Genomic DNA, 57,671 nt, shown 5'->3' with positions numbered 1-57,671 from the left:
TGGTGTAACTAACCGATTTGGATCGCCTGATGATTTGCGCTTTTTAATTGATGCATTTCATCAAGCAAATATTGGCGTTATTTTAGATTGGGTGCCTGGCCATTTTCCAAAAGATGATTGGGCCCTTGCTCGTTTTGACGGAACAGCTTTGTATGAACATGAGGATCCAAGACTGGGCGAGCACCAAGATTGGGGCACTTATATTTTTAACTACGGCCGCAATGAAGTACGCAACTTCCTCATTAGTAATGCTTATTTTTGGTTAAATGAATTTCATATCGATGGTTTACGGGTTGATGCAGTGGCCTCTATGCTTTATTTGGATTACTCGCGTAAAGCAGGCGAGTGGTTACCCAATAAGCATGGCGGAAGAGAAAATCTGGATGTCATTGAATTTTTCAAACAATTGAATGTGATGGTTGGCGAAGATTTTCCAGGCGCACTCACCATTGCAGAAGAATCAACTGCATGGCCTGGCGTTTCAAGGCCTGTCTATGCAGGCGGCCTAGGATTTAGCATGAAGTGGAATATGGGCTGGATGAATGACACGCTTGCTTATATGGAAGAAGATCCGATTCATCGCAAATATCATCATCATAAACTGACGTTTGGTCAATTGTATGCTTACAGTGAAAATTTTGTTTTACCTTTTTCACATGATGAAGTGGTGCATGGAAAAAAATCATTATTGAATAAAATGCCAGGTGATGAATGGCAAAAGTTTGCTAACTTACGTTTACTCATGTGTTTACAAACAACGTCGCCTGGCAAAAAGCTCAATTTTATGGGCAATGAATTTGGTCAAACAAGCGAGTGGAATGTAAATGCCAGCCTAGACTGGCACTTGCTCAACGACCGTAATCCACATCATGGCTTTCACCGTGGAATACAACAATTAAATCGTGATTTAAATGACTTATATCAATCACTACCCGCTTTATATGAACTAGACTTCGAACCGGCTGGATTTGAATGGCTTGCGTGTGAAGATGCAGACCAATCTACACTGAGTTTTATTAGACGCGGTTTTAATAGAAGCGGCAACCACAATAGTTTTGCTATAATAATACTGAATTTTACACCAGTACCAAGAGCCGGACAGCGTGTTGGCGTGCCAATTTCAGGCACCTATAAAGAAATACTCAACACAGATGCAAGCTACTACAGTGGCAGTAACATCAGCAATGGTGACAACATACAGTCTGAGAATGTTGGATGGATGAATCAACATCATTCAATTACTATCACCATTCCGCCATTGGCCGTTGTTGTAATCACATTAGTTTAATAATTACCCTTTAAAATAACTTTAAATTTACTAGAAAAACATATTGATAAATGGCAAGACTTACTCAACACCCTAGCTGGAAAACGCTTTGTAAACACCAAGAAACCATGTCCGCATTGCATATGCGTAGTTTGTTTGAGGCTGACCCAAACCGTTTTGACAAGTTTAGTTTAAATCTCGATGATCTATTGTTAGATTACTCTAAGCATCGCATTACTGAAGAAACCCTAGGATTACTCTTTCAAATAGCAAATGAAGCAAAAGTTGAGGCTTGGCGCGATCGCATGTTTGCTGGCGAAAAAATTAATATCACAGAAGATAGAGCGGTATTACATACAGCCTTACGTAACCGCAGCAATACGCCTGTTTATGTCGACGGTCATGATGTCATGCCTGAAGTGAATGCTGTCTTAGCACATATGCGAACTTTCTCTGAACAAGTACGCAAAGGCGAATGGAAAGGCTATACAGGCAAAGCGATTACCGACATTATTAATATTGGTATTGGTGGATCAGATTTAGGTCCAGTCATGGTTTGTGATGCATTAAAACCGTATGCAAGTCCTAATCTTAATGTACATTTTGTGTCTAATATTGATGGCGCGCACTTGATTCGCGCACTAGAGAAATGTAATCCAGAAACAACTTTAGTGATTGTTGCATCAAAAACCTTTACCACACAAGAAACAATGACCAATGCACGCTCAGCACGCGCATGGTTCCTTGATGCCGCTAAAGATGAAGCGCATATTGCCAAACATTTTGTAGCGTTATCAACCAATGCCAAAGCGGTAACCGCTTTTGGTATTGATAGTGCAAATATGTTTGAATTTTGGGATTGGGTTGGCGGTCGTTACTCACTTTGGTCAGCCATCGGTTTATCGATTGCGCTCTATGTTGGCATGGATAACTTTGAGGATCTGCTAAAGGGTGGTCACGAAATGGATAATCATTTTAAAACCGCACCACTAGCGCAAAATATGCCCGTCATTATGGCGCTAATTGGCATTTGGTATAACAATTTCTTCCACGCTGATTCGCATGCCATCTTGCCATACGATCAAGGCATGGCGCGCTTCCCCGCCTATATGCAACAAGCAGATATGGAAAGTAATGGTAAGTTTATGTGCCGTGATGGCGAGCGCGTACATTATAAAACAGGCCCTGTAATTTGGGGTGAAGCAGGTACTAATGGTCAACATGCTTTTTATCAACTTATCCACCAAGGCACACCGGTTGTTCCTGCTGATTTTTTGATGCCTATTCACAGTCATTATGCAATCGGCACTAACGGCAATGAGCACCATAAAATTTTATTGGCTAACTTTTTGGCACAAACACAGGCTCTGATGTTGGGCAAAACAAAAGAGGAAGCACGTCTTGAACTAGAAAAACAAGGCTTATCAGGCAATGCTCTCGAGAAACTATTGCCGCATAAGATATTTGAAGGCAATCGCCCTACTTCCTCTATTTTGTTCAACAAACTAACACCGAATACATTGGGTAAACTCATTGCACTTTATGAACACAAAATTTTTGTGCAGGGCATTATTTGGGATATTAATAGTTATGATCAATGGGGGGTTGAGTATGGCAAGCAAATTGCTAGTCAGATTTTGCCGCAACTGACTAACGATGAAGTTGTCACCAATTACGACAGCTCAACAAACGGCCTTATTAATTATACAAAACAACATGCTTAACTGCGTAAATGGCGCATTAAAAAAGCTGGGAAAATCCCAGCTTTTTTATTATTGGAATGGGTTATCTATTAGCGCAACTTAATGCCTGTAGCCTCAAGATCAAAGCCTATATGCTTTGCAATACTTGCACCCAAGCGCTTGGCAAATCGATCCGCAAATGTTTCTTGATAAGTAAAATCTACAATTTCTTTTTGTTTAATCACTTCTCTCGCCACATAATCGGCGCTACCTAGCGCATCAGCCAGGCCTATGTTAATACTTTGCTCACCACTCCAAAACAAACCACTAAACGTATCTGGCGTCTCTTTTAATCGCTTGCCACGCCCCTCGCGCACCACTGTTTTAAACTGTTCATGAATTTCATTTAACATCGTTTGCGCATAGGCTTTATGCTCGGGATTGACAGGAGAAAACGGATCTAACATGGCTTTATTTCTACCTGCTGTTAATAAACGTCGCTCCACCCCTACTTTTTCCATTACACCAGTAAATCCATAACCATCCATCAATACACCAATAGAGCCTACAATACTGGCTTTATCGACATAAATTTTATCTGCAGCAGCCGCTATATAGTAGCCTCCTGAGGCACAAATATCTTCGACAACCGCATAAACCGGAATATCGGGGTGCAACTTTCTTTGGCGCTTGATTTCTTCATTGATAATACCCGCTTGAACTGGGCTGCCTCCAGGACTATTAATACGTAAAATAATGCCTTTAGTGCCTTTGCTCTCGTATGCATCGGCCAAGCTAGCAATAAATGATTCTGCGTTGACTTCACCACCAGGCATAATAACCCCAGCAACATCAATCAACGCACTATGCTCGCCAGTTACAGCTTTTCCTTCCTTGACAACCCAACCAAGCGCGTAAGCAAGAATGACAAATAAATAAATAAAAGTTAATAGTTTAAAGAAAATACCCCATCGTCTAGCTACCCTCTGCTCTTTCAGGCTAGACATAGCCAATTTTTCAATCACATCTTTGTGCCAAAGACTGTCTTGACTGTTTATTTCTTCTGCCATTTTTTATTTTCCTATAAAGTAAGTTCTAGAATATTTCTTGTTTAATCTATTCAACCCAAATAATCACTTGTTCATTTTCTTCTACCACTGGCAAAGCTTGCAACTGTTTACCTTTGCATGGCCCAAACACACAATGTCCAGTATTTGGTTCATAACAAGCTCCATGTGTTGCACAGACTATGAAGTCTTTCTCTGATGTAAAAAACTCACCTTGGTTCCAATCTAACTCAACTGGCATATGCGCACATTGATTAATATACGCGTAAGGGAGTCCATTAAATCGTATAACAAAACCCGTTGCATGCTCGCCTAAGTGCGGCAAATCAAAACGTAACCCGAGCGACTTCTCTTGCAGATCATGACTATTTAAAACAATTTTTTTGCTATGCATAATGCAATAACCAATCACTGAGTTCATCAAATGTATTAAAAATCGCTTTCGGACTTAGCTTTAATAGTTGCTGACTTGTATGTGCGCCAAACGTTACCGCTAGTGATTCTACACCTGCATTTTGTGCCATTTGCAAATCATAACTGCTATCACCAATCATCAGCGTTCGCTCTGGAGTTGCTACTAAAGCATCCATCAACTCGTCCAGCATTTGCGGATGTGGTTTAGAAAAACACTCATCCACCGTGCGGGTTGCCTGAAAGTATTTAGCCACTCCCGTATCTTCTAGCGCATGATTGAGACCACGTCTACTCATACCAGTGGCAATTGCTTGCTTATAGCCACGCTTTGTTAGCTCAGCAATCAGCGCTGCGGCTCCCGTATATAAAGGCACCTTTTCTCCAGCCGCATAATAATGCAGTGCATACTGCTTGGCCAATAATTGTGATTGTTCATCTGAGAGATTGCCAAACAGTGTCTTGATAGATTCACGCAGACCTAAACCAATGACATGGCGCGCGTCTTCTAATGCCAGTTTAGGCAAACCAACTTGCTCAGCTGCTTGCACAAGCGCACGTGCAATCATGCCGGTAGAGTCTGCCAGCGTGCCATCCCAGTCCCATACAATTAAATCAAATTGTTTTTCTTTATTTCTAATCAAATGATTTCTTTCTTGTTAAACAACTACTTTTACAGGTAACGATTGCATAAACTGCGTTAGCGGTTTAGGTAAAGGCGCCATCAAATGTAACCGTTCATGAGTAATCGGATGATTCAACTTTGTTTCAATAGAATGCAAAAACATGCGTTTCAAACCCTGCTTTTGCAACACTTTATTCAGTTCAAAATCACCATATTTATCATCACCTGCTATTGGAAAGCCTAAATGCGCAAGCTGCACTCTTAATTGGTGTGTACGCCCAGTAATTAATTTCGCTTCTAACAGACTAAACCCTTCAAAAGACTGCTTAAGGTAAAAAATAGTTTCAGAAATTTGCGCCTCATTAAACTTATCTTTGGCTTTATCGGTTACCACATTAACGCGTCGCTCACCGCTAGGGAGCGTATATTTTTGCAAATCTAAAACCACATGCTTTTTGGCATCTAGCCACTCACCAACCACCAACACAGCATAGCGTTTATCGGTTTTATTTTCTCGAATTGCTTGATGTAATGCAACCAATGCCGATCGTCTTTTGGCTAACAGCAATACACCGGATGTCTCTCTATCTAAACGGTGAACCAACTCTAAAAATTTAGCTTTTGGCCGTTCTAAACGCAGTTGCTCAATAACGCCACGACTGACACCACTACCTCCATGCACAGCGAATCCAGCTGGTTTATTAATCACCAACATTGCATCATCCTCAAAAACAATCGCATCCGTAAATTTAGAATTGACGACAGGAGCCGCATCAGAGGACAACATTTTGGAAGATACCCGCATTGGCGGCACGCGCACAACATCATTGATTAGCAGTTTACGTGAAGCGTCTACACGCCCTTTATTGACGCGCACCTCGCCACTGCGCAAAATACGATAAATATGGCTTTTAGGTACACCTTTCAGAATTTTAGTTAAAAAATTATCAACGCGCTGCCCTTCACTTGATTCATCCACCACTATTTGCGTTGCCGCATGCTCACTTACTTGTTTATTTTCACTGACTTGTGTCATATTTTTTGCTTAAAATCTCAATTGCGCCTATACTCTAGTGTCGTTTAAAACTAAACAAGCAATATTTTAACGACACTCATTTTAAATTGAATGAGTTTAATAGAACATTTGGCTAATTACCGCTCGCCATATTTAAGTAGCGATAAAATAAAATTGCGCTCTAGCCGCCGCAGATAAAAAGTATAAAGTGCGACTAAAGCTACTGAAGATACGATTTTAACGAATTTATAACGATAACAGGCATCATTTTAATCTATTTAACTGACATATTAATTAATCATCAAAGTTGACCACTAAAAATAGTGGATAACTCCGGCGCACAATAACGTCAAAACGATGATTAACCATCAGAAATTCTGAGCGTCAATGTCACGCAAATAGCACAAAATAGTAAGCCCTGCTCAATCCTATCAATTCCTTATCGATGACACATTTGGTGCATCATCCTCTTCTTCAGAGCTTTAATCTCGCCTAACAATCTGCCTGCTAAGCGCGGGAGTATTCAATGAAACGCATGTTATTTAATGCAACACAGTCGGAAGAACTACGTGTTGCGATTGTTGACGGACAAAAGCTCATCGATTTAGATATTGAGCACGCAGGTAAAGAGCAACGTAAAAGCAATATCTACAAAGGGGTTATCACCCGTATAGAGCCCTCACTAGAAGCGGCTTTTGTCGATTATGGCACCGATCGGCATGGCTTCTTACCATTTAAAGAAATCTCGCGGTCTTACTTTAATAATAAAGCTGAAGGCGGAAAAATCCGCATTCAAGATGTGATTAAAGAAGGACAAGAAATTATTGTTCAAGTGGACAAAGATGAGCGCGGCACTAAAGGTGCTGCATTAACCAGTTACATCTCTTTGGCGGGACGTTATTTGGTGTTAATGCCCAATAATCCCCGTGGCGGCGGTGTTTCAAGGCGTGTTGAAGGCGAAGAACGCAATGAATTGCGTGACACCATGGCAGCGCTAGAAATGCCTAAAGGTATGAGTATCATTGCCCGTACGGCCGGCATTGGCCGCACGGCAGAAGAGTTACAGTGGGATCTAAACTACTTATTACAATTATGGACAGCTATTGAAGACGCCTCTACCATTCAAAAAGGTGCCTTCTTAATTTATCAAGAAGGTAGTTTGGTTATTCGTGCCATTCGTGATTACTTCAGCGCAGACATTGGTGAAATCTTAATTGACACCGCTGAAGTACATGAACAAGCAGTTCAATTTATGAACCATGTCATGCCCGCTAACGTAGCTCGTGTTAAGTTATATGAGGATGAAACACCCCTCTTCTCTCGTTTCCAAATTGAACATCAGATTGAGACAGCACACTCGCGTGAAGTGCGCTTGCCATCAGGTGGCGCCATTGTTATCGACCACACCGAAGCTTTAGTTTCAGTCGACGTAAACTCTGGTCGCTCAATTAAAGGTGCCGATATTGAACAAACTGCGTTCAATACCAACCTTGAAGCCGCTGAAGAAGTTGCACGTCAATTGCGACTACGTGACCTTGGTGGGTTAGTGGTTATTGATTTTATTGACATGGAAAGCCAACGCAATCAACGTGAAGTAGAAAATGTATTGCGCGAAGCGCTGCATCCTGATCGTGCTCGCGTGCAAATGGGTAAAATTTCACGGTTTGGTTTATTAGAGCTTTCACGCCAGCGCTTGCGCACTAGTTTAGGTGAAGCGAATCATGCCGCCTGTCCACGCTGCCATGGCACTGGTCATATTCGCGGTATCGAATCAACTGCGCTACACATCTTGCGCATTACGCAAGAAGAAGCCATGAAAGATAATAGCGCAATTATTCAAGTACAACTGCCAGTTGATGCAGCGACTTTCTTGCTCAATGAAAAGCGGGCTGAGATTCATAGCATTGAAGAGCTCATGGGGGTAGAAGTTATTCTGATCCCTAATATTCATATGGAAACGCCCAATTATAGTGTAGTAAGAATTAAACAAGATGATGTCAAAGAAGACGCAGCTCCAAGCTATAACTTAGTAGAAATTCCAGCAGAAAATGATTATGTACGTAGTTTATCTGCCGAGTCTAAGCCCGTTGCTGCAGAAGCGCTTGTTAAAGGGGTAACCGCCTCAACTCCTGCGCCAGTTGCAATGGCTGCAATTGAAACAAAAACATCACTATTAGGACGCATAAAAAAATGGTTTAGTGGTGATGGCGAGGTTAAACCTGCTGAACAAACGCCTGAAGAAAAAGTAAACTACAACCGCGAACGCAACCGTAATCGTAACCGTAATCGCAACAAAAACCGTAATGGTCGTGACCGTAATGAGGCAACACAACCACAACCACTAAATCAAGCAAAACAAGACCGCAGTCCTAAGACACAAACGCCAGTAGAAGTAAATGTTGCACAAAAGGCGGAGATTGCTGAAACCAATATAGCCAACCAACCTGATAAACCAAATAATCAGCAACGTCAAGAGCGTGGTGGTCGACGCAATCGTAACAGAAGAGACCGTAGACCGCGTGAAGAAGCAGAAAACACTGCGTTAGCCGCTAACATTGCGTCAGCAACGCCAACGGCGCCAACAACAGGCGAAGTGATGAAGCCTACGCAAACAACGTCAGTTGTTAAAGATGAAGCGACACCAGTGAAGGTGGTTGATTCGCAGGCTGAGCAAGCAAGAGAAAGTGTGGCAAAACCGCTTGAAGCAAAAGCAACTAGTGCAAAATCTACTACAGATAGTGCACCTGCTGTGAGTGATGAAGCGACGCCGAAAAAACCTGCAGTAAAACGACGCAGAACGACTAAAGCAAAACAGGAATCACAGCCAAATTCAGCTGATACACATGTTCAAAAAGAAAATGATGTGGCCCATACAGTGAAAGTTGAAGCTACTGAGAATGACGTCAAAGCAGCGCCAGCCAAGGCCAAAAAAGCCAGCACTCCGCGCAAAACAAAAGCAACCAAGTCAGCCAATTTAGCTGACAGCGGCTTGCAATTAGTGGAAACAAAAAGTGCGCCTAAAAAGGAGCAGGCAGCAGCAACTGAAACAAAACCAAAAGCACCTCGTAAGACAGCTAGCTGGAAAAAAGAGACCATGGCTGACAAAACAGAAGCGCCTTTAGTCATGGTAGAAACACAGAAATAAAAGTGCTTTACCACACAGTAAAAAGCCCGACATGTGTCGGGCTTTTTTCATGCTGACGAACTTAACTTTTTAATGCATGAAACAACCAAAATCCTAACGCAGTCATGACCAAAGAGCCCACTACGTGACTTAAGATATGGGATGAAGCCAAAACGTATTGTTGCTTATGTAACAATCCAAATGCCTCTGCGGAAAAAGTAGAAAACGTAGTTAATCCGCCTAAAGCGCCTGTCATCACAAACAGTCTTAATTCATTGTTAGATGGTGTTGCAATAAAAAAAGCCATTGCCAAGCCCATTAAAAAGCCACCAATCAAATTGGCAGTTAATGTGCCGAATGGAAATACACTATTATTGAATACTAGCCCTAACCCCCATCTTGACCACGCGCCGATAACAGCACCCAATGCCACTGCAACAAACTGTCCAAACAACATACGATTCCTTCATTTAGAAATTAACCATTACCTACTATAATAACAACCAATATAACATCTTTCACAAAATCCCATAAGAGAGTAAATGTGCACGTTTTATTTGTAACATCAGAAGCATTTCCATTAATCAAAACAGGTGGTTTAGCTGATGTCAGCGGTGCCCTACCTAAAGCCATTCAGCAAACATCGAAATTAAATGGTGATATTAAAATATTACTGCCAGCTTATCGAGGCGTCATTTCTAAATTAACCAACATTAAAGAAATCACTTCCTTACATGTACTAAAACAATCTTGCACGCTGTTATCTGGCTATATGCCAGATAGCGATGTAGAAGTAATTGTTATTAAAAACGATGCTTTATATGACCGTGCTGGTGGACCTTACACTGACGACGTAGGCACTGACTGGGCTGATAATGCCCTACGCTTTGGTGTGTTATCTAGAGTGGCTAGTCTACTATGCAAACAAGGCTCACCACTCAATTGGCAACCTGACCTTGTGCATTGCAATGACTGGCAAACAGGGTTGACGCCTGCATACATGAAGCTGATCGATCACGTTTCAGCCAAATCAATCTTCAGTATTCATAACATGGCTTATCAAGGTAATTTTGATCGCAGTGCATTGAACGATTTAGCACTGCCGCCAGCTCATTTTAATATCAATGGCTTCGAATTTTATGATCAAGTGTCATTTATGAAAGCAGGTCTTTATTATGCTGATCAACTTAGCACTGTTAGCCCTACTTATGCCAAAGAAATTCAAACTGATGATTATGGTTTTGGATTACAGGGTTTACTGTCGGCTAGGGCAAGTCAGTTAACGGGCATTTTAAATGGTATTGATACGCAAGATTGGAATCCAGAAACTGATAAGCACATAATTAAGCCTTATTCTCATCGCAACATGAGTGGAAAAAAGTGGGTTAAAAAAGATTTGCAAAAAAAGCTGGGGCTTAATATTAAGTCTGAGGCGCCATTAATTGGTATTGTGAGTCGATTTGCCTATCAGAAAGGCTTAGACTTACTGCCGCCCATTATGCCTCAGCTAGTTGCAGAAGGCTGCCAAATAGCTATTTTAGGGAGCGGTGAAAAGGAGTTGGAACACGCATTCATCGGACTGCACCAGCAATTTCCGCATAGTGTGAGTGTAACAATTGGCTATAACGAACCCATATCGCATACGATTATGGCGGGAGCTGATCTGTTTGTCATGCCATCCCGTTTTGAACCTTGCGGATTAAATCAATTATATGGGTTAGCCTACGGCACACCACCCATTGTTTCAGCAACAGGTGGGTTAGCTGATTCGGTTTGTGACACAACCCCGAGTAGCATTAAAAATGGCACTGCAACTGGTTTTGTGCTCAACAATGTCACCCATGCATCATTATTGGGCACTATTCAACAAGCAATCGCGTATTGGCAAGATAAAAAGAGATGGAAAAAGATTCAGAAGAACGGTATGCAAATGGACGTCAGCTGGTCATCTAGCGCCAATTTATACCTAGAATTATACAAAAAGACGCTATCACGATAATAAAAAGGAGACTTGGCACATTGTATGCTTATTATTAATTAGCTTCTCCAAAGCTAAATCTCCTCCCTTGAGGCGTCATTTTTATATAAATGCCGCCTCATTTTTTATCCAACACTTTTATTTGACAATAAAATGTTCACGATAATACTTAAGTTCATCGATTGATTCATAAACATCTGCAAGCGCTTCATGCTTAGATGATTTTTTAAAGCCCGCATAAATTTCAGGCTTCCAGCGTCTAGCGAGTTCTTTAAAGACACTTACATCTAAATTACGGTAATGAAAAAAAGCTTCAAGCTCTGGCATATAGCGCGCCATAAAACGTCGATCCTGACAAATAGAATTGCCACACATTGGTGACTTACCTGCTGGTACATATTGCGCAAGAAACGTCATCATTTGCTTAGCGGCCGCCTCTTCATCTGTGGTGGATGCTTTTACTTTATCAATTAAACCACTACGCCCATGCGTGCCAGTATTCCATGCATCCATGGCATCTAATACGGCATCTGATTGATGCACTACAATCACTGGAGATTCACCAAGTACATTAAGCTCTGCATCAGTTACAACTGCGGCCAACTCAATAATACGGTCAGAGTCGGGTAATAAACCGGTCATTTCCATATCCAACCAAATTAAATTGTCCTTATTCATCAGATTACGTTCTGCTTCCATCATGATTTCCATTAAAATAGTAAAAAATTGTGTTGTACTAGAACCATCAACACATAAATGCTTCAAAATACAGTAATTAACATCATATCAGCTTAACAACAGAGTTTAAAAACATGGCACATACACTTACATTTATTTTTATTGGTTTACTCGCTTTCAGCACAATCATTCGTTTTTGGTTAGGTAAGCGACAAATAAATCACGTACAAGCGCATCGCAATCAAGTGCCTAATGCATTTACGCAAAATATAACGCTTGATGCACATCAAAAAGCAGCAGATTATTCTAGCGCCAAAACAAGCTTAGGCTTACGTGAAGTGGTCGCACAAGCGTTACTACTTCTTATATTGACAATTGGTGGTGGCTTACAGTGGATCGATACATTCTGGACAGCAATTATACCAAATCATGAAATAGTCAGAGGTGCGCTTGTCATTTGCAGTGCATTATTGATTAGCAGTTTGGTTGATTTGCCTTTTGACTATTACAAAACGTTTGTGGTGGATGAGCGTTTTGGCTTTAACAAAATGACACGCCAAATGTTCTTCGCAGATTTGATTAAACATAGCATTGTTGGCTTATTGCTTGGCGCCCCACTCTTATTTGCAGCGCTATGGTTAATGCAAAGCGCTGGCGAATATTGGTGGTTCTATTTGTGGGTAGTTTGGACCATATTTAACATCTTGATGTTAGCGGTTTATCCTACTTTTATCGCCCCATTATTCAATAAATTTACGCCGCTAGCCGATGAGCGTCTTAAATCAAGAATCGAATTATTATTAGCTAAATGTGGTTTTAAATCACAAGGCTTGTTTGTTATGGATGGCTCAACAAGAAGTAGTCATGGTAACGCCTACTTTACTGGCTTTGGTAGCAGTAAGCGCGTGGTTTTTTTCGATACGTTGCTTGAACGCTTAAATACAGAAGAGATTGAAGCTGTGCTTGCGCATGAGCTAGGTCATTTTAAACATCACCATGTCATTAAACGTATTGCGTTGATTTTTTTCGTGAGTTTCTTGGGTCTGGCTTTATTAGGCTGGCTAATTGATCAATCTTGGTTCTTTCAAGGTTTAGGCGTAACAACAGAGAGTACCTACATGGCATTGTTATTATTTATGCTTGTTTCACCGGTGTTTTTATTCATTATTCGTCCGTTTATGGCAAGTTATTCAAGAAAAAATGAATTTGAAGCTGATGATTACGCTGCCAAAAATGCGAGCGCAAAACACTTAGTAGAAGCATTAGTAAAACTTTATCGTGATAATGCCTCAACTTTAACACCTGATCCTTTGCATTCTGCTTTTTATGACTCACATCCATCTGCTAGCATACGTATTTCTAAATTAACAGCGTATACGAGCTAAAATATAGCGCTAATGACCATCACCAAAATAACAACAAATGAATAAACTGATATTTTTGATGGCTTGTACAATCAGTTTTCATGCTAGTGCAAATGACTTATTTGCACTAGCGGATGTAAAAGCTGGAAAAGTACTAGTCGAGCAACACTGTATCAGTTGCCATGTCTCTAGCTATGGCGGTGACGGTTCAGAAATCTACACCCGTGCTTTTCGTAAGGTAGCTTCAAAGAAAGCACTTGTTACTCAGGTGCGTGCTTGCAATACCAATTTAGATCTAAAGTGGTTTGAAGAAGATGAATTGAATGCTGCAGCCTACTTGAATCAGCAGTATTACCACTTTGAATAATCACGCTACTTTGCAAGGTTTGGTTGTCGCCTCTTATGGCAAACGCTATACAGTCGAACTAAATGATAAATCAAAAATCAGTTGTGTAACACGCGGAAAAAAAACAGATCTTGCTTGCGGCGATATTGTGAATATCAAATTAACCGATAAACGCGAAGGCGTAGTTGAGTCCAGTGAACCTCGCGTGAGTCTTTTGTATCGTAGCAATGCCTATAAAAGCAAAATTCTTGCCTCGAATGTCTCCCAAATCGTGATTGTGTTGGCCACACAACCAAGCTTTTATGAGGCACTGTTGAATCGCTGTTTAACAGCTGCAGAAGCCGCTGATATCAAGCCACTCATTGTATTAAATAAGTGTGACTTAGCTGAAGCAAACGATGCAAAAAACAAATTGAAAGTATATGAAGATTTAGGCTATCAAATTATTCATTTATCAGCAAAAGAAGATGTTGCACCACTGCTTCCTTATTTAAAGCAGCAACGAAGTGTATTAGTTGGACAATCTGGCATGGGGAAATCAACCATTATTAATGCATTACTGCCCAATGCACATATACGTACTCAAGAAATTAGTAACAGTCTAGACAGCGGCAAGCACACAACGACTGCAACCCATTTATACTATCTGGATGACAATAGCACATTAATTGATTCGCCCGGATTGCAAGAATTTGGGCTTAATCATTTAACGCAGGAAGATTTAGAACGCTCTTTCATTGAGTTTAAACCTTACTTAGGGCATTGTCGTTTTAATGATTGCAAACATCAAGTTGAACCAGATTGTGCCGTAAATAAAGCTGTTGAAGAAGGTAAAATCAACCCAGTGAGGATGGCTTTTTATAGGGAGCTGTCGCAAGCGCTTTTATTGAATTAAATCGTCTTATTTTTTGGGAGATATGTGACTAAAACTGCATTTATTTCGCACCCAGATACTTTATTGCATGTGATGGACGGCCATCATCCCGAATCGCCTGCTCGCGTTTCTGCAATTAAAAATGCGATTCTGGCATCAGATTTAGCAGATAAACTATATTTTTATGATGCGCCCAAAGCATCTAAAGAAGCGGTTTTAAACGCACATGATGTCGCTTACGTTGATTATATTTTTAATATTGCACCGAAGGCAGGTTTAGTCCAGCTTGATAGAGATACCGCAATGGGGCCTATGAGTTTGGAAGCTGTGCTCCATGCCAGCGGCGCTGTGATGCACGCAGTCGATTTAATCATGCAAAAAGAAGTTGACAATGCCTTTTGTTGCATTCGTCCACCAGGCCATCATGCAGGACGTGCAAATAGTGGTGGCTTTTGCATTTTCAATCATGTTGCAATCGGAGTCAGTTATGCGCTCAATAAATATCCACTAAAAAAAGCTGCTATTATTGATTTTGATGTTCACCATGGCGATGGTACAGAAGACATTTTCAGAAACAATCCGAATGTCATGCTTTGCTCTACGTTCCAGCATCCTTTTTATCCTCATCGCGGCGCTGATACAAATAGTCCTCATATAATCAATGCACCGTTGCCTGCAAAAAGTGATGGCAAAGCTTTTAGAAAAGTATTTGAAGAAAAGTTCAGACCTGCTTTGATGCAATTTAAACCTGACATTATCTTTATCTCTGCTGGTTTTGATGCACACATTAATGACCCATTAGCAGATCTTTCACTAACGAAAGAAGATTATGCATGGATAACAAACTTCATCAAACAAATTGTAAAGCATTGTCATCACGGCCGCATTGTATCTTCTTTGGAGGGCGGATATCATTTACCCTCGTTAGCTGAATGTGCTTGTGCACATATAACAATCTTGAATAGTCGTTATGAGTGATATCACACACGAAAAAATAGCCGCTCATCAAGTAGCACTCGGTATGTTTATTACCGAGCTAGACAAGCCTTGGATAGAGTCTGACTTTATGCTGCAAGGATTTGTTTTAGATAAACAAGCTGATTTAGATAAAATAATGACCACTTGCACTTATGTCTATATTGATAGAACGAAATCAACTGGTGACCAATTTGTAGGGATCAAGCAAATAAAAACTGACATACGAAGACATTCATCCATTCGGCTCAAAGCCCCAGTGCCGCTTGATAGCAAAAAAAACCCAGCGCTAAGCAAAGCAAGCCGTGGTGAAAAAGTATCTTTTATGGACATCTTACGTGAAGTAAGGTCTTATCAAGCACCAACATTTAATGACTCAGCAAGCACGCTCGACGAGCAAACAACCTTGAGCAAGCTAAAAATTAGTACGCCTTCACCAAATGCCAACCTCAATCATTCACCTGCTACAGATATACATGCTGCATCAAACACCCAGCAACAAGACAGTGGCTTTATTAGTCAACTTAGCCAATTTGCGCTTAGGTTTTTAAGTAAAAAGCATAACAGTCGAGGTGGAACAGATGAAATGCAAAAGAGAACTGCTCGTCAATTGCGTAATAAAGTAAGCATTATTGAGGAATTAGCGCCGCCCGTTGAAGAGGAAATGGCATATATTTATCCTGTATTTGAACAATCGATGGTGGTGACAAGGGATATATTTGATGCCATTGCTACTGGTAAACAAATTGATATTACTAGTGTTGGCGATGTATTAGATAGCATGGTTGAAAGTATCGGTAGGACACCCGATGCATTGTTATGGCTGGCAAAACTGAAAAAAGCTGACGGCCATTCCTATCAGTTAGCACTTCACGTTTCGGTCACTTTAATGGCATTTAATAGCTTTTTGGCTCTGCCAAAAGAGCAAGTAAAGCTAGCAGGCTTTGCGGCGCTATTGCAAGACATAGGCAAAGTCAACATCTCACCAGAAGTGTTATTAAAAAAAGGGAAGCTAACCCCTGAAGAGTACGCCTATGCCCAAACGCATGTGAATGAAAGTTTAGCCATTTTAAGACAAACACCAAACATTCCACCAGGCGTTCTTCAGCTGGTTGCAGAACATCATGAACGTTTTAATGGAAGTGGCTATCCTGCAAAACTTAAAGGCAACGAATTAAGTTTATTGTCTCAATCAACAGGGCTGATTGATACCTATTGTGCAATGACCAACCATAGAAGTTACGCGGAGCCTGCTTACCATCAGCAGGCGCTGGATGAAATACACTCACTGAGTGGCAAGCAATTTTCAAGCGAAATTATTAACCAACTCATTCAATTTATGGGCATTTATCCTGTGAGTTCTTTGGTTGAGCTTAATACCGGAGAAGTTGCAGTTGTTATTCAACAAAACCAAGTGAGAAGACTGATGCCACGTGTTATGTTACTGCTTGATCACAAAAAAGAACGTTATCAGAATCCTATTGTGCTAGATTTGATTTACCAGCCAACCGCACCCAACGGAGAAGTCTATCGTATTAGCAAAGGCATTCCTGCTGATAGCTACGGCCTTAACCCTAATGAATTTTACGTTTAATTGAAGAACAATCATGCATGGGCCAACTAGAAACACGGGTGAAATAGAAGTCACATTCAGCACGTCAGCATTGTTAGAAAAGCTTGAGCAACATCGAATAAACCAACAATTTGTCTTTACTAGACTATCTGTTGATCAAGCCGCTTTGGTCGCGCTAGAAAAAGCATATCAAGATAATGTTTATTTATTAGACTTGATACAAACACTTAAAAACTGGTCTTCAGATGGCACTGCATTGCTATTGACTAATAATCTTAACCAACTCGTTTATCGATGGCTGAATGCATTTAATCATGATGTGCAAATCGATCAAATTTTAAGTATTTTAAAATGCTTTACTTTAAAAAGCCTGGCTCGATTATCAAAAACAACCCAATTTCACTTATTCATTCATCATTTATTTATTGAGTCGCTCAACCAATATCATTTAATCGCCTTTGACTATGCAGTTAATTATGATGAAAACACCCAGCTACCACATTCCCATCAACTAAGATCACAACTTAATTTGCTTTCTACTCAACAAGCTGACACAACCGCTCTACTGTCATTGCAGTTTCAAATAGATACCAATGCTTTTTTATTACCTAAATCAACTGCTCAAGATTTAAATAAACAATTGGTACAGATTCTCGAAAAAAATAAAGGGGCTTCCCATCAGTTATTTTTTAATGGTGACTATAAATTTGATCTGTTGCTAGTGAAGATTCAAAACTTAACGCAAATTAACTTGCTTATTGCGAAGCTATTTAGAGCTTTTGAAGATGTTGTATTTATTAATCAGCAATCAATTCTGGTAAAGCCTTTTATTGGCTATTCCTATACGAATAACAGTGATTTAAATGCAGTCGACCTTATCCAACACACAAAGCTAGCACTCGAACATGCCATTAATACTCGAACACCTTTCTGCGCATATAGTGAAGCTATAGAAAAATTAATGCATGAAAAATTAACGATAGAATCGAAAGTGTTAGAAGCGTTTGATAGCAATAACCTTACCTTAAACTTGCAACCAATTGTAGATTTAAAAAATGCAAAATGTGTGGGTGCAGAGCTTCTGTTGCGCGGATTTGACCGGTCTGGAACCTCAATCCCACCAAATATCATCATTGAAGTATTAAATAATGCTGGCAAAGGGCAACTGTTTACACGCTGGTTAATTAACTCTGCTTGCCGTTATCAACATGAGCTGCAGACCAATTATGATCTTGATATTTATCTAGCGGTTAATTTGCGTGCCGAGGATCTATATGACACCGAACTACCTGCGCTATTTTCTAACGCTTTATCAATTTGGTCACTTGATCCAAAAAGTATTATTTTAGAAATTAATGAGCAAGGTATTTTAGAAGAAAATGACCAAACATCTACTGTCATCAATGCCCTATCAATGTTGGGCTTTAAGTTTGCATTAGATGATTTTGGAACCGGACTCTCTTCACTGGCCAGATTGCGAGCGCTACCCATTGATTTACTGAAAATAGATCAATCGTTTGTTAAGCATATTGCTATCTCACAAGAAGATTATGAGATCGTACAATCCATTGCTATGCTCGCTAAGAGTCTCAATCTAGAAGTGATTGCAGAAGGTGTGGAAAACCAGGCTTGTTTAGAACTCCTTAAACAACTGGATGTTGATAAGGTTCAAGGCTTTTTTTACGCCAAAGCACTGCCTTATGAAACATTTATTGAGTGGGCAAAAGCGCGCTGTTGAGATGTTATAATCCTATTTTGACAGCTTTTTTGAGTATCTCAATCAACCATGGAAATCACTACACGCTTAGAATTTGATGCTGGCCATCGCATTCCCAACCATAAGAGTCAATGCCGAAATTTGCATGGACATCGCTATGTGATTGAAATCACCCTTAGTGGTGACATTATTCAAAATGAAAAAACGTCAGAGGATGGCATGGTGATGGACTTCTCTGATGTGAAGCGAATCGCGCGAGAAAGTGTTGTTGATGTTTGGGACCACGCATTTTTAGTGTATCGAAATGACCGCGTGATACTCGATTTTTTAAATACACTGCCTCATCATAAAACCGTTATTTTTGAAACAGTCCCAACTGCAGAAAACATGGCTGCTGAAGCATTCAGAATATTAAAAGGTCAATATCAAGACATTTACGGCAACCACTTAATATTAAAGCGTGTAAGACTGTATGAAACGCCAAATAGTTGGGCCGATGCTATTGCTTGAGTGACAAGCGCTCCATCACCTGTTGCAACCCCGCTTGCCAAGGCGGCAATGTAATGCCAAAACGCTGTTGTAACAGAGTATTATCTAAACAAGAGTTTGCAGGCCTTGAGGCCGGCGTTGGATACGCAGCGGTAGTAATGGGGTTAATTGCTTTAACCTTTAACATAGGCCTTTGATGCATTTCGGTATACTGCCGCACAATTTCGCTAGCAAACCCATGCCAAGACGTATTGCCACTGTTGGTTAAATGGTAAACGCCACTTTGTTTACAGTCCCAACATGTTAATAGTTCTACAATAGCTGATGCAATATTCATACTCGATGTTGGCGCACCGTTTTGATCTGCAACAATATTGAGCTGCTCTCTTTCACTAGCTAAGCGCAGGATTGTATTGAGAAAGTTTTTGCCGTAATCACCATACACCCAACTCGTACGTAAAATAAGGTGTGGTCCACCAACTGCTTGTAATGCCTTTTCTCCAGCCAATTTACTTTTACCATAAATACTTTGTGGATTAACATCGTCTGTTTCAACATAAGGTGCTTGTTTACAGCCATCATATACATAATCTGTAGAGAAATGCATGACTGCACAACCAAGCGCTAAAGCTTCCTCTGCAATGACTTGCGGCGCTATTGCATTAACCGCATAGGCCAAATCAGCTTCAGACTCTGCTTTATCAACAGCTGTATAAGCTGCTGGATTAATAATTAAATCAGGCTTGATGTCGCGAATAACTTGTCTAATCGCATCAGTATTGCTTAAGTCTAAGGCATGACGATCCAGACCAACCACCTCGTAGTCAGATAACTGAGGTAACAACGCATGACCAACTTGGCCGTTAATGCCCGTTAATAAAATTTTGTACGGTTTCATTATTATTTTTAAATAGGCACTTATTTAAATTTAGGTGCAAGAGAAAATTCTAAGCCCACGCTATCTTTTCCAGAGAGCGATGGCATACCATCCAAAGGCCAATCAATTGCAATTTGAGGGTCATTCCAACAAAGACTAATTTCATGTTCTGGCGAATAAAAGTCCGTTGTTTTGTATAAAAATTCTGCTGTATCTGACAAGACTAAAAAGCCATGGGCAAAACCTGCGGGCACCCATAACATACGCTTATTGACGGCTGAGAGTCGTTCGCCAACCCACTGTCCAAAAGTTGCAGATGATTGCCGCAAATCAACTGCCACATCAAACACCTCGCCTTGAGTGACACGCACCAATTTGCCTTGTGTATGCTGCGTTTGATAATGTAAACCGCGTAATACATTTTTAGCTGATTTCGAGTGATTATCTTGTACAAAATCAACCTGCAATCCAGTCGCTTGCGTAAATGCCTTAGCATTAAAGCTTTCATAAAAAAAACCGCGTTCATCACCAAACACTGTAGGCTCAAATAGCATAACATCGGGAATGGTTGTTTTAATTGTCTGCATTTAAAACACCCGCTCTTCTAGCATCTGCAGTAAATACTGTCCATAGCCATTTTTGGCATATTTATTTGCTAATACTTTAACTTGTGCTTCGTCAATAAAACGCATACGGTAGGCAATTTCTTCAGGGCATGCTACTTTTAAACCCTGACGCTTTTCTATGGTCTGAATAAAGCTACCTGCCTCGAGTAATGAATCATGTGTCCCTGTATCCAGCCATGCCATTCCCCTGCCCATTACCTCTACATTTAAATTACCCATTTCTAGATATAGGCGGTTCAAATCGGTAATTTCCAATTCGCCACGAGCCGAGGGCTTCAGGTTTTTAGCCATCTCCACAACAGCGTTATCGTAAAAATAAAGCCCTGTTACCGCATAACGTGATTTCGGTTTAACCGGCTTCTCTTCTAAGCTAATAGCGGCACCATGATCGTCAAATTCAACAACACCATAGCGTTCAGGATCATGCACGGGATATGCAAACACAGTCGCACCACTGCTACGTTGCGCTGCCTTTTGTGTCATTTGCGCCAGTTCGTGGCCATAAAAAATATTATCCCCCAACACCAAAGCGCATGAATCATCGCCAATAAAACGTTCGCCCAAGATAAATGCTTGTGCCAATCCATCGGGAGAAGGTTGTACGGTATAACTAATGTGCATCCCCCATTGGCTGCCATCACCTAAAAGACTTTCAAACCTTGGGGTATCTTGAGGCGTGGAAATAACCAGCACATCGCGAATACCGCCTAGCATTAATGCGGATAATGGGTAATAAATCATGGGCTTATCATATACGGGCAATAGTTGTTTAGACACTACTTCCGTAACTGGATATAGACGCGTACCTGAGCCACCAGCTAGAATAATACCTTTGGTTGCCATTAAACTTTCTCCCTAGCTTGATAGTTATCACCTATCCATTTTTTATATGCTCCGCTCGTCACATGATCGACCCAAGTTTGGTTATTTAAATACCAATCGACCGTTTTACGGATGCCTGTTGCAAACGTTTCTGCTGGTTTCCAACCTAGCTCGCGCTCTATTTTGGTTGCATCGATGGCGTAACGTTGATCATGGCCAGGCCTATCTTGCACATAAATCATTTGATCTCGATAACTACCAGACACTTTTGGTTGTGCTTGATCAAGGATGTCGCATAAAGTATGGACCACTTCCAAATTAGTCATCTCATTCCAACCGCCAATATTATAGGTTTCCCCTACTTTTCCAGCCTCAAGCACTCGACGAATCGCACTACAATGGTCTTCAACATATAACCAATCGCGCACATGGCTGCCATTGCCATAAATCGGCAAATCCTTGCCATTTAATGCATTGTGAATCATTAAAGGGATAAGTTTTTCTGGGAAATGATACGGCCCGTAATTGTTAGAGCAGTTGGTGGTTAACATTGGCATGCCATACGTATGATGATAGGCACGCACTAGGTGATCAGAAGCTGCTTTTGATGCTGAATAAGGACTATTGGGTTCGTATGGATTGGTTTCTGTAAAGGCAGGCGCATCAGCCGCTAATGAGCCGTAGACTTCATCAGTCGATACGTGTAAAAATCTAAAATTGTTTTTATCGCTTTCGTTTAGCGCACCCCAATAAGAGCGCACTTCTTCTAACAAATGAAACGTACCCACAATATTGGTTTGTATAAACTCACCTGGTGCATGAATTGAGCGGTCTACATGACTTTCTGCAGCGAAATTAAGCACTGCTTTTGGTTGGTATTGTTTCAATAACGCTGCAACAAGCTGTCGATCTCCTATATCAGCTTGTACAAAAACATGGTTTTCATCCTGGTTAATTTCTGCCAGATTCTCTAGATTGCCAGCGTAAGTTAATTTATCTAAATTGATTACTTTACCTAAACCAAGTTTAACCCAAGCATTGACAAAATTACTGCCAATAAAGCCTGCTCCGCCAGTTACTACGATACAATTATTCACTTTTTTACTCACTTTTACGTCTTAACATTTCTCTTCAATTATCCTTCACCAAGCAGGCTTATCGATATCACCCAAGGCCTCTAGATAAGCTTCATGCGCAGCACATTCTTCTTTATCTGCCATTAACACTTTTAATTTTACCTGACGCTCACTGTGCACAATATTTTTTGATGAAGATTCATGCTCTAAATCTATCATCAAACTATCTTGACCACGCGTCAGTGCCATATAGACTTCCGCTAATAACTCAGCATCTAGCAATGCACCATGTAAGGTGCGTCTGGCATTATCAATACCAAAATGCCGACATAAAGCATCCAGATTATTTCGCTGGCCAGGCCGTGCATCCTTTGCCATTTTCAGTGTATCGGTAATACGATCACAAGCCTGTTCTATGGGGTCTAAACCCAAACGACCTAATTCACTATTTAAAAATCCCACATCAAAAGGCGCGTTGTGAATAATCAATTCGGCATCTTTGATAAAAGCCAAAAAATCATCGGCAATGACTTCAAATAATGGTTTGTCTTGCAGAAACTCTGCAGTAATGCCATGCACTTCTTGAGCACCCGCATCAATTTCACGCTCAGGATTGATGTAATGATGAAAATGATTATTGGTCGGTCTACGGTTGATTGTTTCAACCGCTGCAATTTCGATGATGCGATGACCTTGATCAGGATAAAGCCCCGTCGTTTCAGTATCTAAAAATATTTGTCTCATTATATTAAATTGCCTTATTGAGATTTAAAACTTCATCAACACCTGCATTCGCTAAAGCATCTGCACGCTCATTACCAATATTGCCATCATGCCCTCTTACCCACAACCATTCGATTTGATGTTGACTAGCCAGCACATCCAACTGCTGCCATAAATCCGCATTTTTAACCACTTGTTTTGCAGCTGTTCGCCAGTTTTTAGCCTTCCAGCCTTGCAACCACTCTGTCATGCCTTTTTGTACATAAGAAGAATCGGTATATAACTTAATTTGACTCGGACGCTTTAATGCTTGCAAAGCTTTAATAACAGCCATCATCTCCATGCGGTTATTGGTGGTGTTTTGCTCCCCTCCAAAAATAGACTTTTCATTACCTTTATAGTGAATCCAAGCACCCCACCCACCAATACCAGGGTTACCTTTACATGCGCCATCGGTATATATTTCTACTAGATCAGTCATTATTTCATTTCTTTCATGCTCTTCTGCTGTTTCTGTTTATTTTGATTCATATTTTTATGCCCACCTATGACCAAGCCTGACTGTAACAAACTCCGCTTCCATTTGGGCTTTAGCAGGGTAATATTAACGACACGTTTTTTTGCCACAATGACATACTGTCCACCCATCATAGGCCACCACTGACTCCCTGCTTTCTCAATAAATGAGAATCTTTTTAGCCATTTTTCATTATTGATAGGCAATTCATGAGAAAAAAATTGTGCGTCAACAAACTCCAAACCCAATAAAGCTAACCAATCTTTAATACGCGATAAAGAAAAAAATTGCCCTTGCCAAGGATAACTTTTTACTTTTACCATCCGCTTTTTCAGACCCCAAAAACTCATGGGATTAAATATTGTCAAAACGACATAACCTTCTGGCACCAACACCCTTGCTGCTTCTCTAAGTGTTTGATGAGGATTATCGCTAAACTCTAAAACATGTGGCATGCACAACAAATCAATACTGCTTTCTGTGAACGGTAAATAACTACTTTCACATCGCACATCTCCAGTTGTATTGTTTGCAGTAATGATATTAGGAATGCGCGATTGCTGTAAGCAGTTGATTTGTGGCGCGCCTACTTGAACTGCATAAAAACCAAAAACATCACCCACAGCATGATCAAATATTGCCTGCTCATTCGACAATAGGCGTTGACCTAAGGTTGTTTCAAACCAAATTTTTTGTGAATTTACTTGCATTTATTAATCAACAACAATAGAAATCAGTCCTATTTAGCGTTATATTCAAGTTCTAAACCAACCAGGATAATCAAAGTTACGTATGCAGCAACCTATACAGATTGAAGCAATTTCAGCCTTTGAGGATAATTATATATGGCTTTTACACAACGGACATGATGCAATTGTCATTGACCCAGGTGACTCAGCCCCAGTTATTGCCGCATTAAAGGCACTCCATCTAACATTAAGCGCGATTCTTATCACGCATCATCATGCTGATCACATTGGTGGCGTATCAAACTTAAAAGAGCATTATTCAGTCCCTATTTACGCACCAGGCTATGAACAGTTTCCATTTCAGCATATTGCGGTGAGAGAAGGCGATCACATTGATTTACCTGCACTTGACTTAACATTATCCGTCTTATGGTTACCTGGGCATACCTTGGGCCATATTGCTTTTTTTAATCAAGATTATTTGTTCTGTGGTGATGTTTTATTTGGTGCAGGCTGCGGACGTTTGTTTGAAGGGACGCCAGCGCAAATGCTGCACTCGCTGAACCGTTTAAAAAGCTTAAAAACCGATACGAAAGTGTATTGTACACATGAATATACCTGTAAAAATATTGATTTTGCATTAACCGTAGATCCAAACAATCAGGCACTGATTGATAGAAAACTATCTGCTTCTCAATTAAGAAAAGAAAATAAACCAACATTGCCAACTACCATTGAATTGGAACTCAATACAAATCCATTTTTACGCTGTAACGATGCTAGCATTAGGCAATATGCAAATGTAGTTGATACCGATGAGTTGTCTGTTTTTTCTAAAATTAGAACCCTAAGAAATCATTATTAATCAAAATGATAAATTACAATCTTAAAGCGCATTTATCCTTGACTAGGTCAAATGAGCTGGCTAGTATGTAGTCTCATTATTTTAAGACATGTTGTTTAATGAATCGACAAAAGCAATTCCTAGCCAAAGTTCTTGGCAGGCATCCTGCGGTGACAATCACTGCCTTCATCGTGCTAATGCTAAACGCACTTTTCTCTTCTCAATTAATGGCAGCCACTAACGCAAAAGGTGTTGAAATTGCGTTTCTTTTAGACAATCAACTCAGTGCGCCATTAGTAACCGCCTCGCTAACAGAGTCAGTCGTTGTCGAAAACAATCTGTGGTCTCGTATCGAGCAAGGCTATGGCATGCCAAATATCGAATCGCCATACGCAAAAAAATTCGAAAACTTCTACGCTACGCGCCCTGAGTACGTAAGCCAGATGATTACCAGAGCAGAGAAATACCTATTTTACGTGGTTGAAGAAGTAGAAAAACGTGGAATGCCAACTGAAATTGCATTACTGCCAATGATAGAAAGCGCCTATAACCCACATGCTCAGTCACGTAGCCGCGCAGTTGGTATTTGGCAGTTTATTCCATCAACTGGCCAATATTTTGGTTTAGAACAAAACTGGTGGTCAGACCATCGTAGAGATGTTATTTCATCTACACAAGCTGCGCTAGATTATCTAGAAAAACTCTATGCAATGTTTGGTAGTTGGGATTTGGCGCTTGCTGCATACAATGCCGGCGAAGGTACTGTGAGCCGAGCCATTGGACGCAATGCAAACGCTGGCTTAGCGACTGATTACAGCAATCTGCAACTGCCATTAGAAACTGAGCAATATGTTCCCAAACTGCAAGCAATTAAGAATATTATGACCAAGCCCCAGCAATTTGGGTTATCTATTAATAGCATTGCAAATGAACCTTATTTTGCTGAGGTAGATCCACCTTTCCAAATAGATGCAAAATTAGCGGCAAAACTGGCTGAAATTTCAGATGAGGAGTTTGCTTTATTAAATCCAAGCTACAAGCGACCGATTATCGCCTCTAAAAATAATACACATAAAATCTTATTACCTATTGCCAGTATCGATACGTTTAACACTAATTTAGCAAATCATGATGAGTCATTGACTAAATGGACTGTATATAATGCCAAACGTGGTGAAAATTTAGCGGCCATTGCTGATAAGTTTAATATTGCCTTGGATAAATTACGCAATATCAATAGCCTTTCTAATGAAAAAAACTTAGGAAGCCCGCTGCATTTACTGGTTCCCTCAACGGAAGAACATACTAAAGCAATTGATGTTTCTCAATTATCGGCACAAATAGTTAATCCAAGCTATTCTATTAGACACATCACCCATAAAATAAAGCCTGGTGAAACGCTAAGCACTGTTGCTAGAAAATATGGAACAGATACCAGAACTTTAATGAAAGTGAACCGTCTAAAATCATCGAAAATTAAAGCTGGTCAAATCATTAAAATCACAACAATGCCTGAAAGAGAAAAAACAAAAAGAATTTAACCTCTGCAATATGCTCAATAACTATACGCCTTCTGGCCGATAGTTACATAGGCGTATATAACGATTAATCATATGAACATTAGTACACTTACTTTTTTTGGCAAACAGTCTATTAAACCTACAAAATTAATCGCCGCGCTTTTGATTTTAAGTAGCCTTATGCTAACTGGCTGCAATCAATCGACGGACCATGCGGTTGAGTACAGCAAACAGTATCCTAGCCAACATGGTGGCAGTATGATTAGTGCCATGGCTGCAGAACCTAGCGGTCTCATTTTCATGGTTGCAGGTGAATCTGCTTCTGCAGCGATTGCGGCTAATATTTTCAATTCACTTTTAAGTTATGATGACAACCTAGATATAAAAGGTGATTTGGCTGATAGCTGGGCAATTTCCGATAATCAAAAAACAATCACATTTAAACTAAAACCTGATCTGAAATGGGCCGATGGCGCACCGCTCACAAGCGCTGATGTTTTATTTACTTGGGAAACTGTAACCAATGAAAATACACGCAGTCCTTACGCTTCAGATTATCAGTTGGTGACGCATGCTGAGGCACCTGATGCCACAACTTTTAAAGTGACCTATGGTCAAGTATACGCGCCTGCCTTGGATAGCTGGGCGAGTTTACACATTCTGCCAAAACACTTGTTACAAGATCAAGATATTCGCACGACAGCGTTCGCACGCCAACCTGTTGGCAGTCACTATTATCAATTATCGCAATGGAATCATGGCGAAAACCTCAAACTATCACGCAACCCCAATTCAGTGCTAGGCCAAGCTGCTATAGACCAGCTGGTCACACGTATTATTCCAGATAACTCTGCGCAATTTTTAGAGCTAATGGCAGATAATATTGATAGCATGGGGTTAGATCCAATTAAATACTCACGCATTATTCCTGCAAGACCGGCGTTAAAAAAGAATCTTAATTTATACAAAGAGTTAGGTAATAGTTATACCTATCTTGGCTTTAACCTCAAACATAAACCATTTGACGATATTCGTGTACGACAAGCCATTAACTATGCGATTGATAAACAAGAGATTATTGACGGCGTTTATTTAGGCTTAGGCATCAACATTGCTTCTCCTTACAAGCCTGGGACACGGTGGAGCAATCCACAACTAACACCCTACGCTTACAACCCTGAACAAGCGCGCACTTTATTGAAAGAGGCTGGCTATTATCTGAATGCCAATGGCATATTAGAACGCGATGGTAAGCCGTTTTCTTTTGAAATTATTACCAATCAAAACAAAGAGCGTGAAAAATCTGCTGTCATTATTCAGCGCAGACTTAGAGAAGTAGGTATTGACGTTAAAATCAGAGCTATCGAATGGGCAAGTTTCATTAGTCGCTTTATCAATACGGGAGATTTTGATGCGGTCATATTAGGCTGGGGCTTGGGTTTAGATCCAGATCAATACAATATTTGGCACTCTAGTCAACAGGCGCCGGGGCAATTCAACTTTATTGGTTATAACAACCCAGCCATAGACGCCTTACTAGAACAAGGTCGCACGGAGATTAACCCCGATAAAAGACAAACAATATATCATGCTTTTGCTAAGCAACTTCTTGCCGATAGCCCCATTGTGTACTTGTCGGCTGGTTATGGTCTAAGTGCCATTCATAAACGCGTCCAAGGCATTGCTAACCCAATCCCACCTGCGGGTGTGGGTTATGACTCACAAAAATGGTATATTCCTAAGCCATACCGTAGAAACCAAATAAGCGCAGACTAATATGTTGAAATACACAATCAAACGTGTGTTGTGGATGATTCCAATGCTCATTGGTATTAGCCTTATTTCATTTTTTATTATGCATTTGGCGCCGGGTGATATCACCAACAATGAAGCGGCTTTTAATCCTAAAGCAAGTGAAGAATCTCGGCAAAAACTGCGTGCGCTTTATAACTTAGACAAACCAATTATTGTGCAGTACGGTTTATGGCTAAAACGTATGGTGCAATTTGATTTTGGCAACTCCTTTGCAAGTCATCAAAAGCCTGTATTTCTGGGGTCAACCAATCAAGAAGGTCACTATATCAAGGGAATGATAGAAGAGGCACTGCCAATCACCCTAATGATTAACTTGCTCGGTTTGGCAATTACGCTTTCGTTAGCGATACCGCTTGGTATTTTAGCTGCCCGTAAATATCAACGCTGGCAAGATAAATCAATCACCTTATTTAACTTTATCGGCTTCTCAATTCCCGGATTCTGGCTGTCTTTATTGCTCATGTATTGGCTAGGTGTTGCCAATAACTGGTTGCCTATTTCTGGCCTGCATAGTCTTGATTACGAGTATTTAGATACTTGGGGTCAAATAAAAGACAGCATTAGTCATTTAATTATGCCAGTGATTATTCCATCAGTAACAGGTTTAGCAGGTATTACCCTTTTTGTCAAAAACGGTATGTTGGATGTACTTAATCAAGATTACATTACGACAGCACGAGCAAAAGGGCTTGGCGAACATACGGTCGTTTATACGCATGCATTAAGAAATGCTTTGCTGCCTTTAATCACTATTATTGGCCTTTCAATTCCGGGTTTAATTGGTGGTTCTGTTATTGCTGAGACTATTTTTGCAATTCCTGGTATGGGTAAGTTATTCTATGATGCTGTATTAATGCGTGACTTCCCTGTTGTAATGGGCATTCTCACAATCGGTTCTGCACTGACACTGGTGGGTAACCTAATAGCCGATATTGCTTATGCTTGGGCCGATCCACGCGTTAGACGTGGCGTAGCTAGGAATTAAGTATGCAAAAAGATTTATTCACTAAAGCGCTTTCTAACCCACTCTCATTCATCGGATTCATTATCATTATGGTAATGTTTTTACTCGCCGTATTCGCCCCTTGGATAGCGCCTTATGATCCTGACGCCTTTGACGTTAAAGCGATCCTGCTAAGTCCTTCATGGCAACATTGGATGGGTACAGACGGTTTGGGCAGAGATGTTTTGAGTCGCATGCTGTATGGCGGCCGTATATCTTTACTGGTAGGCTTAGTCGCCGTTGGTATTTCTACTTTTATTGGCATTATCCTAGGGGCTTTGGCTGGGTATTATCGTGGCTGGGTTGATACGATTATTATGCGTTTAGTCGATATTATGTTGTCTATTCCAAGCTTTTTCTTAATCCTTGCCGTCATTGCATTTCTAACGCCATCCATTATTAATATCATGATAGTGATTGGACTCACCTCATGGATGGGTGTGACGCGTTTAGTACGTGCAGAGTTTCTTAGCCTCAGCAACCGAGAATTTGTATTAGCGTCACGTACCCTAGGTGCTAAAGATATGCGTCTTATTTTTATCCATTTATTACCAAATAGCTTAACACCAATTATTGTCAGTGCTGTATTAGGCGTCGCTGGCGCAGTTTTACTAGAGTCTGGCCTGAGCTTTTTAGGTCTTGGTGTGCAAGCCCCACAAGCATCATGGGGCAATATTCTAACCGATGGAAAAGAATATATTCAATTTGCTTGGTGGCTGTCCCTTTATCCTGGTATGGCCATTTTATTAACTGTGTTAGGGTATAATCTGCTTGGTGAAGGTTTACGTGACGCACTTGACCCCAGAAGCCAATCTAGTTAGTCAAGAACGATATGCGTGCAAATTCAATAATATTAATTAGGATAAATGATGGGATTTTTAGCAGGTAAAAAAATATTGATTGCTGGTTTACTCAGCAACCGTTCAATTGCATACGGCATCGCAACTGCAATGAAACGCGAAGGCGCTGAATTAGCATTCACCTACCAAATGGAAAAACATCAAAAACGTGTTGCTGATTTAGCAGCAGATTTTGACTCAACCATTGTACTACCATGCGATGTTGCAGAAGACGCACAAATAGAAGCGCTATTCCCAGCCCTAGCCAAACATTGGGATGGCTTAGATGGTGTTGTTCACTCTGTTGCCTTTGTGCCAAAAACAGCACTAATGGGCGACTACTTAGATGCTGTAGACCGTGAAAATTTCCGCATTGCGCATGATATCAGTTCCTATAGCTTCTCAGCGTTAGCAAAAGCCGCTTACCCTATGATGGCAGGTCGTCAAGGTAGTTTACTAACACTGAGCTATCTTGGTGCAGAACGTACTATGCCTAACTACAATGTGATGGGTGTTGCTAAAGCTAGCCTAGAGGCAAATGTACGTTATTTAGCACAAAGTTTAGGCCCAAGAGGCATACGTGTGAATGCTGTTTCAGCAGGCCCCATTAAAACATTGGCAGCATCTGGCATTGGTGACTTTGACAAAATGATTAGCTTTAATGAAAAACATGCCGCAATGCGTAGAAACGTCACCATTGATGAAGTCGGTAACGCTGCAGCGTTTTTATGTAGTGATCTAGCATCAGGCATTACTGGCGAGATTACTTACGTAGATGGCGGCATGAACATCACTGCAGCAGGTCAAATAGACTAAAAACATTCATATAATAAAAAAGCTGGCAATGTGCCAGCTTTTTTATTGTCATCTCATTTTATCATTTCATCATCAGGGCTGTTGAGGGCTATCGAAAAGTTTACGGCTAATATTAATATTAGCCTTTGCTTTAAGTGATCTTCCGTAAGCGGCTACATACTCTTGGGCTAAAGCAGCTTCATACTCAGCTTGTGCGCGCTGTTTCAACGTTTCATCTTCATCCAAAGCATTTATTACACTTGCTACTTTCACTAATACATAAGCTCTATTGATATCAACAAAACCGTCGTAAGCTGGCAACTTCTCAGTATTCATTGTAAATACTTTATCCATAACAGGTTGCGTCAATCCTTGTGCATCTTTCCGATCAACCGTAATTTCTGGCATCCACTCTAAAGTGTCATCCTGCTCACCAGACACCAACTTAGAAATAGCCGCTTTACCTTTTTCTTCAGCTAACTTCATTGCTTGCTCTAATTTTAGTAATGCTTCAATTCCTTGCTTAACATCATCAAATGTTTTAGGTGCTTCAGGCTTATAATCAACAACACGCGCTGCGATTAAATTGTTTGCCGCAACTTCAATAGCATCTGTATTACGTTTGTCTTTTAACACAGCATCGGAGAACACCATATCCATTAATTTACGGCTATCTTTGAAATACTTAACACCATCTTCATAACTTAACCAATCTGTTGTCTGCACTGTTAAATTAAATTGTTTTGCTACTGGCTGCAGGCTACCAGATTGCTCATAAACAAGATTGCTGAACTCTTCTGTTAATTCTGCATATTTAATCTGCGCCTTCTGAAAAATCAAATCGCCTTTGATTTGTGGCTTTAGACTCTCAAATGAAGAGGAAGTACCAGTTATCCCATCTAAACGAATAATATGGTAGCCAAACTCTGACTCAACAATATTACTAATTTGATTGACCTCCATCCCAAATACTGCATCTTCAAATGGTTTAACCATGGCCCCACGTCCAAAGCTACCTAAACTACCACCTTTAGAAGCCGACCCAGGATCCTGAGAAAACTTGGCCGCAAGCTCTTCAAATCGTTTAGGCGAAGCCTGCAGCTGCGCCTCAATTTCTAGCGCTTTTTCTTTCGCTTTCTGTTTATCACTTTCTGTTGCACCCACGCCATAGCCAATCAAAATATGACTTGCTTCGCGTTGCTCATCACCTTGAAATTTTTCTAAATTTTGATCATAGAACGCGCTCACTTCCTCATCAGAAACAGTGACGCCATTAATTAAACTGGCAGCTGAAAGTAAAACAAACTCCATTTTTACTTTTTGCGGCACTCTGAACTTATCTTTATATCGTTCGTAATAATCCTTAACTTGCTCAGGCTTTACACTAACTTCAGAAATAAAAGCTGAGGCTTTAATTTCAGCCTTACTTATATTGCGTTTTTGATAACTATACTGAATCGATTGTTCGGCAAGTTGTTTAGGTGCAAATGCTAAACCAGCCAAATCATCTCTGGCTTGCTGTACAAGTAAATCATTTCTGATACTTGACTCTAATTTGCTGGCTGTCAAGCCATTCTGCTCTAATGTTTTTTGATAAACCTCTTCAGAAAACTGTCCATTTTCTTGAAATTCAGGCATCTTTAGAATATGTTGACTGAGTTGCTTATCACCGACCTGAAAGTTTGCATTGATTGTTTCAGCGTTGACTAACCGCCTCATAATTAGACCATCTAAAATAGACTGTTTAAACGCTGGACTATCAAACACAGCAGCGTCGTATTGCTCAGATTGAGATTGCATACGTGTTCTCACCGACTCAATTGTATTACTATATTCTTGTAGCGATATTTCACTACCATCAACTTTTGCTACAGGCACATTACTGCCAGCACCACTCAAATATTGATCAATGCCAAACAAAGCAAATGGAATTGTAATAGCAGCCAAAATTAATTTGGCTAACCAACCTTTTGAATGATTACGAATAAGTTCTAACATAAGTTTACTTTCAATATTTTATAACTTGAGAAGTTGCCAATACAGCTTAAAATCAACCCCATAATATACCATAACTAGATGCTGGGCGCATACCGATATTGGCCTGTTTATAGAATAAGGTTTGCACATTTTATATGGGAAATTAAATGAAAAAAGAGCGTTAAGATCAGGCTTAACGCTCTTGTTGTTGGCGGAGCGGACGGGGCTCGAACCCGCGACCCCCGGCGTGACAGGCCGGTATTCTAACCAACTGAACTACCGCTCCAGTTAACTTTTTATCACACATGCAGTTTAAGTTAAAAAATAAAGAGTGCCTAGATAAGCACTCTTTATTCGTAAGCAAACACTTCAAAAACGTTGGTGGGTGCTAACGGGGTCGAACCGCTGACATTCGCCTTGTAAGGGCGACGCTCTACCAACTGAGCTAAGCACCCTGTTTTGCTTTAACTTAAATAAATTAGCGATAATTGACTTAATAACTGAGTCAATATCAGCAAACTAGTTTACTGCATCTTTAAGTGCTTTACCAGCTCTGAATTTTGGAGAGTTTGCTGCACTGATTTGAATAGTAGCTCCTGTACGGGGATTACGTCCACTACGTGCAGCGCGTTTACCCACATAAAAAGTACCAAACCCAATCAAAGTGACTAAATCACCTTTTTTTAAGGACTTGGCAATTGCATCTGTTGTTGCATCTAGCGCACGACCAGCAGCTGCTTTAGATATATCTGCTGACTTTGCAATTTGATCAATTAATTCTGATTTATTCACGTGTAATCCCCTCTTAGATTATTAAGAAACAGGCGCTAGCCTGTTATGTCTTTATATCAAGCGACAAAAGTCCATGTCAAGCTGTTTCAACTGATTTCTATTATTTTTTACAATCAATAAAAAAGTTTAAAAATGATTATCTAATCAATGTGTAATTGCTGTCTCTGGGTCTTTTCCGGAATCGGCAACGGATGTTGCGATCTCTTTTTCTTCTTCATTTAATGGTTTAGGCATTTTCTCTAAAGCATATTCTAGAACCTGATCAATCCATTTAACAGGATGTATATTTAAATGGTTTTTAATATTCTCAGGAATTTCTGCTAAATCCTTCACATTAGCTTCTGGAATTAATACCGTTTCAATCCCACCGCGGTGCGCTGCTAGTAATTTTTCTTTCAGTCCACCAATTGGCAATACTTCACCTCTTAGCGTAATTTCACCCGTCATGGCAACATCAGAACGTGCTGGTATATTAGTTAAAGCAGACACTAAAGCCGTTGTTAATCCTATGCCTGCACTAGGGCCATCTTTTGGTGTCGCGCCTTCTGGTAGATGAATATGAATATCTTTTTTTTCATAAAAGTCTTCTGGTATACCTAATCTGCTCGCTCGGCTCCGCACAACACTCATCGCAGCCTCTAGTGACTCCTGCATGACATCGCCTAGCTTACCAGTTTTAATCATTTTACCTTTACCAGGTAATACAACAGCTTCTATGGTTAAAAGCTCACCACCTACCGATGTCCAAGCTAAGCCCGTGACCTGACCAATTTGATTTTCTTTCGCAGCCACACCAAAGTCATAACGATAAACACCAAGGTATTGATCTAAATTTTCAATTGAAATTTCAACTTTTTTAATTTGTATTAAATCAGCACCATCATCGGCACGCTGGAATTTTTTCGCTTCTGTTTTACTCTGCAACAGTGTTTTGACTACCTTACGGCATAATTTAGCCAACTCTTGCTCTAAACGTCTAACGCCAGCTTCGCGAGTATAATACTGAACAATATGGCGAATAACCTTATCATCAACATCAATCTCTGTTGACTTTAAACCATGTGCTTTCAATTGTTTGGGCAATAAATAACGTTCTGCAATATTGACTTTTTCATCTTCTGTATAGCCAGCCAGACGTATGATCTCCATACGATCTAATAGCGGCGCAGGAATATTCATGCTATTAGCTGTTGCAACAAACATCACATCCGATAAGTCGTATTCTACTTCGGCGTAATGATCAGCAAAAGTATGATTTTGTTCTGGATCTAGAACTTCCAGCAATGCAGATGATGGGTCACCACGTTGATCTTGACCCATTTTATCGACTTCATCCAACAAGAATAGTGGGTTTTTAACACCAACTTTTGTCATGCTTTGTAAGACCTTACCAGGCATTGAACCGATATAGGTGCGGCGATGTCCACGAATCTCAGCTTCATCACGAACACCACCTAATGCCATGCGAATAAATTTACGATTAATCGCTTTTGCGATACTTTGCCCTAAAGATGTCTTTCCTACACCTGGCGGGCCAACTAAACACAAAATAGGTGCTTTAACCTTTCCGACGCGCTGCTGTACGGCTAAATATTCAATAATACGCTCTTTGACTTTTTCTAAACCGTAATGGTCCGCATCCAGAACCTGCTCGGCTAATGATAAATCACGGCTAATTTTAGTTTTCTTCTTCCAAGGCAGATTGACTAACGTATCAACGTAATTCCGAACAACAGAGGCTTCTGCAGACATAGGAGACATTAATTTGAGTTTTTTTAACTCAGCATTGACTTTTGCTAATGCTTCTTTGGTCATTCCTGCAGTTTTTATACGCGCTTCAAGCGCTTCTATCTCGGCATTTTCATCTTGTTCACCAAGCTCTTTTTGAATCGCTTTTACTTGCTCGTTTAAATAGTATTCGCGCTGACTTTTTTCCATTTGGCGCTTCACACGACCTCGAATACGCTTTTCAACCTGTAAAATATCAATTTCCGATTCCATCAGGTGTAGTAAGTGTTCTAATCGTTCAGTAACACTCAGCATCTCCAAAACATTTTGCTTTTCTTCAAGCTTCAAAGTAAGGTGCGCAGAAATTGTGTCTGCCAAACGTCCTGCTTCGTTAATTGTGGCTAGTGATGTAAGAATTTCTGGCGGTATTTTTTTATTCAGCTTAACGTATTGATCAAACTGAGCCATTACAGTACGCATCAGCGCTTCTACTTCACTGTTGTCTTCATCCTTTTGGATGATAGATTCTGGCTTAGCCCAAAAACTACCATCAATCTCTTCAAATTCTGTTACTCGAACACGATGCAAACCTTCTACTAAAACTTTAACTGTGCCATCTGGCAATTTAAGCATTTGCAAAACAGTGGCAATTGTACCTATTTCATAAATATCATTGGCATCGGGCTCGTCTTTAGTCGCTGATTTTTGCGCAACAAGCATAATTTTTTTATCCGTATCAGAAGCAATTTCAAGTGCTTTTACTGATTTGTCTCTACCGACAAATAAGGGAATTACAAGGTGTGGGTAAACCACCACATCACGTAAAGGTAACAAAGGCATTTTGCCGTTCGTTAATGGATTTTTTTGTGATATATCATTCAACGTTGATTCAGTCATAATTACCTTAAATTTCACACGGGTTAATTTACCCAATGTTATTAGAATGGGCACATTCTTTGGAAGTTCAAGAGCAGACGATATTTAAAGTGTTTAAATGTAACTCGTCACTATTTTTATCTACTATAAGCCACTCGAATAGGATTGCAAATAGCTAAGAAAAAATAATTAGCGTCTAGCTAACCTTTTCTGAGAGAGATGATGCATCTTGGAAAATCATTTTTGGTACCGCACCATCGTTAACAACATCATCATCAATCACAACTTTCACTAAGTTTTCCATTGACGGTATATCATACATAACATCCAATAGTGCTTGCTCTAAAATAGAGCGCAACCCACGCGCGCCTGTCTTACGTTCAAGTGCTTTTTTAGCAACTGACTTTAGTGCCGCCTCTTTAAATTCAAGCTCGACACCTTCCATTTTAAATAATTTTGCATATTGTTTAGTTAATGCGTTTTTAGGTTGCGTTAATATGGTCATTAATGCTTCCTCATCCAACGACTCTAGTGTGGCAACCACAGGCAAACGACCTATAAATTCTGGGATTAAGCCAAATTTAATTAAATCTTCTGGCTCTACGGCTCGTAATGTTTCTCCAACTTCGCTTACGTCATCTTTGCTTTTTACTTCCGCGCCAAAACCAATGCCGCCTTTTTCAGAACGCAATCGAATAATACGCTCTAAACCATCAAAAGCTCCTCCACAAATAAATAAAATATTAGTGGTATCAAGCTGAACGAACTCTTGATTGGGATGTTTGCGCCCACCTTGCGGTGGAATAGACGCAACGGTACCTTCAACGAGTTTTAACAACGCTTGCTGAACACCTTCGCCAGATACATCACGTGTAATGGATGGGTTTTCAGATTTCCGAGAAATTTTATCAACTTCATCAATATAGACAATGCCACGCTGCGCTTTTTCGACATCGTAGTCACATTTTTGCAATAACTTCTGCATAATGTTTTCAACATCTTCACCAACATAGCCAGCTTCAGTGAGTGTTGTTGCGTCAGCCATCACAAAAGGCACATCAAGCAACCGAGCTAAAGTTTGCGCAAGCAAGGTTTTGCCAGAGCCAGTAGGTCCGATTAGTAAGATATTGCTTTTTTGAATTTCAACATCGTCTTTACTTGTGCTATCGCCAATATGGTTATGCTCTAAACGCTTATAGTGATTATAGACAGCTACGGACAAGTTTCGCTTTGCTTGCTGCTGTCCAATCACATATTGATCTAAAATTTTGGATATTTCTTTAGGACTGGGGAGTGATTTTTCTGTATTTTTAATATCGCTAAGATTAGTCACTTCTTCTTTGATGATATCGTTGCACAAATCCACGCACTCATCGCAGATAAATACAGAAGGTCCGGCAATTAATTTTTTTACTTCGTGCTGACTTTTGCCGCAAAATGAGCAGTAAAGTAGCTTTTCATCTTCAGACTTAGTTGCCATTCAATATTCCTGTTACTTAAAAAAATTATGCTGCTGAGCGATCGGTAATCACTTTATCAATTAGACCATACTTAACAGACTCCTCAGCGCTCATAAAGTTGTCTCGCTCCGTATCAACATCAATTTCTTTTGCAGATTTACCAGTATGACTGGCTAAAATGCTATTCAACTTTTCACGCAAATACATAATTTCTTTAGCTTGAATTTGAATATCAGAAGATTGTCCTTGGAAGCCACCAGAAGGCTGATGAATCATCACGCGTGAGTTTGGTAAACTAAAGCGCTTTCCTTTCGCCCCTGATGCCAACAAAAAGGCACCCATACTAGCCGCTTGACCAATACATAATGTACTTACATCCGGCTTAATAAACTGCATCGTGTCATAAATTGACATACCCGCTGTGACGGAACCGCCTGGGGAATTAATATAAAAAGAAATGTCTTTATCTGGGTTCTCTGCTTCCAAAAACAGCAATTGAGCAACAATCAGATTGGCTGAAGCATCATTAACTGGACCAACTAAAAATATAACACGCTCTTTTAGTAGTCGTGAATAAATATCAAACGAACGTTCGCCGCGCCCACTTTGCTCAATCACCATAGGAATATAACCTAAGTTTTGCGTATCTGGTGCGGAGTTAATCAAGTTTGTTTGTCCACTCATTATTTTTGCCTCTGTTTTATCCAGCCATTAATTCATCAAATTTAATTTTTGAGTCTGAAACCTTTGCTTTTGCAAGCACCCACTCCACAACATTCTCTTCTGTTGCCAGTGCTGCAGGTTCATCCAAGCGTTTTACATCTGCATAATACCAATCAACCATTTGTGCTGGCTGTTCATAGTTTTGTGCAAAGCTTTCAACTACCGCCTTCACTTGATCAGCTGTCGCTTGTAAGTTCTCAGTATTTACTAATTCTGACAAAATTAAACGTAAAGAAGAGCTGCGTTTTGCTTGCTCTTCAAACATTTGCGGCTGCAATCTAATTGATTTAGGATCCATACCACGTTGTTGTAAATTACGCGCTGTCATTTGCATCATGCGTTCAATCTCAGCAGCAATGATTGCTTTTGGTACTTCCAATTCAGTCACGTCAACCAAACCCTGAAACACTTGCTCTTTAATGCGAGCTTTAATGCGTTTTTCGACTTCCTGTTCTAAACTTGACTTAATTTCAGCACGTAGTTTATCGACATCTCCATCATCGACCCCTAGTGTTTTTGCAAAAGCTTTATCTACTTCTGGATATACTGGTTCAGAAACGCTGTTATAAGTGAGTGAATAATTGACTTTTTTACCTGCCAGCTGTTCTGGGTTGTGATCTGCAGGATAATCAATGTCGAAATCTTTAGTTTCGCCAGCCTTACCACCAGTAAGCGCTTTATCAAAGGCTTCAATACGGCCAACTTCTCCAAGCACAATATCCATGCCTTTGTTATTTGTGGTTTCAACTTGCTCGCCATCAATAAAAGCAGTCAAATCGATATTGATACGATCTCCTTTTTTCGAAGCGCGCTTTACTGGCGTATAACGCACACGTTGCTTGACTAACACATCAATTGTTTTCTCAACGTCTTTTTCAGTAACGCTTAATGTAGGCTTCTCAACTTTAATTTTTTTAACATCACCCACTTTAATCTCAGGGATAATTTCAAAAGTTGCCACATACTCAAGCTCAGTAGCCGCTTCTGCGAAAGGCTTGTGCTCAATATTTGGAAATCCTGCGACGCGCAGTTTATTCTCTACAACAGCGTCACTAAAAGTAGTCTCAACTGCTTTTGCAAACACTTCATCACGGGCCTGTGCGCCATATTGCTGGCTAACCAAGCCCATGGGGGCCTTGCCCGGACGAAATCCAGAGAATTTTGCCGTTTTCGCAATTTCTGAAAGGCGTCTTTTAATAACACTTTCAAGCTCAGCCAAAGGAATAGTCACCGTCATGCGACGCTCTATATTACTGATTGTTTCAACAGATACTGCCATGTTGCGCTTCCTGATTAATGGTTCATTGAAGGTCGGTAAGTTTTTGGTGCGAAAGGAGAGACTCGAACTCTCACGCCTTGCGGCGCTGGAACCTAAATCCAGTGCGTCTACCAATTCCGCCACTCTCGCTTAGGTTTTGACAGCGGATCATTGCTGCCCAAACTAAAGGCGACATTGTATCTCAAATATTACGTTAAGCAAAAGATTAATCTTAGATATTTTTCAACCGCTTTAATATCCTTTTAGTTGCGATATTATTAGATATCATTTGTTCAATATTTTTAAATTTTCTTTTTCATAATTGCTACTTAGAGTATGCTATTGCATGGCTATTATTACCAGTACATGATTATTAACGGCTGGCTATAGATTAAGTGGTCATACCATTACATTTTAAAGATTATTAAAAATATGCAAACCATCAATGAAACTGACGAAAGTGACATGCTACGCAAAGAAGTGGAACTCTTAATGAAGGAGCGAGAGATTTTGCTTGTTATTGCTGGCGCAGCTGCAGGCTTAATTGCTGAAATAAAAACGAGTGATTTACCTCTTTTAACCGTAGAAGCGGCTGATTTACTGGCAACTACAATTAATCAGCTTCCAGAAGAAACCTTACAAGATGCACTGAACGCTGTGCACGCTACTATAGCTTGAGCTGTGTCGCAAAACACAATTGGAAGAAGTTGATGTTGCCAGCTTATTGAGTGCCATGTTAAACGAAAAAGTTATATTTAAAGTTATATTTATTGCTATCGTTTTTAACGTACTAATGTCAGGCTGCACTATACAGCAGGCGATTAAACCGTTGAATAGCGAATTAACAACCGCAACCATACTCGCAAAAGATCCAACAGATCCATCATTCACAGCGTATTTAATTGATCAAGGCTATAGCGAAAATAGCCTACCATTCAATAATTGGGGTATCGATGAACTAACACTGTGTGCGCTTTATTTTCATACTAGATTAGACGTTGCTAAAGAAGAGCTAGCGCTTTCTGATTTGGCAACTGAAACTGCGAGGCTCAAAAATAACCCATCTATTGATGGTACTTTTGCTCGCAGTGGTCGAGAAAATGGCGATATATCGCCTTGGTCTTATGGCTTGTCAATTAACATTCCGATTGAGACAACCAAAAAGCGTGCCGCTCAAATTGAAAAGGCGGAAAAAAATACCGAAGTCGCTCAAATGAATGCTGCTGAAACGGCATGGCAATTACGAAATCAGATTGCAATTGATTATATTGCTTATCATCAATACCAAGCGGAGCTGCAATTATTGCAAGAAGAAATTGCTATACAAGAACATATTATTAGCATGTTAAAAAAGCGCGTTAATTTAGGGATTGCATCAACGTCAGAGTTAACAAATGCGCAGTTATTGGCACTGAAAGCCAAATATGCACACAATATTAAAGAAGGACAGTTTAATCTCGTTAAAGCACAATTAGCTGCTGATGTTGGGTTAAGTCTAGAAAAATTTGAATTAATTCACATTAAACCACTTGCAATAGAAACCACCCTAACACAACAAACACAGTTACTAGACGTTTCCATTGACTCAAATACACTTCAACAAGAGGCACTTCTAAATCGCATTGATATACGGCGTAGTATAGCCAGATATGCGGCGGCAGAAGCGGAAATTAAGCTAAAAATTGCACAACAAACTCCTGACATTGTCCTGAGTCCTGGTTATTTATTTGAATTTGGCGATAGGATTTGGTCTTTGGGCTTTTCAAGCTTGCTGAGCATGCTCGATAAAAACAAAACATTGCTTGAGGAAGCGAAACAATTACGTGAGATTGAAGGTGCACAGTTTGAAAATTTACAAGCTGAAGTGATTGCAATGATCAACCAAGCCAACACACGATATATGTCTGCAAAACAGCTTACTGAACAAGCAAAAAAACAGTTAGAAGTGCAAATAGAACAACAGAAAAAAATGCAAAAGCAATTTGATGCAGGTTTGATTGGCAAACTGGACTTAAACCGATATGTGAGTTCAACAATCGCTGCTAAACAGCAATTAATTGCATCACAATTTGCTCTATTACAAATTGCTAATCAAATTGAAGATATTATGCAAAAACCCCTTCATAGCAATTTTAATATGCCCACTTTATATAGCAAAAGGCAAGATAAGAATGAGTAATAAATCGAATATTGTGATTGGATTGCAGGCCTTATTAATTGTCATCCTCTTTTGGATGCTTGTTTTTTATGGCAAAGATGAATTCGAGCGTTTTAACGTTGAACAAGAAGAGGAAATAGAGAGCATTGATCGTGTATCAACAGCAGAAAGCATTAGTATTGTCAGGCTGTCTCCAGCTGTTCAGGTAAACAGCGGCATTAAAACAAATAAAGTAGAACCAATACTATATCAGGATGAAATTAAAAGCTTTGGTGCTGTTGTATCAATGGATGCCCTCATGATGGCAAAAACGAGATTGCATAATCTAGAAGCCGAGTTAGCGTCAGCACGTACAAGTTACAATCAATATCAAACCCAATATGAGCGCCTTAAAGCCTTAAATATTGATGATAAAAATGTTTCTGATCTTGCGGTGCAAGAGGCATATGTTTTAGCAAATAATGCCAAAGTGATGATTAACAGTAAACTATTAGAGATTGACAACTTACGCACCAGTATTGAACTGAGCTGGGGCGATGCCTTGACAAAACTTGCATTTAGCAATGAGTCAAATTCTCTATTCAAAAGATTGCTTTCTAAGAAAAATGTGTTGATCCAAGTCAGTTTTCCATACGGCGCATACGAGCCTAAGACTGGCGATACGATTCGAATTACCCCAATTAATAGTAGAGAAACGATTGAGGCACATTTTATCTCTGCTGCAACAGAAGCAGATGTGATTGGCGTTGGAAAAACCTTCTACTATAGCGCTCCCTCGATTCATTTGCGTATTGGTATGCGTGTCGCGGTTGAAACAAGTGCTGCTAAAAACATGAGTAGTAATGGCGTCATCATCCCAAGTAACGCAGTCGTTTGGTATGCAGGAGTGCCATGGGCATACTTCAAACAACGAAAGGATCAATTTATTCGTAAACCCATTTCTACAGACACGGAGATAGACAAAGGTTGGTTTAATAAAGACATTGATTCAGACAGCGAAGTAGTCATCAGTGGCGCGCAACTGCTACTCTCGGAAGAGTTTAAATATATGATTAAAAATGAAAATGATGATTAAACCACCTTCATTACAACGCGTTTTTAATCAATTACTGACACCATCAACACCAAAGGTGATTGCAATATGATGTCGGCAATTGTTCGTTTTTCGATACGCTTTTATGGCGTTATGGTTGGCATGGCAATGCTCATTATTATTTATGGTATCTATAGCCTAACGCGTAGCAATTTGGATGTTTTTCCTGAGTTTTCTCCCACGCAGATTATTATCCAAACAGAATCACCGGGACTATCGGCTGAATTAGTCGAAAGCCTTGTAACACAACCGATTGAAACTGCTATAGCCGGTACTGTTGGCGTTTCAGAATTACGCTCACAATCGATTCCCGGGTTGTCAGTCGTCACCGTTATTTTTAATGACGATTCAAATATATATCTTAATCGTCAAGTTGTTGCTGAGCGACTCAGTACACTCAGCAATCAAATTCCTACTGGCATTACCCCTAATATCACACCACTCACCTCTTCTGCAAGCACTGTACTCGGATTAGGCCTCACATCAAAAGAACGTACTCTAATGGAGTTACGTACCTTAGTTGATTGGATAGTGGTGCCACACTTGCTATCCATTCCTGGGGTTGCTGATGTCAATGTGTTTGGTGGTGAGGTGCGTCAATTTCAAGTACAAATAGACCCCGAAAAATTACTACAGTACCAACTGAATATCAATGATGTTGTGATGGCAACAAAAAAAGCCACAGGTGTCAGTGGCGCAGGTTATATTCAAAATAGTAATCAGCGCATTATCGTGAATACACAAGGCCAATCAACCTCGCCTGAAACTATAGCCAAAGCAACACTAGTTCATAAAAATGGGCGAACGATTAAAATTGGCGATATTGGTCGCGTTGTTGAGGCGGCAGCGCCTTCAATAAGTGCAGCCGCCATCAATGAGGAAACTGGGGTTTACTTATCGGTACAAGGGCAATTAGGTGCAAATACACACGCAGTGACCTTAGCCATTGAAGCGGCACTAAAAGAGTTGAAACCGACATTATTGCGTGAAAATGTCGTCTTGCACGAAGACTTGTTTCGACCGGCAAATTTTATTGAAACTGCGATAAAAGGCGTTAGAACCGACATTTTAATCGGCTCTGTACTGGTTATTACTATTTTATTTCTATTTCTATTTAATGTTCGTACCGCATTTATTTCTGCAACGGCCATCCCCCTATCTTTACTGACTGCTGTCATTGTCCTCAGTTATTTTAATATAGGTCTGAATATCATGGTACTTGGTGGCTTAGCTATTGCGCTAGGTGAAGTGGTGGATGATGCGATTATCGATACCGAAAACATTTTCAGGCGCCTAAGAGAAAATCGCCTATTGGAAAAACCACTCTCCAATTTCAAAGTGGTATACGAAGCGTCTATGGAAGTCCGTAGTTCCGTTGTATACGCAACCATCATTGTTGCACTAGTTTTTGTGCCATTGCTCACCTTAAGTGGCGTTGCCGGTAAACTGTTTGCCCCACTTGGTTTTGCTTATATTACAGCCATATTGGCATCGCTAGGGGTAGCACTTACGATTACTCCAGCCTTATGTTATCTGCTACTCAGCTCCTCAGCACTTGATTCGGAAGATTCTCCGATTATAAAAATCATTAAAAAATCCTATGTAAACATGCTTTTTAAAATAGAAAGAAGCTACAAAATAGTGCTTAGTATTAGTTTGATATTCATCGCTTTAGGGCTAAGTTTATTGCTCTTGTTTAAAAGTCAATTTATCCCAGCACTGCATGAAGGTCATTTCATTATGCATATGACTGCCGTCCCAGGCACATCAGAACAAGAGTCTTTGCGGCTTGGCAAGAAAGTTTCTAATGTTATTCGTAATATTGATGGCGTTAAATCAGTCACTCAATGGGTGGGTCGCGCACCGAATGGTGCAGATACTTTTGGTACACATTACAGTGAATTTGAAATAGAAATTGGTACTCTGTCTGGTAAAGAGCAAGACCGTATTTTAGCTGAGATCAGAGAGGCGCTATCTGGGGAAGAGGAAGATGAAGACGGTGATGGAGAAGCGGAAGCTGGCTTCGTTGGTGTTAACTTTGCCATCAATACTTTTTTAACCGAACGTATTGAGGAAACTATTTCTGGTTATGCCGCTTCATTGGTGATTAATATTTATGGTCCAGATCTAGATGCACTAGATCGCGATGCCCAAAAAATAGCCGCACTTGTTTCTGAAGTTAACGGTGCTCAAGATGTATTAATACAATCACCGCCCGGCACACCTCAGGTTGTTATCAGATTAAGGCCAGATAAATTATCCGAATGGGGCTTACAAACAGTCGATGTCTTAGATGCAATACGCGCCTCCTATGAAAGCGTACCAGTTTCACAAGTGTATATAGGCAACCGTGTTGTCGGATTGGCAGTGGTATTAGAAGAAGAAGCGAGAGATGATATTGGTGATATAAGCCACATTCCATTCTTTAATCCAGCGGGTAAATTATTATTCTTAAAAGATATCGCCTTTATTACACAAGAAAATGGACGCTCTAAGATATTGCATGCTGGTGCAAAACGTATACAAACAGTCACTGCAAATGTTGAAGGTCGTGATATTGCCAGCTTCAATGAAGAAATTAAAGAACGCATCAAAAACGACATCCAACTGCATCAAGGCAATTATTTAACATTTACAGGTGAAGCAGAAGCAAATGCAAAATCCAGGGAAGACTTAATCGTTCATTCTGCTTTGGCAATTGTTGCTATTTTTCTCATGTTATATATCGCATTTGGCCGATTGCGCAACTTAGTCTTAACGTTTATTAATTTACCGTTTGCGCTTATTGGCGGGGTGATTGCCGCATTACTGACTGGCGGATGGATTTCACTCGGCTCTTTAGTTGGTTTTGTTACCTTATTTGGCATCACTTTAAGAAACTCGATTATGATGGTGTCGCATTTTCAACATCTCATTGACAAAGAAAACTGTATTTGGAACTTAGAAACCTGCATACGAGGCGCTACTGAACGCCTACCCTCTATCTTAATGACAGCATTGGTTACTGGACTTGGTTTATTACCGCTAGCAGCTGCTAGTAATCAACCTGGGCGAGAAATTGAAGGTCCAATGGCAGCTATCATTGTTGGCGGTCTAGTTACTTCAACCATATTAAATTTGCTTATTTTGCCAACCATCATGCTGCATTTCGGCCGATTTAAAAAGCAGTTGCTAGATTAGCCATGATTCGGTGGCCAGATGCTCCGCATGTGATTTAATCATATTTAATATATTTAAAACGCGCATCTTCATTAGGTGTTCCAACTAAAGCACCAGATTCTAGTGCGGGTTGCCAAGCAATCACTTGTTCAATTTTAGCTGCTAGCTCAACATCTTTATCTGTGATGCCTTTTGCATCATGCGTACATAATTTAACAATAACAAATGCATAAGAAACTGTTAAATCTGGGTGATGCCAAGCGGCTTCTGCCAGGTGACCAACCGTGTTAACCACCATCAGCGTTGCTTTCCAGCCGCTCGTTTTATATTTACGGCGTATCCAACCATTTTCAAAATACCAATGCGGCAATTCTGCCTTCAGTTTTAAGATTATTTCATCTTCTGTATAAGTTTTAGTATTTGTCATTAGTGAATAGCTCCTGCCACTTTACCCAATGTTTCATAATTGATACCTTCTAAAAAGTACTCGCAATCTGTTTTTTTGAGCACCCATTGACCAAATGTTTTATTCAACACAAAGTCACTAAATGCTTCATCAACAATACCACTTTCCACCATCATTCTTAAGCTCAATTTACTGCCGTCAGGTTTATCAGATTTTACTAATACTAACTGTTGCGCATCAATTTTTTCCGCTAACCAAGCAGCAATGCTATCTGATGTTACGTCCCAACTCTCTGGTATGGTGTCATCGGCCAATACCATTTGGCTTGGTAGCCAGACAATACAACGATGTTGCCAAGTGCGTTCATCAATTTCCATTTCAGTTCTTGCTATCGCTAAATCACTATTCATATTCGCCAGCAACAAGCCAAACTGATCCATTGCCAACACCGCTAGCTTGTGAGCACAGGCATCACTAATTTTCGATACTTTTTGCGCGTTGCGTACGGCATCTGCAAACACACCACCACCCGGTACAATAATAATATTACCGTCGCTAAACTTAGCAAACAAACCTAACCAATGCTCCAGCTCAGGCGATCCTAATAAACTTCCACCGACTTTAACTACCCACACAATTCTTCCTCTTTTGTTGTTTGTTACATCAAAACGTTCTTTAACGCTATATAACAAGAAAATAAAATGCCTCATTTTTCTGATTATTTTCCAGGCTACAGCGTTTTTTGTTAGTACGCTTTTACAATACTGCATCACATTTATCATGAATGTCAGCGTTTGAAAAAATTTAAAAGCTTGATCATACTTGAAGCTTTATCTAATGTTTCCTCATATTCTTTTGACCCAGTTGAATCTGCGACGATACCGCCGCCAGCATAATAGCTGAATGTATTATCATTAATAACAGCTGTTCGAATAGAAATATTAGTATCCATTTTACCATCAAAGCCAATATAACCAATCGCGCCACAATACGTACCGCGCCGATTAGGTTCTAATTCTTCAATAATCTCCATAGCACGCACTTTGGGAGCGCCAGTAATTGATCCACCTGGGAAACACCCTCTTAACAAATCAATTGCAGTGGCCGTTTTACTTAGCTTAGCCGTTACAATACTGACAAGATGATGAACGTTAGCAAAACTCTGTAATTGAAATAATTGCGCGACTTTCACACTGCCAGTTTCACAGTTTTTACTGATATCATTCCTGAGCAAATCAACAATCATTAAGTTCTCAGCTTGATCTTTCTTACTGCTTTTTAACGCTTTAGCAAACGCCAAATCTTGTTGCAGATTATCTGACCTTGGTCTGGTTCCCTTGATTGGTCGGGTTTCTACATGATCGCCGATTACCTGTATAAAACGTTCTGGTGAATTGGACAATACCTGCAAAAATCCGTTCTGATTATTTGGTAGTTGCATATAGGCCATAAACGGAGCCGGACTAATTGCACGTAATTTTTGATAAGCAAGCCAACTATCTCCACTCACTGTCGCAGAAAAGCGCTGTGCGAGATTGACTTGATAGCAATCACCTGCTTCGATATAAGCTTTTATTTTATCAAATGCCTTGTCATAACCTTGTTTAGTGAAATTACAATGTGTTTCAGACAGCACTGCAAAATCCCCATCGCTCGGCACACTGGGTTTTTGAAATAAACTAATTAAACTGCCCCAATTTTTCCTAGTTTGCTCTGAGAGCCCATGCGAAATTAACATTGTTTTCTTTTTTTTATGATTGACTACCACGGCCCAATCATAAATACCGATCATCATTTCCGGTATATTTTCAGGCTTATTTTTATCATTTATTTTTTCTAGTCTACGCCCTAAATCATAAGAAAAGTAACCCATCGCGCCACCAGCAAACGGCACGCCAACATCATTTGCAGGATAACGTGCTAGTAGATGTTTGAGAATAGCAAAGGGATCTTCATCAGAGGTTTCTGTGAGTTGACCTTGTTGTATGGTGGTAATATCGGCATTGGTTACCAAAGTTATTATCGGCCTAGCGACAATAATATCGTATTGCCCATAGTGACTGCCTGACTTATTTGTATTGGCGTCAATGGCCTGACCGCTGTCTAACAACATTGCCCACGGCTCGTGAGCAATGCGCTGAAATAAAAGAGCACTATCGTGATGATACGGTAACAATTGTTTCAAAATAGCCATTAAGCAACATCCATCTGATGGTAGAGCGTCGCTACTGCATAAGCAGGCAAACAAATTTCTACCTCTTGCCCAACATGGCCCAGTATTGAAATAAGGGATGTATAGCGCAGTTGAAGTGATTGGGCAATTGCTTCAACTAAAAACCGCCCTGCCCCTACGCCTACGATAATCATATCTTCAGTCATGTGTTTTTTAATAGCGAGTTGAATCTGATGACATTGCTTTTCACGACATGCGTGAGCTAACTTCTGCCAGCTTTCAATTGGCCTGTCTTCAACATCATAGCCAATCATACGCGCCAAACGCCTTGCAGACGCCAGCACGGTTTTGGGTTCTCCATCGGCCGTCGCTGTCATATCGACAGCCTCTGATAATTCTCCAGTTAATCGATAAACATCTGACATTGTCGCAAAGTATTCAGCTGCCACGTTGCTTTCAATACCTTCCAAAGTGAGCTTTTGAGCAACCGCCATAACCGGTGTGCGCACCACGCCCGTATAAACCAAGCTGTCTTGTTGCATACGCTGTGCATCTGTCAATGCCAGATTAATTACCTTACCTTGATCAATTGCAATAATATCGGTCGTCGTGCTACCAATATCGACCAATAAAGCAGATGGTAAGATTGTTGCGACCAAACAAGCACTTGCATGCCAGTTAGCAGAGGCAATCCATTGCGATTTTTCTAGCACTTCTGATACAGCGACAAAAGATGGCGCATTGGCCTTTTCATTAATACAATAAAACAACGCATTTTTGCCCAATAGCGCACTGACGTATTGTGCTATAGCCATCACACCCTCATGTCGGTTAGCAAATAAATCAACCAATTCACCTGTCATCGTCACCGCATGATGCAATTGCTCTGCTTTAATAGCAACATTATTTAGTGTTGTTAGTATCGCTGTTTTGAGTTGATCTAAACCTAGCCATAAAGGACAGGCTATTTGCTGAACAAGTATGACATTTCCTCCCTCATCAAGCAGCACTGCTTTTACATGTGCACCGCCAATATCCCAGCCCATGACTTTACGCATGATAACCCTCAAGCAATACTGTATTTCTCTGTATAACAGGCCGAGGATAATCGGGCTGTATTAATGCATTGATAATAAGTTCAGCCGTATTAGTGCCTGTCGCTTCTCGCAAAGCGATATAACTCGTTGTTAGTCTTGGATTAATCTCAATCATTGTTATTAATTCTTCTGGTTGATTGTCGTGAACAATCACATCAATACCAACATAACCTATCAAATCAGGTAATAATTGTGCGATTTGATTGGCTAATAGGGCAAATTTTTCCCAATACTGTTGCATACCATTCACTAAACAGCCTTGATAGGTCAGTTGATTATTATTCATCGCAATCAACTGTTGATTACAACTCAACACGTCTGCTTTTCCTTGATACATCACACAAGAAATACTACCCGCTTGCCCGGCGATATAAGGCTGAATCACATGCGTTTCATCGCGCTGGTATTGAGATAACCATTGTAATAGTCTAGCAGGCGCATCAAAGCAAACCGTTTGCTCACAACCTGCACCGTCATCAGGCTTAGCTAACCAGCTTACGCCATCGGTTTTTGGCCATTCAGCATAGGTAAAAGTTTCTACAGCACTCACACCAGCACGATGAAGAAGCTGATAAGTTGCCCATTTGCTACTACACACATTAATCGCGTTTAAACCACAACCCAAAATGGTTTTATTTTGTTGCAAAGCGAGTGCTGTTAATTTAGCTAAATTACCATCGGTTTCTGGCGCAATCAACCAAACAGCATCAGCATAATGCATTATCTCTGCCCATTTCTGCCAAACATCATCATCAGCACCAATGACATAACAAGCATGACAATCACTTGGGTTTGATAACCGCGCATCAACTGCTGTAATGATCTGATATGGCAAATCAGACAAATCTCGCAATAAGGCATCTCGCATCGCCGCACCTTGTTCTAATAATGATTGCGGTAACGCATGATGATTTAACCCACCTGCAGTGATAAACTCACAAACAAAGATTGTTTTGATTGGTTTATTTTGCACATTGTCCCTGTGATCGATTTATTAAATGGCGTTGTCGTTCACGCCAAGAAAGGCGCTCGCTCACAATATCGAGCTATTCAATCAACATTAACTAGCGCTAGCTATCCAGTTGATATTGTAAAGGCTTTTATGGACATATATCCATTTAAAACGCTTTATGTAGCAGATTTAAATGCAATACAAGGCATCGTCAATACCGGACAAAATCATCATCAAATACTTAAAGAAATACACCAATTATTTCCCGAGCTGATGATATGGGTAGATGCAGGCATGCATTTTCATGATAACGCCTCAATCTATGACAACAACTATACAAAACCAATTCTTGGCAGCGAATCTTTTAACGAGTTGTCACCATATCAAGCACTCAGTAACGCACTCGACAACTCGCACGTCTTGTCATTAGATTTTTTACCTCATGGCTATGCAGGGCCGCGTGACTTGTTGCAAGAAACGCAATATTGGCCAAAAGAACTGATTGTCATGACACTACCTAAGGTTGGTAGCAATACAGGTCCTGATTACACAACGATTCATCAGATAGCATCAAATGCTGATAATCATCATATTTATGCAGCTGGGGGCATTCGGCATCGCGATGACCTGATTAAATTGCAACAATTAAATGTATATGGTGCCTTAGTTGCATCAGCACTACATAACCAACAACTATCCAGTCGAGATTTAACAAGCTTATGTACATAAAAAAGCCTGAGTAAACTCAGGCTTTTCAGTCATGCAAAATAACGCACTATTCTAAGTTCGCATGTAATGCACGCATACCTTCTTCTGTTAAGTTTTCTGCGTGAATCAACTCAGAGATTGCGCCTTCCAAGAATACGAGTGTAGAAAGTTCAAACTGTGAACCCATTGGCATTCCTTTTACTAATGGGAAGCTATCATCTTGACCAATTTGGATGACCAAATCAGCCACATCAGCCATAGCTGAAGATTTCTTCATTGAGATAACAGCTAATTTAGCACCCACTTCTTTTGCTTTTTTAACGAACGGCAACAGTGTTGCTGTACCGCCTGAACCTGAAACCAAAATCAGCAAATCACCCGCTTTAATTGCAGGGGTAACCACTTCACCAACCATAAACACTTTATGGCCTGAATGGACTAAACGCATAGCAAAAAAACGAGAAACCAATAATGAACGCCCTGCACCACCAATAAATGTTGCACCCGAACTTTTCACTAATTTAACTAATTCTGCCGCTTTACTTTTTTCAGTCACATCTAAAATGCGCTTTAAATTATCTAAAATAAATTGTTGATGATCCATTTTTTTTCCTTTACATCTAAATGATTAACTTAACACAATGAAGTCTATAAAAAAATCCCGACGCATTACTGAGTCGGGATTTTATATGCTCATATCAATAATGAATTATTGATAGTAGAAATTATCCGTGAGCAATTTTTGTGATTTCTGCAGCAGAAGCAGCAGGATCTTCAGCACCGTAGATAGCAGCACCAGCAACAATGATTGTTGCACCAGCATCACGTACTTGAGCAGCTGTAGCAGCTTTAACACCACCAGCAACTGAAATCTCAACGCCTAAGTTTAAAGCAGCAATAGCAGCTAAATCTGTAAATGGTGTTTGACCAGCAGCTTGTTGATCTAAACCAGTATGAACACCGATAATGTGCGCACCAGCAGCAACAACTTCTTTAGTCAAAGCAGCTTTATCAGCAACGTTGATTAAGTCAATTTGCGCTTTTTTGCCGTATTTGTTAGCAACATCAATTACACCTTTGATAGTACCGATATCAGCACAACCAAGAACTGTACAGATATCTGCACCAGCTTTGTAGAATGGCTCAGCTTCGTAGAAACCAGCATCCATTGTTTTCAAATCAACTAGGATTTGGTTGTTTGGGAATTTAGCACGTAATGTCTCTAGTAATTTGATACCGTTGTGCTTGATGCATGGTGTACCGATTTCAAGAATGTCTACGTGTGGTGCAACTGTAGCTGCTAAAGCAACTGTAGCGTCAAAATCTAATGAATCTAGTGCCATTTGGGTTAAAGCCATGGTTAATCTCCGATAAAAGGTTAATTATTACAATGTAGTCTCTGTCGACTTATTGCTATTTTTTGTTACTACAAAAAAACTGGACACTCATGATAAGTGTCCAATAGATTTATGTCAATGTTAAAGCAGGTTTATTACAAGATTATTACATGTCATAAAGGATCATTTGCAATCAAATCTCGATTGCTTTAACACTAAAAACTTATAGTTTTTCGCTTAATGCAGCTTCTAATTTATTTTGATCTGCAACAAAACCACGAATACCCTCAGCAAGTTTTTCAGTTGCCATCGGGTCTTGGTTTAATTCAAAACGGAACTCTTGTTCTGTCATTTTTGCAGGGGCTGTTTTTGTTGCGCCATTGTCTTTCAACACTTGTGTTAATGTGCCTTCAGTTGCTGCCAATTCTTGTAATAGATTTGGAGAAACCGTTAGACGATCACAGCCAGCTAACGCAATCAACTCACCAGTGTTACGGAATGAAGCGCCCATCACCACTGTTTTATAGCCATGCTCTTTATAATATTGATAAATTGCACGCACTGAAACTACTCCAGGATCAGTTTCTTGTGTGTAATTTTCTGATGGATTTTTTGCTTTATACCAATCTAAGATACGGCCAACGAATGGAGAAATTAAGAATACACCCGCCTCAGCACAAGCGCGCGCTTGGCCAAAACCAAACAACAATGTCAGATTACATTGGATGCCTTCTTTTTCTAAAATCTCGCCAGCTTTAATGCCTTCCCATGTTGACGCTAATTTAATCAACACACGATCTTTGCTTACGCCAGCATCTTGATACAATTGAATTAACTTGCGGCCTTTAGCCACCATTGCATCTAAGTTAAATGACAAACGCGCATCTACTTCTGTAGAGATGCGGCCTGGCACTACTTTGGTGATTTCTGTACCAATTAGTACAGCTAGTTTATCAGCTGCATTATCGATTTGTGCTTCTTTGCTTCCGCCTTGTGCTTTAGCGTAAGCAATCGCTTCTTCAATTAAATGTGCGTATTGTGGCAATTGGCTTGCTTTTAATACTAATGATGGATTGGTTGTCGCATCAACAGGTTTAACTGATTTAATTGCTTCTACGTCGCCTGTATCGGCCACGATAGTCGTCATTGCTTTAAGTTGGTCTAATAAATTTGCCATTGCATCCTCCTAGAAAGTTTTTTGTATTGGGGGTTACCGAAAGCGTGATTGAAAACCGCTTTACCAAAATCGAACTTCAATATTATATCGTAAATTGTGATTGATGACTGCAAAGTTATGTGTCGTTTTTATCACGCACAGACACTTAAAGTAGCATCTGTGCAATCGAACACAAGCAGACATCAGTAAAACCTTGGCAGCACCCCCGCAACGCTTTCAACACTAACCGATTCGCTTTTCTTTTGGGCAACGGTTCTTACAAAATAGAAGCCCGAGTTAGCTCTAGTACATATTTCATTGCTTCTAGATAAGATTCAACATTGCACGATGCAATAAGCCAACGCTACTGCTTAACCAAATAATCTGTTAATTGTGTTTAAGCGCTACTATTGTTTTTTCGCACTAGTCACCTTATAAGCATTATCAAGTGCTTGATGAATAGGGTCAGGCAAATCAAGCCATTAATAGTGCTGTATCAATGATTTCCGCATGTTAAACCTGCAAAAATATTTCACGTAATCATGTCAACAGAATGCCAACGGTTGTTTTTTGTGTATTGAACACTGTAGCCGCTTGTTAGCAGTGCGAACTTGGGCAATGCGCGCATCAAATTAATCATCACTCACTGATGCCGCTATAAAAAACGAAACTGTTAGTGCCGCTTCACCAATTAAATACCATGCAACAAAAGTGTCGCGACCGTTAAATCTGCGCTAGTGCCAGGATTAATAGCCCGTGATTTAAGCGATGCATCAAATGTCAACAACGGTGTTAAGTAATGCTTAGGATTGTCTAAGACCTGAAATGCATGGTGATGCTCTAGCGCTTCATCTTGAATTTTTTGTGCCACTGCTAGCCCATATTTTCTCGCAATGTGGCTATCAGGGTAATGGCTTAACCAAAATAGATAGAGTGCCGTGACTGCCCAAGCGGGTCGTTGCCAACGTAATAATGCCGCTTCAAAACAAGGCAACCCTTGCTCAAATATATGCCAAAAACCATTAGCGTATTGCTGAGCAATCAAATCTTTTTGGGCAGCAGCGCTCATCGCTTGCTGTAAGTTACAATCGACGGCATGGTTGATATCGTGCTTGTTGGCACGCCCCAACCCGGCTGGATTGGCCTTCTGAATTGCTTTAAACAACCATGTAGCATCTGCATATGTAGTATTAGCCATTACAGCTGCTAATTGATTACGCAAATTATTGGCATTTGGCATTAACGCAGCCTGAATAATCGGTGCGCAAAGCAAGATAATCCCAAGGTTGGTATTACAATTAACGGCTGTCCATGTCGCCTCCACACTGCGATAAATACGCTCGCCCAAAGCCAACTCAGATTGTGCGATAACAGATGACGAAGCTTCTGCACTGCTTATAAAATCTTGCACTCGCATGCCATGTCCATCAGCAAAAATATGCACATTGCCAGGTTTTAGTGCTTCAATTTCCGCTAAGCAAGCACGTTGATAGGCTTGAGCAAGCCGTTCAGATAAAACGATTAAGGGTTGATTTGACATTTAATACATCTATTAAATTTTAGTCAGCAAATCATCTACTAAGGTTTGTGCAATATTCACATTAACTACCCCTTGCAAACCACGCCAAGCAGGGATGCTATTCACCTCAAGCACCCATAATTGCCCCTGTTTGTCACGCATGATATCAACACCACAATAATCAATATCGACTGCTTTTGCCGCTTGAATCGCCAATGCTTCAATCTTACCATCTTGCGCCGCTAAACAATTTGCCCCTTGCGCGACATTATTCAACCACCCAGCACCACTACGGCGCATGGTTGCAATCGCCAGATTATTCACCACAAACACTCTAAAATCATGATGAGTATCGCCAGAGTCAATATAAGTTTGTAAATAATATATACCATCAACAAACATATCTTTTGGCATAATCGGTTTACTTTGTTTATTAATCAGTCGCACGCCCTGCCCTTGTGAGCCAAACAACGGCTTAATCACTAGTTTGCTTTGTTTTGCAAGTTGCTCTGCCATAATTTGATGTGCTATATGCCGAGATTCACACACCCAAGTGGCAGGCGTTGGTACATGGTGATGTTTTAACAAAAAGCTAGTCATCCCTTTATCGACAGTGCGCTCGATTGCTCTAGCATCGTTATACACTTTAACACCCCGCATGCGAAGTATATGCAACATGTTTAGCCGCGTAATGACTTGCTGTAAGGTGCCAGCAGCAATACCTCGGATAAATGCAACCTTGGGTAATGTGTCAAAGCCGGGCATATTAATTACCGGCTGTTCGCCTGATAAATCAATCACACAATTTTGTAGCTCAACAAATACAACTTCAATTCCTCTTATTTGAAATGCTTGCTGCAACGCGACGCCGTGCCAGCCACCAGCTTGTGCGGCCTCATCGGTAATAATAGGCACTCTCATTTATTCAGAAATCACTCGGTATGTCTAATTAAGTATGATTGTATATCGGATAATTAGTTGAACGATTGTTCTAGAAGTGCCTCATTAAACGCCCCCGCAAAAAAACTTTTGCCAGTTTTTACGTTGGTCACAGTCACTTTAGCTGGCGAAAAAAGCAAGGGATCAATTTGATAGAAATCCATATTTACCGCCTTAAAAATTTCAGCAAATGGTCGCCCATAATCTTTAGAAGCGCTACTTGGCATCGCTTGCGCAAGCGCAGCCGCCGCATCATCTTCACAGCTGACATACAAATGTACAAAGCCACCAAATAAAATAGCATCATTCGTTCTGCCCATACCAGTGAGAAAATCTGGTGATGGCGCAGGAATTGGGGCAACACCATACCCATCAACAACATGCTCTAGCGGAAACTGTACTGCGTGTAATTTATGTAGTGCAACCTCTAATACACGTGCAGTAATTTGCACAGTACCCGCCAAACTACTGGTTGGTGTGAGAATAAAAGTTAAGTTTGACGCTGGAATACCCGTATCATTCGATACCTTTTCAATTACCTCTAGGGGCGGTACTTGACCCGTCTCCAACACTAAAGTCGTATGTGAACTTTGGTCTTTATAAGCCAGTTCTTTAAAAATATCTTCGCGCTGGGCAATCGCACGCGCCGGCCCACTACCCAATGAGAAAAATTTTTCATGTGACAATGCCCAACCTGCATATTGACTACCTAAGCAAGCAATGATTGGGCTTTTGGCATGCACTTTGACACTCAAAGGCCAATTTTTAAATTGACTATCATTTTGTAAAGATACGAAACCCAAACCACCCATACAAATCTCAGCAATAC

Annotated in this window: 52 protein-coding genes and 3 tRNA genes (2 of these 55 only partly in view); 22 read left to right on the top strand and 33 right to left on the bottom strand. The window is 40.3% G+C overall.

What is annotated here, in order from left to right; all coding sequences use genetic code 11:
• Together glgB and pgi are read left to right on the top strand one after the other, a co-directional pair.
• Positions 1-1,288: the 3' portion of a 1,4-alpha-glucan branching protein GlgB gene (glgB, locus tag KFB94_09815; GenBank protein ID QVL46668.1), read on the top strand. Its footprint begins 911 nt before the window's first position; 1,288 of the gene's 2,199 nt are visible here — the last part of the coding sequence; the start codon falls outside the window, past its left edge; the stop codon is at positions 1,286-1,288.
• A gap of 50 nt (positions 1,289-1,338) precedes the next feature.
• Positions 1,339-2,991, top strand: coding sequence for a glucose-6-phosphate isomerase (gene pgi / locus KFB94_09810; protein ID QVL45496.1), 1,653 nt, complete (start codon positions 1,339-1,341; stop codon positions 2,989-2,991).
• Positions 2,992-3,059: 68 nt separating this feature from the next.
• On the opposite strand, the gene KFB94_09805 is transcribed toward pgi, so the two are convergent.
• The 4 genes from KFB94_09805 to KFB94_09790 are packed head-to-tail and all read right to left on the bottom strand — an operon-like array spanning position 3,060 to position 6,088.
• Entirely contained in the window at positions 3,060-4,019 is a 960-nt protein-coding gene (locus KFB94_09805; protein QVL45495.1) for a S49 family peptidase, read from the bottom strand.
• 46 nt (positions 4,020-4,065) lie between these two features.
• Positions 4,066-4,410: a Rieske 2Fe-2S domain-containing protein gene (locus tag KFB94_09800; GenBank protein ID QVL45494.1), complete on the bottom strand. Its 345-nt coding sequence runs from the start codon at positions 4,408-4,410 to the stop codon at positions 4,066-4,068.
• Positions 4,403-5,068: an HAD-IA family hydrolase gene (locus KFB94_09795; protein QVL46667.1), complete on the bottom strand. Its 666-nt coding sequence runs from the start codon at positions 5,066-5,068 to the stop codon at positions 4,403-4,405. Before KFB94_09795 ends, KFB94_09800 begins: the two co-directional genes overlap by 8 nt.
• A gap of 18 nt (positions 5,069-5,086) precedes the next feature.
• The gene (locus tag KFB94_09790) at positions 5,087-6,088 is read right to left on the bottom strand and encodes an RluA family pseudouridine synthase (protein QVL45493.1); all 1,002 of its coding nucleotides are present in this window, start codon (positions 6,086-6,088) and stop codon (positions 5,087-5,089) included.
• A gap of 505 nt (positions 6,089-6,593) precedes the next feature.
• On the opposite strand from KFB94_09790, the gene KFB94_09785 reads away from it, so the two are divergent.
• Positions 6,594-9,212: an Rne/Rng family ribonuclease gene (locus tag KFB94_09785; GenBank protein ID QVL45492.1), complete on the top strand. Its 2,619-nt coding sequence runs from the start codon at positions 6,594-6,596 to the stop codon at positions 9,210-9,212.
• Positions 9,213-9,273: 61 nt separating this feature from the next.
• On the opposite strand, the gene crcB is transcribed toward KFB94_09785, so the two are convergent.
• Positions 9,274-9,648 (bottom strand): fluoride efflux transporter CrcB, encoded by a 375-nt coding sequence (gene crcB, locus KFB94_09780; GenBank protein ID QVL45491.1) that lies wholly within the window; start codon positions 9,646-9,648, stop codon positions 9,274-9,276.
• 87 nt (positions 9,649-9,735) lie between these two features.
• Between crcB and glgA the strand changes: the two genes are divergently transcribed.
• Positions 9,736-11,190 carry a glycogen synthase GlgA gene (gene glgA / locus KFB94_09775; GenBank protein ID QVL45490.1) on the top strand — a complete coding sequence of 485 codons (1,455 nt, stop codon included), beginning with the start codon at positions 9,736-9,738 and terminating at the stop codon, positions 11,188-11,190.
• Between the two features lie 117 nt (positions 11,191-11,307).
• On the opposite strand, the gene orn is transcribed toward glgA, so the two are convergent.
• The gene (gene orn / locus KFB94_09770; GenBank protein ID QVL46666.1) at positions 11,308-11,847 is read right to left on the bottom strand and encodes an oligoribonuclease; all 540 of its coding nucleotides are present in this window, start codon (positions 11,845-11,847) and stop codon (positions 11,308-11,310) included.
• Between the two features lie 134 nt (positions 11,848-11,981).
• On the opposite strand from orn, the gene KFB94_09765 reads away from it, so the two are divergent.
• The 7 genes from KFB94_09765 (at position 11,982) to queD (ending at position 19,206) form a co-directional block, all read left to right on the top strand.
• On the top strand, positions 11,982-13,232 hold the full coding sequence (locus KFB94_09765; GenBank protein ID QVL45489.1) for a M48 family metallopeptidase: 1,251 nt from the start codon (positions 11,982-11,984) through the stop codon (positions 13,230-13,232).
• 37 nt (positions 13,233-13,269) lie between these two features.
• Positions 13,270-13,578 carry a cytochrome c gene (locus KFB94_09760; GenBank protein ID QVL45488.1) on the top strand — a complete coding sequence of 103 codons (309 nt, stop codon included), beginning with the start codon at positions 13,270-13,272 and terminating at the stop codon, positions 13,576-13,578.
• A gap of 10 nt (positions 13,579-13,588) precedes the next feature.
• Positions 13,589-14,452, top strand: coding sequence for a ribosome small subunit-dependent GTPase A (gene rsgA, locus KFB94_09755; GenBank protein ID QVL46665.1), 864 nt, complete (start codon positions 13,589-13,591; stop codon positions 14,450-14,452).
• Positions 14,453-14,524: 72 nt separating this feature from the next.
• The gene (locus tag KFB94_09750) at positions 14,525-15,409 is read left to right on the top strand and encodes a histone deacetylase family protein (protein QVL46664.1); all 885 of its coding nucleotides are present in this window, start codon (positions 14,525-14,527) and stop codon (positions 15,407-15,409) included.
• Positions 15,402-17,000, top strand: coding sequence for a DUF3391 domain-containing protein (locus KFB94_09745; protein ID QVL45487.1), 1,599 nt, complete (start codon positions 15,402-15,404; stop codon positions 16,998-17,000). Before KFB94_09750 ends, KFB94_09745 begins: the two co-directional genes overlap by 8 nt.
• 13 nt (positions 17,001-17,013) lie before the next feature.
• The gene (locus tag KFB94_09740; GenBank protein QVL45486.1) at positions 17,014-18,717 is read left to right on the top strand and encodes an EAL domain-containing protein; all 1,704 of its coding nucleotides are present in this window, start codon (positions 17,014-17,016) and stop codon (positions 18,715-18,717) included.
• A 48-nt stretch (positions 18,718-18,765) separates the two neighbouring features.
• A complete protein-coding gene (gene queD, locus KFB94_09735; protein ID QVL45485.1) occupies positions 18,766-19,206 on the top strand; it encodes a 6-carboxytetrahydropterin synthase QueD in 441 nt (146 codons plus the stop codon).
• Here the strand turns inward: queD and rfbD are convergent.
• The 7 genes from rfbD to KFB94_09700 are packed head-to-tail and all read right to left on the bottom strand — an operon-like array spanning position 19,196 to position 24,536.
• A complete protein-coding gene (rfbD, locus tag KFB94_09730) occupies positions 19,196-20,083 on the bottom strand; it encodes a dTDP-4-dehydrorhamnose reductase (protein ID QVL45484.1) in 888 nt (295 codons plus the stop codon). The two genes, queD and rfbD, sit on opposite strands and share 11 nt — an antisense overlap.
• Positions 20,084-20,103: 20 nt before the next feature.
• Positions 20,104-20,649: a dTDP-4-dehydrorhamnose 3,5-epimerase gene (rfbC, locus tag KFB94_09725; protein QVL45483.1), complete on the bottom strand. Its 546-nt coding sequence runs from the start codon at positions 20,647-20,649 to the stop codon at positions 20,104-20,106.
• Positions 20,650-21,531 carry a glucose-1-phosphate thymidylyltransferase RfbA gene (gene rfbA / locus KFB94_09720; protein ID QVL45482.1) on the bottom strand — a complete coding sequence of 294 codons (882 nt, stop codon included), beginning with the start codon at positions 21,529-21,531 and terminating at the stop codon, positions 20,650-20,652.
• Positions 21,531-22,607 (bottom strand): dTDP-glucose 4,6-dehydratase, encoded by a 1,077-nt coding sequence (rfbB, locus tag KFB94_09715; protein ID QVL46663.1) that lies wholly within the window; start codon positions 22,605-22,607, stop codon positions 21,531-21,533. Before rfbB ends, rfbA begins: the two co-directional genes overlap by 1 nt.
• A 45-nt stretch (positions 22,608-22,652) precedes the next feature.
• Positions 22,653-23,330, bottom strand: coding sequence for a DNA polymerase III subunit epsilon (gene dnaQ / locus KFB94_09710; protein ID QVL45481.1), 678 nt, complete (start codon positions 23,328-23,330; stop codon positions 22,653-22,655).
• Between the two features lie 4 nt (positions 23,331-23,334).
• Entirely contained in the window at positions 23,335-23,790 is a 456-nt protein-coding gene (rnhA, locus tag KFB94_09705; protein QVL45480.1) for a ribonuclease HI, read from the bottom strand.
• Entirely contained in the window at positions 23,790-24,536 is a 747-nt protein-coding gene (locus KFB94_09700; GenBank protein ID QVL45479.1) for a class I SAM-dependent methyltransferase, read from the bottom strand. Before KFB94_09700 ends, rnhA begins: the two co-directional genes overlap by 1 nt.
• An 82-nt stretch (positions 24,537-24,618) precedes the next feature.
• Between KFB94_09700 and gloB the strand changes: the two genes are divergently transcribed.
• From gloB to KFB94_09670, 6 genes are all read left to right on the top strand, one after another.
• A complete protein-coding gene (gene gloB, locus KFB94_09695; protein ID QVL45478.1) occupies positions 24,619-25,380 on the top strand; it encodes a hydroxyacylglutathione hydrolase in 762 nt (253 codons plus the stop codon).
• Positions 25,381-25,478: 98 nt separating this feature from the next.
• Complete coding sequence (locus KFB94_09690) at positions 25,479-26,900, top strand: transglycosylase SLT domain-containing protein (GenBank protein QVL45477.1); 1,422 nt, start codon at positions 25,479-25,481, stop codon at positions 26,898-26,900.
• Positions 26,901-26,972: 72 nt separating this feature from the next.
• Complete coding sequence (locus KFB94_09685) at positions 26,973-28,655, top strand: peptide-binding protein (GenBank protein QVL45476.1); 1,683 nt, start codon at positions 26,973-26,975, stop codon at positions 28,653-28,655.
• A 1-nt stretch (position 28,656) separates the two neighbouring features.
• Positions 28,657-29,679, top strand: a complete 1,023-nt coding sequence (locus tag KFB94_09680) for an ABC transporter permease (protein ID QVL45475.1) — start codon at positions 28,657-28,659, stop codon at positions 29,677-29,679.
• 2 nt (positions 29,680-29,681) lie between these two features.
• A complete protein-coding gene (locus tag KFB94_09675) occupies positions 29,682-30,518 on the top strand; it encodes an ABC transporter permease (protein ID QVL45474.1) in 837 nt (278 codons plus the stop codon).
• A gap of 48 nt (positions 30,519-30,566) precedes the next feature.
• Positions 30,567-31,352: an SDR family oxidoreductase gene (locus tag KFB94_09670; GenBank protein QVL46662.1), complete on the top strand. Its 786-nt coding sequence runs from the start codon at positions 30,567-30,569 to the stop codon at positions 31,350-31,352.
• Between the two features lie 72 nt (positions 31,353-31,424).
• Here the strand turns inward: KFB94_09670 and KFB94_09665 are convergent, their stop codons facing one another.
• From KFB94_09665 to KFB94_09625, 9 genes are all read right to left on the bottom strand, one after another.
• A complete protein-coding gene (locus KFB94_09665; GenBank protein QVL45473.1) occupies positions 31,425-33,329 on the bottom strand; it encodes a SurA N-terminal domain-containing protein in 1,905 nt (634 codons plus the stop codon).
• 188 nt (positions 33,330-33,517) lie between these two features.
• Positions 33,518-33,594 (bottom strand) — tRNA-Asp (locus tag KFB94_09660).
• A gap of 93 nt (positions 33,595-33,687) precedes the next feature.
• A tRNA-Val gene (locus tag KFB94_09655) sits at positions 33,688-33,763 on the bottom strand.
• 64 nt (positions 33,764-33,827) lie between these two features.
• Positions 33,828-34,100 carry an HU family DNA-binding protein gene (locus KFB94_09650; protein QVL45472.1) on the bottom strand — a complete coding sequence of 91 codons (273 nt, stop codon included), beginning with the start codon at positions 34,098-34,100 and terminating at the stop codon, positions 33,828-33,830.
• Positions 34,101-34,244: 144 nt separating this feature from the next.
• Positions 34,245-36,725: an endopeptidase La gene (gene lon, locus KFB94_09645; GenBank protein ID QVL45471.1), complete on the bottom strand. Its 2,481-nt coding sequence runs from the start codon at positions 36,723-36,725 to the stop codon at positions 34,245-34,247.
• A 175-nt stretch (positions 36,726-36,900) separates the two neighbouring features.
• The gene (gene clpX, locus KFB94_09640; GenBank protein ID QVL45470.1) at positions 36,901-38,184 is read right to left on the bottom strand and encodes an ATP-dependent Clp protease ATP-binding subunit ClpX; all 1,284 of its coding nucleotides are present in this window, start codon (positions 38,182-38,184) and stop codon (positions 36,901-36,903) included.
• A 25-nt stretch (positions 38,185-38,209) separates the two neighbouring features.
• Positions 38,210-38,848, bottom strand: coding sequence for an ATP-dependent Clp endopeptidase proteolytic subunit ClpP (gene clpP / locus KFB94_09635; protein QVL45469.1), 639 nt, complete (start codon positions 38,846-38,848; stop codon positions 38,210-38,212).
• A 16-nt stretch (positions 38,849-38,864) separates the two neighbouring features.
• The gene (tig, locus tag KFB94_09630; GenBank protein ID QVL45468.1) at positions 38,865-40,166 is read right to left on the bottom strand and encodes a trigger factor; all 1,302 of its coding nucleotides are present in this window, start codon (positions 40,164-40,166) and stop codon (positions 38,865-38,867) included.
• A 44-nt stretch (positions 40,167-40,210) separates the two neighbouring features.
• Positions 40,211-40,295 (bottom strand) — tRNA-Leu (locus KFB94_09625).
• Positions 40,296-40,577: 282 nt separating this feature from the next.
• Between KFB94_09625 and KFB94_09620 the strand changes: the two genes are divergently transcribed.
• The 4 genes from KFB94_09620 to KFB94_09605 all read left to right on the top strand — a co-directional run bounded on the left by KFB94_09620 (position 40,578) and on the right by KFB94_09605 (position 46,576).
• Positions 40,578-40,823 (top strand): hypothetical protein, encoded by a 246-nt coding sequence (locus KFB94_09620; protein ID QVL45467.1) that lies wholly within the window; start codon positions 40,578-40,580, stop codon positions 40,821-40,823.
• A gap of 115 nt (positions 40,824-40,938) precedes the next feature.
• Positions 40,939-42,324: a TolC family protein gene (locus tag KFB94_09615; protein ID QVL45466.1), complete on the top strand. Its 1,386-nt coding sequence runs from the start codon at positions 40,939-40,941 to the stop codon at positions 42,322-42,324.
• Positions 42,317-43,378 (top strand): hypothetical protein, encoded by a 1,062-nt coding sequence (locus tag KFB94_09610; protein ID QVL45465.1) that lies wholly within the window; start codon positions 42,317-42,319, stop codon positions 43,376-43,378. Before KFB94_09615 ends, KFB94_09610 begins: the two co-directional genes overlap by 8 nt.
• A gap of 66 nt (positions 43,379-43,444) precedes the next feature.
• Positions 43,445-46,576: an efflux RND transporter permease subunit gene (locus KFB94_09605; GenBank protein ID QVL45464.1), complete on the top strand. Its 3,132-nt coding sequence runs from the start codon at positions 43,445-43,447 to the stop codon at positions 46,574-46,576.
• A 34-nt stretch (positions 46,577-46,610) separates the two neighbouring features.
• On the opposite strand, the gene KFB94_09600 is transcribed toward KFB94_09605, so the two are convergent.
• The 5 genes from KFB94_09600 to KFB94_09580 all read right to left on the bottom strand — a co-directional run bounded on the left by KFB94_09600 (position 46,611) and on the right by KFB94_09580 (position 51,222).
• The gene (locus tag KFB94_09600; GenBank protein QVL45463.1) at positions 46,611-46,982 is read right to left on the bottom strand and encodes a 4a-hydroxytetrahydrobiopterin dehydratase; all 372 of its coding nucleotides are present in this window, start codon (positions 46,980-46,982) and stop codon (positions 46,611-46,613) included.
• Complete coding sequence (locus tag KFB94_09595) at positions 46,982-47,671, bottom strand: uridylate kinase (protein ID QVL45462.1); 690 nt, start codon at positions 47,669-47,671, stop codon at positions 46,982-46,984. Before KFB94_09595 ends, KFB94_09600 begins: the two co-directional genes overlap by 1 nt.
• A gap of 77 nt (positions 47,672-47,748) precedes the next feature.
• Complete coding sequence (pabB, locus tag KFB94_09590) at positions 47,749-49,155, bottom strand: aminodeoxychorismate synthase component I (GenBank protein QVL45461.1); 1,407 nt, start codon at positions 49,153-49,155, stop codon at positions 47,749-47,751.
• The gene (locus tag KFB94_09585; protein QVL45460.1) at positions 49,155-50,192 is read right to left on the bottom strand and encodes a hypothetical protein; all 1,038 of its coding nucleotides are present in this window, start codon (positions 50,190-50,192) and stop codon (positions 49,155-49,157) included. Before KFB94_09585 ends, pabB begins: the two co-directional genes overlap by 1 nt.
• Entirely contained in the window at positions 50,185-51,222 is a 1,038-nt protein-coding gene (locus tag KFB94_09580; protein QVL46661.1) for an ATP-grasp domain-containing protein, read from the bottom strand. The genes KFB94_09585 and KFB94_09580 overlap by 8 nt, the downstream gene beginning before the upstream one ends.
• Between KFB94_09580 and KFB94_09575 the strand changes: the two genes are divergently transcribed.
• Positions 51,199-51,912 (top strand): nickel transporter, encoded by a 714-nt coding sequence (locus KFB94_09575; protein QVL45459.1) that lies wholly within the window; start codon positions 51,199-51,201, stop codon positions 51,910-51,912. The two genes, KFB94_09580 and KFB94_09575, sit on opposite strands and share 24 nt — an antisense overlap.
• A 46-nt stretch (positions 51,913-51,958) precedes the next feature.
• Here KFB94_09575 and KFB94_09570 read toward each other — a convergent pair whose 3' ends face one another.
• The 6 genes from KFB94_09570 to KFB94_09545 form a co-directional block, all read right to left on the bottom strand.
• Positions 51,959-52,495, bottom strand: coding sequence for an SIS domain-containing protein (locus KFB94_09570; GenBank protein ID QVL45458.1), 537 nt, complete (start codon positions 52,493-52,495; stop codon positions 51,959-51,961).
• Between the two features lie 121 nt (positions 52,496-52,616).
• Positions 52,617-53,249 (bottom strand): 3-hexulose-6-phosphate synthase, encoded by a 633-nt coding sequence (gene hxlA / locus KFB94_09565; GenBank protein ID QVL45457.1) that lies wholly within the window; start codon positions 53,247-53,249, stop codon positions 52,617-52,619.
• 202 nt (positions 53,250-53,451) lie between these two features.
• Positions 53,452-54,405 carry a transaldolase gene (gene tal / locus KFB94_09560; protein ID QVL45456.1) on the bottom strand — a complete coding sequence of 318 codons (954 nt, stop codon included), beginning with the start codon at positions 54,403-54,405 and terminating at the stop codon, positions 53,452-53,454.
• A 670-nt stretch (positions 54,406-55,075) separates the two neighbouring features.
• A complete protein-coding gene (locus KFB94_09555; GenBank protein QVL45455.1) occupies positions 55,076-55,924 on the bottom strand; it encodes a triphosphoribosyl-dephospho-CoA synthase in 849 nt (282 codons plus the stop codon).
• A 12-nt stretch (positions 55,925-55,936) separates the two neighbouring features.
• Entirely contained in the window at positions 55,937-56,824 is an 888-nt protein-coding gene (locus KFB94_09550; GenBank protein ID QVL45454.1) for a RimK family alpha-L-glutamate ligase, read from the bottom strand.
• A 53-nt stretch (positions 56,825-56,877) separates the two neighbouring features.
• Positions 56,878-57,671, bottom strand: the 3' portion of a protein-coding gene (locus KFB94_09545; protein ID QVL45453.1) for a methenyltetrahydromethanopterin cyclohydrolase. It continues 172 nt past the right edge of the window; only the last 794 of its 966 coding nucleotides appear in the window; the start codon falls outside the window, past its right edge; the stop codon is at positions 56,878-56,880.

The sequence above is a fragment of the Methylophilaceae bacterium genome (assembly GCA_018398995.1).
In the GTDB taxonomy this organism is placed as follows: Bacteria; Pseudomonadota; Gammaproteobacteria; order Burkholderiales; family Methylophilaceae.
Note: the sequence above shows the minus strand (reverse complement) of the source record. Positions and strands in the feature narration are given on the sequence as shown.

What these genes read in the sequence shown, in the direction of transcription:
- tig (QVL45468.1), bottom strand. Translation starts at nt 40,166, where the DNA reads ATGGCAGTATCTGTTGAAACAATCAGTAATATAGAGCGTCGCATGACG.
- rnhA (QVL45480.1), bottom strand. Translation starts at nt 23,790, where the DNA reads ATGACTGATCTAGTAGAAATATATACCGATGGCGCATGTAAAGGTAAC.
- KFB94_09800 (QVL45494.1), bottom strand. Translation starts at nt 4,410, where the DNA reads ATGCATAGCAAAAAAATTGTTTTAAATAGTCATGATCTGCAAGAGAAG.
- KFB94_09610 (QVL45465.1), top strand. Translation starts at nt 42,317, where the DNA reads ATGAGTAATAAATCGAATATTGTGATTGGATTGCAGGCCTTATTAATT.
- clpX (QVL45470.1), bottom strand. Translation starts at nt 38,184, where the DNA reads ATGGCAACTAAGTCTGAAGATGAAAAGCTACTTTACTGCTCATTTTGC.
- KFB94_09785 (QVL45492.1), top strand. Translation starts at nt 6,594, where the DNA reads ATGAAACGCATGTTATTTAATGCAACACAGTCGGAAGAACTACGTGTT.
- KFB94_09675 (QVL45474.1), top strand. Translation starts at nt 29,682, where the DNA reads ATGCAAAAAGATTTATTCACTAAAGCGCTTTCTAACCCACTCTCATTC.
- KFB94_09600 (QVL45463.1), bottom strand. Translation starts at nt 46,982, where the DNA reads ATGACAAATACTAAAACTTATACAGAAGATGAAATAATCTTAAAACTG.
- KFB94_09620 (QVL45467.1), top strand. Translation starts at nt 40,578, where the DNA reads ATGCAAACCATCAATGAAACTGACGAAAGTGACATGCTACGCAAAGAA.
- KFB94_09585 (QVL45460.1), bottom strand. Translation starts at nt 50,192, where the DNA reads ATGCGTAAAGTCATGGGCTGGGATATTGGCGGTGCACATGTAAAAGCA.
- KFB94_09550 (QVL45454.1), bottom strand. Translation starts at nt 56,824, where the DNA reads ATGAGAGTGCCTATTATTACCGATGAGGCCGCACAAGCTGGTGGCTGG.
- pgi (QVL45496.1), top strand. Translation starts at nt 1,339, where the DNA reads ATGGCAAGACTTACTCAACACCCTAGCTGGAAAACGCTTTGTAAACAC.
- KFB94_09765 (QVL45489.1), top strand. Translation starts at nt 11,982, where the DNA reads ATGGCACATACACTTACATTTATTTTTATTGGTTTACTCGCTTTCAGC.
- KFB94_09750 (QVL46664.1), top strand. Translation starts at nt 14,525, where the DNA reads ATGGACGGCCATCATCCCGAATCGCCTGCTCGCGTTTCTGCAATTAAA.
- KFB94_09760 (QVL45488.1), top strand. Translation starts at nt 13,270, where the DNA reads ATGAATAAACTGATATTTTTGATGGCTTGTACAATCAGTTTTCATGCT.
- crcB (QVL45491.1), bottom strand. Translation starts at nt 9,648, where the DNA reads ATGTTGTTTGGACAGTTTGTTGCAGTGGCATTGGGTGCTGTTATCGGC.
- queD (QVL45485.1), top strand. Translation starts at nt 18,766, where the DNA reads ATGGAAATCACTACACGCTTAGAATTTGATGCTGGCCATCGCATTCCC.
- orn (QVL46666.1), bottom strand. Translation starts at nt 11,847, where the DNA reads ATGAATAAGGACAATTTAATTTGGTTGGATATGGAAATGACCGGTTTA.
- gloB (QVL45478.1), top strand. Translation starts at nt 24,619, where the DNA reads ATGCAGCAACCTATACAGATTGAAGCAATTTCAGCCTTTGAGGATAAT.
- KFB94_09685 (QVL45476.1), top strand. Translation starts at nt 26,973, where the DNA reads ATGAACATTAGTACACTTACTTTTTTTGGCAAACAGTCTATTAAACCT.
- tal (QVL45456.1), bottom strand. Translation starts at nt 54,405, where the DNA reads ATGGCAAATTTATTAGACCAACTTAAAGCAATGACGACTATCGTGGCC.
- KFB94_09790 (QVL45493.1), bottom strand. Translation starts at nt 6,088, where the DNA reads ATGACACAAGTCAGTGAAAATAAACAAGTAAGTGAGCATGCGGCAACG.
- KFB94_09680 (QVL45475.1), top strand. Translation starts at nt 28,657, where the DNA reads ATGTTGAAATACACAATCAAACGTGTGTTGTGGATGATTCCAATGCTC.
- KFB94_09595 (QVL45462.1), bottom strand. Translation starts at nt 47,671, where the DNA reads ATGAGGCATTTTATTTTCTTGTTATATAGCGTTAAAGAACGTTTTGAT.
- dnaQ (QVL45481.1), bottom strand. Translation starts at nt 23,330, where the DNA reads ATGAGACAAATATTTTTAGATACTGAAACGACGGGGCTTTATCCTGAT.
- KFB94_09605 (QVL45464.1), top strand. Translation starts at nt 43,445, where the DNA reads ATGATGTCGGCAATTGTTCGTTTTTCGATACGCTTTTATGGCGTTATG.
- KFB94_09670 (QVL46662.1), top strand. Translation starts at nt 30,567, where the DNA reads ATGGGATTTTTAGCAGGTAAAAAAATATTGATTGCTGGTTTACTCAGC.
- lon (QVL45471.1), bottom strand. Translation starts at nt 36,725, where the DNA reads ATGACTGAATCAACGTTGAATGATATATCACAAAAAAATCCATTAACG.
- KFB94_09665 (QVL45473.1), bottom strand. Translation starts at nt 33,329, where the DNA reads ATGTTAGAACTTATTCGTAATCATTCAAAAGGTTGGTTAGCCAAATTA.
- KFB94_09700 (QVL45479.1), bottom strand. Translation starts at nt 24,536, where the DNA reads ATGCAAGTAAATTCACAAAAAATTTGGTTTGAAACAACCTTAGGTCAA.
- KFB94_09740 (QVL45486.1), top strand. Translation starts at nt 17,014, where the DNA reads ATGCATGGGCCAACTAGAAACACGGGTGAAATAGAAGTCACATTCAGC.
- clpP (QVL45469.1), bottom strand. Translation starts at nt 38,848, where the DNA reads ATGAGTGGACAAACAAACTTGATTAACTCCGCACCAGATACGCAAAAC.
- KFB94_09555 (QVL45455.1), bottom strand. Translation starts at nt 55,924, where the DNA reads ATGTCAAATCAACCCTTAATCGTTTTATCTGAACGGCTTGCTCAAGCC.
- KFB94_09805 (QVL45495.1), bottom strand. Translation starts at nt 4,019, where the DNA reads ATGGCAGAAGAAATAAACAGTCAAGACAGTCTTTGGCACAAAGATGTG.
- KFB94_09615 (QVL45466.1), top strand. Translation starts at nt 40,939, where the DNA reads ATGTCAGGCTGCACTATACAGCAGGCGATTAAACCGTTGAATAGCGAA.
- KFB94_09745 (QVL45487.1), top strand. Translation starts at nt 15,402, where the DNA reads ATGAGTGATATCACACACGAAAAAATAGCCGCTCATCAAGTAGCACTC.
- rfbA (QVL45482.1), bottom strand. Translation starts at nt 21,531, where the DNA reads ATGGCAACCAAAGGTATTATTCTAGCTGGTGGCTCAGGTACGCGTCTA.
- KFB94_09690 (QVL45477.1), top strand. Translation starts at nt 25,479, where the DNA reads ATGAATCGACAAAAGCAATTCCTAGCCAAAGTTCTTGGCAGGCATCCT.
- pabB (QVL45461.1), bottom strand. Translation starts at nt 49,155, where the DNA reads ATGGCTATTTTGAAACAATTGTTACCGTATCATCACGATAGTGCTCTT.
- hxlA (QVL45457.1), bottom strand. Translation starts at nt 53,249, where the DNA reads ATGGCTTTAACCCAAATGGCACTAGATTCATTAGATTTTGACGCTACA.
- rfbC (QVL45483.1), bottom strand. Translation starts at nt 20,649, where the DNA reads ATGCAGACAATTAAAACAACCATTCCCGATGTTATGCTATTTGAGCCT.
- KFB94_09570 (QVL45458.1), bottom strand. Translation starts at nt 52,495, where the DNA reads ATGGATCATCAACAATTTATTTTAGATAATTTAAAGCGCATTTTAGAT.
- rfbD (QVL45484.1), bottom strand. Translation starts at nt 20,083, where the DNA reads ATGAAACCGTACAAAATTTTATTAACGGGCATTAACGGCCAAGTTGGT.